This window comes from Streptomyces sp. NPDC055025 (assembly GCF_053608565.1).
The window spans coordinates 1-55,715 of the sequence record NZ_JBSGVS010000038.1; the positions used below are offsets into that span (position 1 = coordinate 1).

The 55,715-nt window shown below is 71.1% G+C and carries 55 protein-coding genes (1 of these 55 running past the window's edge); 43 read left to right on the forward strand and 12 right to left on the reverse strand.

Annotated elements, in window-relative coordinates:
* Positions 1-201: 201 nt before the first annotated feature.
* Both ACWGDX_RS22905 and ACWGDX_RS22910 read right to left on the reverse strand, forming a co-directional pair.
* A complete protein-coding gene (locus tag ACWGDX_RS22905; protein WP_453628273.1) occupies positions 202-1,092 on the reverse strand; it encodes a 2-hydroxy-3-oxopropionate reductase in 891 nt (296 codons plus the stop codon).
* A 55-nt stretch (positions 1,093-1,147) separates the two neighbouring features.
* Positions 1,148-1,990, reverse strand: a complete 843-nt coding sequence (locus tag ACWGDX_RS22910) for a TIM barrel protein (protein WP_453628275.1) — start codon at positions 1,988-1,990, stop codon at positions 1,148-1,150.
* Positions 1,991-2,200: 210 nt separating this feature from the next.
* On the opposite strand from ACWGDX_RS22910, the gene ACWGDX_RS22915 reads away from it, so the two are divergent.
* The 11 genes from ACWGDX_RS22915 (at position 2,201) to ACWGDX_RS22965 (ending at position 11,316) form a co-directional block, all read left to right on the forward strand.
* On the forward strand, positions 2,201-2,779 hold the full coding sequence (locus ACWGDX_RS22915) for an Lrp/AsnC family transcriptional regulator (RefSeq protein ID WP_453628277.1): 579 nt from the start codon (positions 2,201-2,203) through the stop codon (positions 2,777-2,779).
* Between the two features lie 133 nt (positions 2,780-2,912).
* Positions 2,913-3,815 carry a dimethylargininase gene (ddaH, locus tag ACWGDX_RS22920; protein WP_453628279.1) on the forward strand — a complete coding sequence of 301 codons (903 nt, stop codon included), beginning with the start codon at positions 2,913-2,915 and terminating at the stop codon, positions 3,813-3,815.
* Positions 3,816-4,390: 575 nt separating this feature from the next.
* Positions 4,391-5,455 (forward strand): hypothetical protein, encoded by a 1,065-nt coding sequence (locus tag ACWGDX_RS22925; RefSeq protein ID WP_453628281.1) that lies wholly within the window; start codon positions 4,391-4,393, stop codon positions 5,453-5,455.
* Positions 5,456-5,582: 127 nt separating this feature from the next.
* A complete protein-coding gene (locus ACWGDX_RS22930; protein WP_453628282.1) occupies positions 5,583-6,512 on the forward strand; it encodes a S1 family peptidase in 930 nt (309 codons plus the stop codon).
* Positions 6,509-6,925 carry a tyrosine-type recombinase/integrase gene (locus ACWGDX_RS22935; protein ID WP_453628414.1) on the forward strand — a complete coding sequence of 139 codons (417 nt, stop codon included), beginning with the start codon at positions 6,509-6,511 and terminating at the stop codon, positions 6,923-6,925. Before ACWGDX_RS22930 ends, ACWGDX_RS22935 begins: the two co-directional genes overlap by 4 nt.
* Positions 6,926-6,963: 38 nt before the next feature.
* Positions 6,964-7,272, forward strand: a complete 309-nt coding sequence (locus ACWGDX_RS22940) for a hypothetical protein (RefSeq protein WP_453628284.1) — start codon at positions 6,964-6,966, stop codon at positions 7,270-7,272.
* A complete protein-coding gene (locus tag ACWGDX_RS22945; RefSeq protein WP_453628286.1) occupies positions 7,269-7,652 on the forward strand; it encodes a helix-turn-helix domain-containing protein in 384 nt (127 codons plus the stop codon). Before ACWGDX_RS22940 ends, ACWGDX_RS22945 begins: the two co-directional genes overlap by 4 nt.
* Positions 7,653-7,859: 207 nt before the next feature.
* The gene (gene uraD, locus ACWGDX_RS22950) at positions 7,860-8,390 is read left to right on the forward strand and encodes a 2-oxo-4-hydroxy-4-carboxy-5-ureidoimidazoline decarboxylase (RefSeq protein ID WP_453628288.1); all 531 of its coding nucleotides are present in this window, start codon (positions 7,860-7,862) and stop codon (positions 8,388-8,390) included.
* The gene (locus ACWGDX_RS22955; protein ID WP_453628290.1) at positions 8,387-8,881 is read left to right on the forward strand and encodes a hydroxyisourate hydrolase; all 495 of its coding nucleotides are present in this window, start codon (positions 8,387-8,389) and stop codon (positions 8,879-8,881) included. Before uraD ends, ACWGDX_RS22955 begins: the two co-directional genes overlap by 4 nt.
* Positions 8,882-8,887: 6 nt before the next feature.
* Positions 8,888-9,826: a factor-independent urate hydroxylase gene (gene pucL / locus ACWGDX_RS22960; RefSeq protein ID WP_453628292.1), complete on the forward strand. Its 939-nt coding sequence runs from the start codon at positions 8,888-8,890 to the stop codon at positions 9,824-9,826.
* Between the two features lie 113 nt (positions 9,827-9,939).
* On the forward strand, positions 9,940-11,316 hold the full coding sequence (locus ACWGDX_RS22965) for an 8-oxoguanine deaminase (RefSeq protein ID WP_453628293.1): 1,377 nt from the start codon (positions 9,940-9,942) through the stop codon (positions 11,314-11,316).
* 88 nt (positions 11,317-11,404) lie between these two features.
* Here ACWGDX_RS22965 and ACWGDX_RS22970 read toward each other — a convergent pair whose 3' ends face one another.
* The 3 genes from ACWGDX_RS22970 to ACWGDX_RS22980 form a co-directional block, all read right to left on the reverse strand.
* Entirely contained in the window at positions 11,405-12,262 is an 858-nt protein-coding gene (locus tag ACWGDX_RS22970) for a chitosanase (protein WP_453628295.1), read from the reverse strand.
* Between the two features lie 181 nt (positions 12,263-12,443).
* Positions 12,444-13,286: a chitosanase gene (locus tag ACWGDX_RS22975; RefSeq protein WP_453628297.1), complete on the reverse strand. Its 843-nt coding sequence runs from the start codon at positions 13,284-13,286 to the stop codon at positions 12,444-12,446.
* A gap of 57 nt (positions 13,287-13,343) precedes the next feature.
* Positions 13,344-14,837: an MFS transporter gene (locus ACWGDX_RS22980; RefSeq protein WP_453628299.1), complete on the reverse strand. Its 1,494-nt coding sequence runs from the start codon at positions 14,835-14,837 to the stop codon at positions 13,344-13,346.
* Positions 14,838-14,920: 83 nt separating this feature from the next.
* On the opposite strand from ACWGDX_RS22980, the gene ACWGDX_RS22985 reads away from it, so the two are divergent.
* Together ACWGDX_RS22985 and ACWGDX_RS22990 are read left to right on the forward strand one after the other, a co-directional pair.
* Entirely contained in the window at positions 14,921-15,322 is a 402-nt protein-coding gene (locus ACWGDX_RS22985; RefSeq protein ID WP_453628301.1) for a winged helix-turn-helix transcriptional regulator, read from the forward strand.
* A 39-nt stretch (positions 15,323-15,361) separates the two neighbouring features.
* Complete coding sequence (locus ACWGDX_RS22990; RefSeq protein ID WP_453628303.1) at positions 15,362-17,530, forward strand: hypothetical protein; 2,169 nt, start codon at positions 15,362-15,364, stop codon at positions 17,528-17,530.
* A gap of 113 nt (positions 17,531-17,643) precedes the next feature.
* Here the strand turns inward: ACWGDX_RS22990 and ACWGDX_RS22995 are convergent, their stop codons facing one another.
* Positions 17,644-18,258 (reverse strand): TIGR03086 family metal-binding protein, encoded by a 615-nt coding sequence (locus ACWGDX_RS22995; protein WP_453628305.1) that lies wholly within the window; start codon positions 18,256-18,258, stop codon positions 17,644-17,646.
* Between the two features lie 184 nt (positions 18,259-18,442).
* Between ACWGDX_RS22995 and ACWGDX_RS23000 the strand changes: the two genes are divergently transcribed.
* The 6 genes from ACWGDX_RS23000 to ACWGDX_RS23025 all read left to right on the forward strand — a co-directional run bounded on the left by ACWGDX_RS23000 (position 18,443) and on the right by ACWGDX_RS23025 (position 24,502).
* Positions 18,443-19,174 carry a DUF1684 domain-containing protein gene (locus tag ACWGDX_RS23000; protein ID WP_453628307.1) on the forward strand — a complete coding sequence of 244 codons (732 nt, stop codon included), beginning with the start codon at positions 18,443-18,445 and terminating at the stop codon, positions 19,172-19,174.
* A gap of 77 nt (positions 19,175-19,251) precedes the next feature.
* On the forward strand, positions 19,252-20,769 hold the full coding sequence (locus ACWGDX_RS23005) for an ABC transporter substrate-binding protein (RefSeq protein WP_453628308.1): 1,518 nt from the start codon (positions 19,252-19,254) through the stop codon (positions 20,767-20,769).
* 103 nt (positions 20,770-20,872) lie between these two features.
* Positions 20,873-21,838 carry an ABC transporter permease gene (locus ACWGDX_RS23010; protein ID WP_453628310.1) on the forward strand — a complete coding sequence of 322 codons (966 nt, stop codon included), beginning with the start codon at positions 20,873-20,875 and terminating at the stop codon, positions 21,836-21,838.
* Entirely contained in the window at positions 21,835-22,779 is a 945-nt protein-coding gene (locus tag ACWGDX_RS23015; protein ID WP_453628312.1) for an ABC transporter permease, read from the forward strand. Before ACWGDX_RS23010 ends, ACWGDX_RS23015 begins: the two co-directional genes overlap by 4 nt.
* A complete protein-coding gene (locus tag ACWGDX_RS23020) occupies positions 22,776-23,711 on the forward strand; it encodes an ATP-binding cassette domain-containing protein (protein ID WP_453628314.1) in 936 nt (311 codons plus the stop codon). The genes ACWGDX_RS23015 and ACWGDX_RS23020 overlap by 4 nt, the downstream gene beginning before the upstream one ends.
* Positions 23,708-24,502 (forward strand): ABC transporter ATP-binding protein, encoded by a 795-nt coding sequence (locus ACWGDX_RS23025; protein ID WP_453628316.1) that lies wholly within the window; start codon positions 23,708-23,710, stop codon positions 24,500-24,502. The genes ACWGDX_RS23020 and ACWGDX_RS23025 overlap by 4 nt, the downstream gene beginning before the upstream one ends.
* A 50-nt stretch (positions 24,503-24,552) precedes the next feature.
* Here ACWGDX_RS23025 and aceB read toward each other — a convergent pair whose 3' ends face one another.
* A complete protein-coding gene (gene aceB, locus ACWGDX_RS23030; RefSeq protein WP_453628318.1) occupies positions 24,553-26,184 on the reverse strand; it encodes a malate synthase A in 1,632 nt (543 codons plus the stop codon).
* Positions 26,185-26,460: 276 nt separating this feature from the next.
* Positions 26,461-27,099, reverse strand: a complete 639-nt coding sequence (locus tag ACWGDX_RS23035; protein ID WP_453628320.1) for a nucleotidyltransferase family protein — start codon at positions 27,097-27,099, stop codon at positions 26,461-26,463.
* A gap of 245 nt (positions 27,100-27,344) precedes the next feature.
* On the opposite strand from ACWGDX_RS23035, the gene ACWGDX_RS23040 reads away from it, so the two are divergent.
* Positions 27,345-27,680: a DUF5955 family protein gene (locus ACWGDX_RS23040; protein ID WP_453628322.1), complete on the forward strand. Its 336-nt coding sequence runs from the start codon at positions 27,345-27,347 to the stop codon at positions 27,678-27,680.
* Positions 27,681-27,894: 214 nt separating this feature from the next.
* Here ACWGDX_RS23040 and ACWGDX_RS23045 read toward each other — a convergent pair whose 3' ends face one another.
* A complete protein-coding gene (locus ACWGDX_RS23045) occupies positions 27,895-28,698 on the reverse strand; it encodes an IclR family transcriptional regulator (protein ID WP_453628324.1) in 804 nt (267 codons plus the stop codon).
* A 412-nt stretch (positions 28,699-29,110) separates the two neighbouring features.
* Between ACWGDX_RS23045 and allB the strand changes: the two genes are divergently transcribed.
* The 5 genes from allB to ACWGDX_RS23070 all read left to right on the forward strand — a co-directional run bounded on the left by allB (position 29,111) and on the right by ACWGDX_RS23070 (position 34,987).
* On the forward strand, positions 29,111-30,448 hold the full coding sequence (gene allB / locus ACWGDX_RS23050; RefSeq protein WP_453628326.1) for an allantoinase AllB: 1,338 nt from the start codon (positions 29,111-29,113) through the stop codon (positions 30,446-30,448).
* A 98-nt stretch (positions 30,449-30,546) separates the two neighbouring features.
* Positions 30,547-31,728 (forward strand): allantoicase, encoded by a 1,182-nt coding sequence (gene alc, locus ACWGDX_RS23055; RefSeq protein WP_453628416.1) that lies wholly within the window; start codon positions 30,547-30,549, stop codon positions 31,726-31,728.
* A gap of 133 nt (positions 31,729-31,861) precedes the next feature.
* Positions 31,862-33,097 carry a sensor histidine kinase gene (locus ACWGDX_RS23060; protein WP_453628328.1) on the forward strand — a complete coding sequence of 412 codons (1,236 nt, stop codon included), beginning with the start codon at positions 31,862-31,864 and terminating at the stop codon, positions 33,095-33,097.
* Positions 33,094-33,789 (forward strand): response regulator, encoded by a 696-nt coding sequence (locus ACWGDX_RS23065; protein ID WP_453628330.1) that lies wholly within the window; start codon positions 33,094-33,096, stop codon positions 33,787-33,789. The genes ACWGDX_RS23060 and ACWGDX_RS23065 overlap by 4 nt, the downstream gene beginning before the upstream one ends.
* 4 nt (positions 33,790-33,793) lie before the next feature.
* Positions 33,794-34,987, forward strand: coding sequence for a cytochrome P450 family protein (locus ACWGDX_RS23070; RefSeq protein ID WP_453628332.1), 1,194 nt, complete (start codon positions 33,794-33,796; stop codon positions 34,985-34,987).
* 129 nt (positions 34,988-35,116) lie between these two features.
* Here the strand turns inward: ACWGDX_RS23070 and ACWGDX_RS23075 are convergent, their stop codons facing one another.
* Positions 35,117-36,121, reverse strand: coding sequence for a Gfo/Idh/MocA family protein (locus ACWGDX_RS23075; protein ID WP_453628334.1), 1,005 nt, complete (start codon positions 36,119-36,121; stop codon positions 35,117-35,119).
* 101 nt (positions 36,122-36,222) lie between these two features.
* Between ACWGDX_RS23075 and ACWGDX_RS23080 the strand changes: the two genes are divergently transcribed.
* The 13 genes from ACWGDX_RS23080 (at position 36,223) to ACWGDX_RS23140 (ending at position 48,579) form a co-directional block, all read left to right on the forward strand.
* A complete protein-coding gene (locus tag ACWGDX_RS23080) occupies positions 36,223-37,026 on the forward strand; it encodes a GntR family transcriptional regulator (protein WP_363082548.1) in 804 nt (267 codons plus the stop codon).
* 134 nt (positions 37,027-37,160) lie between these two features.
* Complete coding sequence (locus ACWGDX_RS23085; RefSeq protein ID WP_453628336.1) at positions 37,161-38,177, forward strand: sugar ABC transporter substrate-binding protein; 1,017 nt, start codon at positions 37,161-37,163, stop codon at positions 38,175-38,177.
* Positions 38,174-39,250 carry an ABC transporter permease gene (locus ACWGDX_RS23090; protein ID WP_453628338.1) on the forward strand — a complete coding sequence of 359 codons (1,077 nt, stop codon included), beginning with the start codon at positions 38,174-38,176 and terminating at the stop codon, positions 39,248-39,250. The genes ACWGDX_RS23085 and ACWGDX_RS23090 overlap by 4 nt, the downstream gene beginning before the upstream one ends.
* Positions 39,247-40,107, forward strand: coding sequence for an ATP-binding cassette domain-containing protein (locus ACWGDX_RS23095; RefSeq protein WP_453628340.1), 861 nt, complete (start codon positions 39,247-39,249; stop codon positions 40,105-40,107). Before ACWGDX_RS23090 ends, ACWGDX_RS23095 begins: the two co-directional genes overlap by 4 nt.
* A gap of 389 nt (positions 40,108-40,496) precedes the next feature.
* The gene (locus tag ACWGDX_RS23100) at positions 40,497-41,663 is read left to right on the forward strand and encodes an ROK family glucokinase (protein WP_453628342.1); all 1,167 of its coding nucleotides are present in this window, start codon (positions 40,497-40,499) and stop codon (positions 41,661-41,663) included.
* A complete protein-coding gene (locus ACWGDX_RS23105) occupies positions 41,660-42,238 on the forward strand; it encodes a hypothetical protein (protein ID WP_453628344.1) in 579 nt (192 codons plus the stop codon). The genes ACWGDX_RS23100 and ACWGDX_RS23105 overlap by 4 nt, the downstream gene beginning before the upstream one ends.
* A gap of 57 nt (positions 42,239-42,295) precedes the next feature.
* Positions 42,296-43,591 carry a bifunctional 3-oxoadipate enol-lactonase/4-carboxymuconolactone decarboxylase PcaDC gene (gene pcaDC / locus ACWGDX_RS23110; protein ID WP_453628346.1) on the forward strand — a complete coding sequence of 432 codons (1,296 nt, stop codon included), beginning with the start codon at positions 42,296-42,298 and terminating at the stop codon, positions 43,589-43,591.
* A gap of 144 nt (positions 43,592-43,735) precedes the next feature.
* Positions 43,736-44,368 carry an MBL fold metallo-hydrolase gene (locus tag ACWGDX_RS23115; RefSeq protein ID WP_453628348.1) on the forward strand — a complete coding sequence of 211 codons (633 nt, stop codon included), beginning with the start codon at positions 43,736-43,738 and terminating at the stop codon, positions 44,366-44,368.
* A 129-nt stretch (positions 44,369-44,497) separates the two neighbouring features.
* Positions 44,498-45,280 carry an exodeoxyribonuclease III gene (locus ACWGDX_RS23120; protein ID WP_453628350.1) on the forward strand — a complete coding sequence of 261 codons (783 nt, stop codon included), beginning with the start codon at positions 44,498-44,500 and terminating at the stop codon, positions 45,278-45,280.
* Between the two features lie 71 nt (positions 45,281-45,351).
* Positions 45,352-45,792 (forward strand): DUF6278 family protein, encoded by a 441-nt coding sequence (locus ACWGDX_RS23125; protein ID WP_453628352.1) that lies wholly within the window; start codon positions 45,352-45,354, stop codon positions 45,790-45,792.
* 221 nt (positions 45,793-46,013) lie between these two features.
* Complete coding sequence (locus tag ACWGDX_RS23130) at positions 46,014-46,943, forward strand: glutamate ABC transporter substrate-binding protein (RefSeq protein WP_453628417.1); 930 nt, start codon at positions 46,014-46,016, stop codon at positions 46,941-46,943.
* Positions 46,944-46,954: 11 nt separating this feature from the next.
* Entirely contained in the window at positions 46,955-47,599 is a 645-nt protein-coding gene (locus ACWGDX_RS23135; protein WP_453628354.1) for an amino acid ABC transporter permease, read from the forward strand.
* A gap of 149 nt (positions 47,600-47,748) precedes the next feature.
* The gene (locus ACWGDX_RS23140; protein ID WP_453628419.1) at positions 47,749-48,579 is read left to right on the forward strand and encodes an amino acid ABC transporter permease; all 831 of its coding nucleotides are present in this window, start codon (positions 47,749-47,751) and stop codon (positions 48,577-48,579) included.
* A 241-nt stretch (positions 48,580-48,820) separates the two neighbouring features.
* Here ACWGDX_RS23140 and ACWGDX_RS23145 read toward each other — a convergent pair whose 3' ends face one another.
* Positions 48,821-49,564: a hypothetical protein gene (locus tag ACWGDX_RS23145; protein WP_405984371.1), complete on the reverse strand. Its 744-nt coding sequence runs from the start codon at positions 49,562-49,564 to the stop codon at positions 48,821-48,823.
* 105 nt (positions 49,565-49,669) lie between these two features.
* Between ACWGDX_RS23145 and ggt the strand changes: the two genes are divergently transcribed.
* Complete coding sequence (gene ggt / locus ACWGDX_RS23150; RefSeq protein ID WP_453628356.1) at positions 49,670-51,490, forward strand: gamma-glutamyltransferase; 1,821 nt, start codon at positions 49,670-49,672, stop codon at positions 51,488-51,490.
* Between the two features lie 122 nt (positions 51,491-51,612).
* Here ggt and map read toward each other — a convergent pair whose 3' ends face one another.
* Positions 51,613-52,380, reverse strand: coding sequence for a type I methionyl aminopeptidase (gene map, locus ACWGDX_RS23155; RefSeq protein WP_453628358.1), 768 nt, complete (start codon positions 52,378-52,380; stop codon positions 51,613-51,615).
* Between the two features lie 65 nt (positions 52,381-52,445).
* Between map and ACWGDX_RS23160 the strand changes: the two genes are divergently transcribed.
* From ACWGDX_RS23160 to ACWGDX_RS23175, 4 genes are all read left to right on the forward strand, one after another.
* Positions 52,446-52,697 carry a helix-turn-helix domain-containing protein gene (locus ACWGDX_RS23160; protein WP_365901696.1) on the forward strand — a complete coding sequence of 84 codons (252 nt, stop codon included), beginning with the start codon at positions 52,446-52,448 and terminating at the stop codon, positions 52,695-52,697.
* 165 nt (positions 52,698-52,862) lie between these two features.
* Positions 52,863-53,240, forward strand: coding sequence for a PPOX class F420-dependent oxidoreductase (locus ACWGDX_RS23165; RefSeq protein ID WP_453628421.1), 378 nt, complete (start codon positions 52,863-52,865; stop codon positions 53,238-53,240).
* A 170-nt stretch (positions 53,241-53,410) separates the two neighbouring features.
* Positions 53,411-54,946, forward strand: coding sequence for a hypothetical protein (locus ACWGDX_RS23170; RefSeq protein ID WP_453628361.1), 1,536 nt, complete (start codon positions 53,411-53,413; stop codon positions 54,944-54,946).
* Between the two features lie 185 nt (positions 54,947-55,131).
* A protein-coding gene (locus ACWGDX_RS23175) for a nitrilase-related carbon-nitrogen hydrolase (RefSeq protein WP_453628363.1) crosses the window boundary here: on the forward strand, positions 55,132-55,715 show its 5' portion. 259 nt of this gene lie beyond the right edge of the window; the window shows 584 of its 843 coding nt (coding positions 1-584); its start codon is at positions 55,132-55,134; its stop codon lies beyond the right edge, outside the window.

Here is a 55,715-nt window from a genome sequence, read left to right on the forward strand (position 1 = left end):
TTTTTTTTTATACCCCCGGGGCGCCGGCCGGCGCGGGGCCCGGGGCCACCCCGGGCCCCCCCGCTCCGGTGTGGTTCCGGGCGGCGGCAGCGCCTGGGCGCGACAGGACAGGTGTCAGCGCTGGCGCCGCCCGGGTTCGGAGGTCCGGCGGCGGTCCTGGTCCCGGGGCCTGAGAGCCGTAGGGGCCCTGGGGCCCGGGAGTCAGACCTGCTCGCCGGAGAGGCGCTCGACGGAGCGCAGCAGTGCGGAGTGGTCCAGGCCGCCGTCGCCCTGCGCGCGCAGGGAGGCGACCAGTTGGGCGACCACGGCCCCCACCGGAAGCGCGGCACCCACCGCACGGGCGGCGTCCGTGACGATGCCCATGTCCTTGTGGTGCAGATCGATCCGGAAGCCGGGCTTGAAGTCGCGGTTCAGGAAGTTGTCCTTCTTGCGGGTCAGTACGGTCGACCCGGCCAGACCGCCGTTGAGGACATCGAGGGCCGCCGTGAGGTCCACCCCGGACTTCTCCAGGAAGACCACGGCCTCGGCGCACGCCTGGATATTGACCGCGACGATGAGCTGGTTGGCGGCCTTCACCGTCTGGCCCGAACCGTGCGGCCCGCACAGCACGATGGTTTTGCCGAGGGCGTCGAACAGCGGCCTGGCCTCGTCGAAGTCGGCCCGCTCACCGCCGACCATGATGGAGAGCACCGCCTCGACGGCGCCGGCCTCGCCACCGGAGACGGGGGCGTCCAGCACCCGGATGCCCTTCTCGGCCGCGTTCCTGGCCAGATCCACCGAGGTCCGCGGGGTGATGGACGACATGTCGATCAGCAGCGCGCCCCGCCGGGCGTTCTCCAGGATGCCGTCCTCGCCATAGGCGATCGCCTCGACCTGGGGAGAGGCGGGCACCATCGTGACGATCACATCGGCGTCCCGTACCGCTTCGGCGACCGAGCCCGCGACCGAGCCGCCGGCCGCGGCCAGCCGGTCCAGCTTGGGCTGCTCCAGGGTGAAGCCGGTCACCGGGTAACCGGCCTTGATCAGGTTCTCGGACATGGGTGAGCCCATGATGCCGAGGCCGATCCACGCGATCTTGGGAGGATTGCTCATGAGGGTGCCCTCTTTCAGCACACGCGCGTGCGTCACGGCACACGCGTGACGGTGGTCAGTTGGCGAGCCAGTCGAAGGCCTCGGCGCTCGGACGGTCCCCCGGCTTGTACTCCAGGCCGATCCAGCCGGCGTAACCGGCCTTCCGCAGCCGCCCGATGAGATCGTCCAGCGGCAGCGCTCCGGTGCCCGGAGCGCCCCGGCCCGGATTGTCCGCGATCTGTACATGGCCGGTCTGGTCGGCATGGCGGTCGATGACCTCGTTGAGGTCCTCGCCGTTCATCGACAGATGGTAGAGATCGAGCAGGAACGCGGCGTTGTCGAGCCCCGTGGCCTCGTTGACCCGGTCCACGACCGCGATCGCGGACTCCGCGCTCACCAGCGGGTAGAGCGGGGACTCCGGCTTGTTGAGCGCCTCGATCAGCAGGATCGCCCCGGCGTCGCTCGCCGCGCGGGCGGCCAGCACCAGATTGTCCAGGGCGAGGGTGTCCTGGAGGTGCGGGTCGACGCCCTCGACGCGGTTGCCGTACAGCGCGTTGAGCGCCGGGCAGTCGACGGACGCGGCGAAGCCGGCCGCGACCGTGACATTGGCGCGGAACCGCTCGGCCTCCTCACCGGGCACGGAGACCGCGCCGCGGTCCGGTCCCGGGAGCCGGCCGGCGTAGAAGTTCAGCCCCACGAGCTGGGTCCCGGCGTCGTCGAGCGCCCTCTTGAGCGCGTCCAGCTCGCTCTGCGGCGGGGTGGGGGTGTCGATCCAGGGCCACCACAGCTCCACGGCGGTGAAGCCCGCGGCCGCCGCGGCGGCGGGGCGCTCCAGCAGGGGAAGCTCGGTGAAGAGGATGGACAGGTTCACATCGAAGCGCTGCTCTGCGCCGCGCCCGTTCGTGGTGAGAGGGGCCATGAGGAGTCAGACGCTCCTTCCGTATTGCGGAAGTTATCTTCTGCTTTATGGAAATCCTGCCTCTGGGGCTCCTGGGCTGTCAAGAGGTGACAGGTGAACACGGCGGAAATCGGCAGCCGGACAGCAGCCGGGTGGCCGGACATGGTTCTGACGCGGCGCGAGCGCGCCGGACCATAATCCGTACGAGGACACGAGAAGGCGGAGGCTCCCATGGCGTATCGGCAGCCGGTGCTCGACGAGCTCGACCGGCGGATTCTCGCGGCGCTCATCGCCAACGCCAGGAGCAGCTTCACCGAGATCGGCCAGGCGGTCGGACTGTCGGCCCCCGCGGTCAAGCGCAGGGTCGACCGGATGCGCGACGACGATGTGATCACCGGATTCACCACCATCGTGCGGCCCGCCGCGCTCGGCTGGCGCACCGAGGCGTATGTCGAGGTCTTCTGCGACGGCGCGGCGCCGCCACGGCGGCTCGCCGAAGTCACCCGGAACCATCCCGAGGTGGTGGCGGCGGTGACCGTGACCGGTGGCGCCGACGCCCTGCTGCACATCAGGGCCGCGGACATCGGCCATTTCGAGGAGGTGCTGGAGCGGATCCGGGCCGAGCCGTTCGTCACCCGTACCAACAGCTTTGTCGTACTGACCCATCTGCTGCCCAACAGCCCCGAGGCCGGAAGTCCCGCCGCGGCCCCCGGCGCACGGCCCGACGCGCGCTCCGACGCACCCGCCGCCATGCCGTGCGACGCACCCGCCGCCACCCTGTCCGACGTGCCGCCACACCGTCCGACGTGACCGACGCAACGAACAGCCGCCGAACGGCCCCACGACGCAGCGTTCCGGCGCCCGCGCGCAAGTCCCGTTCCTTGAGGGCCCTCTCCTCTCCTTCCTATCGTTGGGACATCCCCCGTCGGCGAGAGGAAACTCCGTGCCGCCCCTTCGTGTGCCCCGGCCCCGGCGCTATCTGACCTGCGAACCCCGCCACTTCGACGTCAGCTACGCCATCAACCCCTGGATGAGTGGAGGGACGCCCGTCGACACCGCCCTCGCGCGCGCCCAGTGGGAGTCGCTCGTGCGCGTCTACCGCGATCTCGGCCATACGGTGGAGACGGTTGAACCCGTCGCCGGACTGCCCGACATGGTGTTCACCGCCAACGCGGCGCTGGTGCTCGGGGGCAGGGTCCTCGGGTCCCGGTTCCACGCGCCGCAGCGGCGCCCCGAGGCCGGGGCGTACGCGCGGTGGTTCACGGCGGCGGGGTTCGAGGTGCACACCCCGCGGACCGTGTGCGAGGGCGAGGGCGACTTCGTGCCGGTCGGCGGTCTCCTCCTGGCCGGGACCGGTTTCCGTACGACGGTCGCGGCGCACCAGGAGGCGCGGGAGTACTTCGGGGTGCCCACGGTCGGCCTCCGTCTCGTGGACCCGTACTTCTATCACCTGGACACCGCGCTGTTCGCCCTGGACGACGAGAATGTCGCGTACTACCCAGGGGCCTTCTCGCCGGAGAGCCGCCAGGTGCTGGAGCGGCTCTTCCCCGACGCGCTGATCGCCACCCTGGACGACGCCATGGCCTTCGGACTGAACTCCGTCTCGGACGGCCGCCATGTGATCACCAGTCCGGGTGCCACGGGTCTCGCCGAAGGCCTCACCCGGCGCGGTTATGTCCCGGTGCCCGTCGAGCTGTCCGAGTTCCACAAGGCGGGCGGCGGGGCCAAATGCTGCACCCAGGAGATCCGCGGCTCGTCGGACCGTCGGTTGAGGTCGTCCTCGTCCCGGGGCGGTGCGGCGGAGGCCCGACGCGACGGAGAGCCAAGTCCTGCTGAGTCGCTCTGACCCGCGGGAACGCACGCTGATCTGTGCTGACCCGCCGAACCGGGACCTTATGCAATATCTTTACGAGCGCCGTACGACCTCTTCGTCGAAGTCGTGGCGGCTGATAATCGCGCGGAGGGCCTGACGCGTGCGTTCACGGCCCCTTGTGCTGCCGCACCGGTATCGCGTGGAGGAGGACGATGGCGGACGGCGGAGCCTCGCAGACTGGGCCCGAGCCCGACCGGTTACCCCCGAGCAGGGCTGATTCCGGTGGGGTGTCCCCGCCCGGCGAGCCGCCCGACGCGGGGCGCTCCCGCCGTCGGCCGTATCTCGGTCACCGGGTGGTACGTGGTCTTCGGCTGTCGCTTCTCGTATACGGGGTCCTTCTCGGCTACGTCGGGATCACGGATCTGTTCCGGGGCAACGACTTCGGTGTGAGGACCGACGGTTTGGGTCTTGTGTGCGCGGCCGTGGTGGTCGCCGGGGGGATGTCGACGGCCCTGCACCGTGCCGGCCGACCGGGGGCCCTGCGTCGTTGGGCCCCTCTCGTCGCCGACATCGTCGCTCTCATCACCACGGGGTGGGTGATCTCCCGTGTGCAGTCGAACTTCACCTTCCAAGCGGTCCTGACCCTTACGGCCGGGACTACGTTGCTCGTGGCTCTGGTCGCCCTGATCCTTCTGGTGATGGACGCACCACACCCACCGGAGCCGCGCCCTGGCGAAACGCCCCCGAGCGCACCTCCGGTGACGAGCCCATCCGGTGAGGCCACCATCAAGGCGGCGGTATTGGGGGCGGTCGCGGCGTTGCTGGCAGCCGGCGTCGCATTGCCTCCGTTCTGGTACTCCGCGCTCTACGAACCTTCCACCTCGCAGCCTGTCGTAGCGGTGGAGAACGGCATCACCGAGGTCGAGGTACGGAAGGACAGGCTGGAACTGACCGCCGAGATCACCCTGGAAAACACCGGCAAGACACCGGTCCGGATGCTGACCTCGCTGTACGAGATCACCGGAACACGTATAACCCTGTCGGACAAGCCGCTCTCGCACGACAGTCTCCCCTTCGGCCGGATCTTCGACGGGAACTACGGCTCCGCGGCCCGCCTGAGCACCTACGTCACCTATGCCTCCCCTCAGCAGATTCAGGTCGGGCCGGTCGGCGAGGACTACGCGTGGATCGGTCCGGGCGAGAAACTGCGCACCACACTCCAGGCACATGTTCCCCGCGGCGAATTCGACCTGCTGCGCATGACGACGGACGTCGCCGTGGCGCGAGCCGATCGGGTGGAGACCGCGGCCGAGAACACGACCATCTCGCCGGGGGACCGAGAGATGATGTACTGCGCCGGCACCCTGATCGCCGAAAGCCGCCGCCCTCTCGCACACGTCGGGTTGTTCGACCGGCTGACCGAAAGCGATCGGGAACTCATCACATTCTGGGCCTTGTCGGGTGATAGCGGCGACCAATCACCCTGGTGGCCCGCTTTCCCGTGGACGAACGTATCGATCCAGCACGCGGGACACAGCTGTGAACACGCACTCGCTCCGGACCAGGACGGCCTTGAGGACAATGCCATGGTCGGCTGGGCAAGCTCCGTGACCGAAGCCGCCACACCCGAGGAGCCGGCCTCCCGACCGGTGAACCCACCCAAGACACACTGAACGTCTTGCCACCCCGGCCGCCCGGCTTCGGCCGGGAGTCCAGGTGCGCTCCGGGGCGAACCGGGGAAAGGACTGTCATGAACACGTAACGCAACAGGGCGGGATCGTGTGAACAGAGGAGGCGTACATGAGGAACAGGCGTGCCACCCGCGTCAGGTCGGTAGCTGTCGCTGGGGCACTGGTAGCGCTGGCCGCCGGGATACTGGCGCCCAGCCCGGCGAACGGCCAGACCGCGGCCGGGACGTTCAGCGCCGCGGAGCTGAACACGGTGCGGGAGGCCGTGCTGGAGGCGGACGTCGCGGGCACGGCGTGGAGCGCGGACCCGGCGACCGGCAAGGTGCTGGTGTCGGTGGACGAGACGGTCTCCGACCGGGAGATCGGACACATCCGGCGCACCGCGGGCGAGCTGGCCGACGCGCTGAAGTTCGAGCGGATCCCCGGCGAGCTGGCCACCGCCGCCGAACTGCGAGAGCCGGCCGGTGAGATGACGCCGTTCGTGAAGGGCGGCGAGTACATCTACGGGTTCGACGCGAGGGCCTCGCTCGGCTTCAACGCGGTGTACAACGGCCAGGACTACTTCGTCACCGCCGGACACTGCACCAAGGACGTGAGCCACTGGTACCTGGACTCGTCGCTCACCACCTCCATCGGCCCCACGGTCGGCTCCAGCTACCCGGGCAACGACTACGGGGTCGTCCGGTACGACAACTCCACGATCCCCCGGCCGGGCACCGTCCGGTGCGGGCAGAGCGAAATCGACATCACCGGGTCCGCCGAGCCCCGGGTCGGGATGCCGTTCAGCATCGCCGGTTACAACTGCCGGCCCGCCACCGTGCAGGCCGTCAACGTGTCCGTCAACTACGCCAACGGCGCCGTCCACGGGCTGTTCCGCGCGAACGCCTGCGCTGCCCCGGGCGACAGCGGAGCGGCCTCCTTCTCCGGAAACCTGGCGCTCGGACTGCTGTCCGGCGGCACCACCTCCTGCACCACGTCGGGCATCACCTACTGGCAGCCGGTCAACGAGGTACTGACCGCATACGGGCTGACGCTCACCTGACCCGGTCGGCGCCCGAGCGGCATCCGCGCCCGGCAGACGCCGCGCCTCACCCCGGGACCGCCACGCCGGCGAGTTCGGCCGCCGATCCGCGCCGGACTCCGGTCGTTCGTGCCCCCCGACGACGAGGAGGTCTCACCGCGGGGTCCCGTCCGGTCGTCGCCGAGGCCAAGCTGTCCAAGGGCACCGGACCCCACGCCCTACGGCATGCCTACGCATCTTCGCTGATCGCTGCGGGGGAGTCCGTTAAGGTCGTGTCGGAGCGACTGGGGCATGCCAACGCCGTGATGATCCTGAACGTCTACAGCCATCTCTTTCCTGAGTCGGAGCGACAGGCCAGGGCGGCGGTGGACCAGGCGTTCGGTGCTCTGAGGGGGGAATGTGCCCCGGATGTGCCCTCTCAGCCGGAGCGCTGAGAGAACGGGCAGGTCGGAGCCGATGTCATGGGGACACAGTGCGATTGAGAGTCGAGTTCACGACCGAACCCTTCGACCTCGACGAGGCGCCCGCGCACGCGGTGGTGGCCCGCGAGATCGTCCAGCGGGCCGCGCTGGACGCCGTCGACGTGGGGCCCTTCGGCAATACGGCGGAGGGCGGCGCCGAAGTGGTGCTGAGCACGGTGGACGCGCTGCTGCGCAGGTCGCTGGCCGTCGGTGCCACCCGGATCTCGCTCCAGGTGAATGTGATAGGTGATGCCGATCCGGCCGACACCGACACCGACGGTGACCGCGAGCGCCGGGTGAGAGCGGAGGAAGTCCGGTGACCGGGCCGCTGGACCATCCCTTCATCACGGCGGTCAAGCCGCTGGTGGACGCCATGGGCGGCGAACTGCTCGCGCCCCAGGAGGCCCTGCCCGACGATGTCGTGCTCGCCTGGGAGGGCGCGGACATCCTCGCCGTACGGCTGCCTCAGCTCTCGGAGTCGCTGGACCACATCCTGGCGGCCCTGGAGCGGCAGCACGGTGTGCCGCTCGCGGATCTCGACCGCAGGACCAAGCAGTCGGTTGTACGGATACTGGAGGCGCGCGGTGCCTTCTCCGTACGTCATGGCGTGGAGACGGTGGCGAGCGCCCTCGGGGTCAGCCGTTTCACCGTCTACAACTACCTGAACCGCGAGAACGCGGCGAAGGGTGATCGGGTGTGACGAGCCGCCGCCCGGTGCCGTGGCGCCATGGCGCCGGAGCGCCCCAGGAAGGCGGGGCCGGGAGCGGGAGCGGAGGCAGGGCGAGCGGAGGCGGGGGGAGCGGCGGCGGGAGGCCTTCCGTATACGGGATTTCAACAAAGTGTTGACGTTGTGGAGCCGAGGGCGTTAGCTGTGCTCAGCGCGCCCAGCACAGCCACGGAGGCTCCCGTGACGTCGACACCGCCATCGGGCCTGGCCCGGTTCAACACCTCTTCCGACCGCGCGGTCCTGGCCGCGCTGCACGAGGTGTGCGCCAGTCCGGCGTGGGGGAGGAAACTGCTCGCCCGGCGCCCGTACGCCACCACCGACGCCCTGCTGGCCGCCGGCGACACCGCGACGGGTGAGCTGACCGACGCGGAGCTGACCGAGGCGATGGCGGGGCATCCGCCGATCGGCCGGCCCAGGCCCGGAGATCCCGCCTCCTCCCGTGAACAGCGGGGGATGGCCGGTGCCTCCGAGGAGCTGAGGGCCGAGCTGCTCGAACTGAATCTGGCCTACCAGGACCGGTTCGGACATGTCTTCCTGATCTGTGCCACCGGCGCGACCGGTGAGCGGATGCGTGACGCGCTGAAGGAGCGGCTGGCGCACACGCCCGAGCGGGAACGCGCGATCGCGCGCGCCGAACTGGGGAAGATCAACCGTATCCGGCTCACCCGTCTGGTGACGGAGGACCCCGTGGCAGAGGACCAGGACTCATGAGCACCGCGCCCGCCGATCCGCCCGCCGATTCGCCCACCGCTCCGCCCGCCGCTTCGGTGTCCACGCACATCCTGGACACCGGCGTCGGACGCCCCGCCGGGGGTGTCGCCGTCTCGCTCGCGGCCCGGAGCGGTCCCGGCGCCGCGTGGGTGGCGCTCGGCGGCTCGCGCACCGACGCGGACGGGCGCTGCAAGGACCTGCCGGCGCTGCCGGCGGGCACGGCACAGGTACGTCTCGACTTCGGGACCGAGGCGTATTTCGTCAGCGGGGACCGAGCCGGGGCCGCAGCCGGAGACCGTCCCGGAGACCGAACCGGAGACCGAGCCGAGTCGCGGCAGGACACCTCCCGCGCGGTCACCCCCCGCGCACCGGGCGGCGGCGCGCCGTTCTTCCCGGAGGTGACGATCACCTTCACCGTCAGCCCCGGCGAGCACTATCACGTACCACTGCTGCTCAGCCCGTTCGGCTACTCCGTATACCGAGGGAGCTAGCGAGTCATGTCCACGATTCTCGGCCAGAACCAGTACGGCAAAGCGGAGAGCCGCGTCGTCAGGATCACGCGGGACGGCCGTACCCATCACATCAAGGACCTGAACGTCTCCGTCTCCCTCTCCGGAGACATGGCGGACGTCCACCACTCCGGTTCCAACACCCATGTCCTGCCGACCGACACCACCAAGAACACGGTGTACGCGTTCGCCAAGGAGTACGGCATCGAGTCGGCCGAGCAGTTCGGTATCCATCTCGCCCGGCACTTCGTGACCAGCCAGGAGCCGATACACCGGGCGCGTATCCGGATCGAGGAGTACACCTGGGAGCGTATCGACACCTCCGGCGACGACTCCTCCGGTGCCGGGACCGGTGCCGGCCCGGCGGAGGAGCCCAGGCACTCCTTCGTCCGTACGGGCCAGGAGACCCGTCTCGCCCAGGTCATTTTCGACGGCGAGAGCTGGGAGGTCGTCTCCGGGCTGACGGATCTGACCGTGCTGAACTCGACGAACTCCGAATTCTGGGGCTACGCCAAGGACAAGTACACAACGCTCCGGGAGGCGTACGACCGCATCCTCGCGACCGATGTCTCCGCGCGATGGCGCTACCACTGGTCGGGCGGCGACGAACCGGCGCCGGACTGGGACGAGTCCTACGCGCGGACGCGGAAGCACATCCTCCGGACCTTCGCCGAGACCTACTCGCTCTCGCTCCAGCAGACCCTCTACCAGATGGGTACGAGCGTGATCGAGAACCGCGACGAGATCGACGAGATCCGGTTCTCCCTGCCGAACAAGCACCACTTCCTGGTCGATCTGGAGCCCTTCGGGCTGGAGAACGACAACGAGGTCTACTTCGCGGCCGACCGTCCCTACGGACTGATCGAGGCCACCGTCCTGCGTGACGGGGCCGAGGCGCGCATCCCGGTCGACCTCGCCCGTCTTTGAACAATCCCATGAGCCCCATGAGCCCCATGAGCCCGACCAATCCGGTGGATCCGGTGAATCCGGTGAATCCGATGGATCAGGGCCGACGCCCGAGGACAGGAAGAGGAACCGCCATGGCGGCTTCGCGCATTGTCATCGAGAACTGCGCCATCGCGACGGTGGACGCGCACGACACCGAGTACGCCTCGGGACATGTCGTCGTCGCGGGCAACCGGATCGAGTCGGTCGGCGCGGGCCGGGCTCCCGCCGCTCTGGAGCGGGTGGTCCGCCGTATCGACGGCACCGGCCATCTCGTCACCCCCGGCCTGGTCAATACGCACCACCACTTCTACCAGTGGATCACCCGCGGGCTCGCCACCGACCACAACCTCTTCGACTGGCTGGTGGCGCTCTATCCGGTCTGGGCGCGGATCGACGAGCCGATGGTACGGGCGGCGGCGCGCGGCTCACTCGCGATGATGGCCCGGGGCGGGGTCACCACCGCCATGGACCACCACTACGTCTATCCGCGCGGCACGGGCGATCTGTCCGGCGCGATCATCGGGGCCGCCGCGGAGACGGGCGTACGGTTCACCCTCGCCCGTGGCTCCATGGACCGGGGCGCCTCGGACGGCGGGCTGCCCCCTGACTTCGCCGTCGAGTCCCTCGACAGCGCGCTCGCCGCCACCGAGGAGACCGTCGACCGCCACCACGACCCCGCGTTCGACGCGATGACCCAGATCGCTGTCGCACCCTGCTCGCCGTTCTCCGTCTCCACCGAACTGCTCAGTCAGGGCGCGGAGTTGGCCCGCCGCAAGGGCGTGAGGCTGCATACCCACGGCAGTGAGACCATGGAGGAGGAGCAGTTCTGCAAGGAGCTGTTCGGGATGGGGCCCACCGACTACTTCGAGTCGACCGGCTGGCTCGGCTCCGATGTGTGGATGGCCCACTGCGTCCATATGAACGACTCCGACATCGCCGCGTTCGCGCGTACGGGTACGGGGGTGGCGCACTGCCCGTCCTCCAACGCCCGGCTCGGCGCCGGAATCGCCAGAGTCCCCGAGATGCTCGCGGCGGGTGTCCCGGTCGGTCTCGGTGTCGACGGGACCGCCTCCAACGAGTCGGGCGAACTCCACACCGAGCTGCGCAACGCCCTGCTCATCAACCGCCTCGGCGCGCGGCGCGAGAGCGCCCTGAACGCGCGTCAGGCGCTCCGGCTCGGTACGTACGGTGGTGCTCAGGTCCTCGGCCGCGCCGCCCAGATCGGGTCGATCGAGCCGGGCAAGCTCGCGGATCTCGTGCTCTGGAAGCTGGACACGCTCGCCCATGCCTCGATCGCGGACCCGGTCGTCGCGCTGGTCTTCGGCGCCGCCGCGCCCGTCACCCTCTCCCTGGTCAACGGCGAGACGGTGGTCGAGGACGGCCGTCTGACCACGGTGGACGAGGACGCCGTCGCCCGTGAGACACGGAGCGAGGCCCGGCGCCTGGCGCGGATCGCCGCGGAGGGCTGACGGTCCGGTCGGGGAGCGGGTACGGCACCGGTGGAGCCAGGGGTGCCGTACCCGCCGTACTACCGTCCGCGCCCTGTCACCGGCTCGTTCAGCCGATGTGGAAGCTGTCGCCGTAGACCTTCCAGTCCAGCGGCGGGTCCAGGTTCAGATTGCCCTTGTTGAGGAACACCCGCTGCGCGGTGTCCACCCGGCTGGTGTCCTCGTGCGCCTCCTCCTGCTTCATCGCCCAGACCCGGGCGTCGAGGAAGGCGTGCAGATACTGCTTCTCGTCGCCGCCCTGGGCCGGTGTCTTCGCCTTGGCCAGGGCGCGCTTGCGGATGCTGCTGAAGCTGGTGCTGTCGCCGCCGTCGCCGTGCATCACGATGGCGTCGTAGTACGCGAACTGCCCGAGCGTGCCGAGCTTGTCCTGCTTGGCGCGGTTCACGGCGGGGTTGAAGTAGACCCGGTCGCGCTCGTCGTTCTGCGCGGTCTTGAACGCGGAGTCCTTGGCCGCCTGCTTCCAGGCCGAGGTGTAGCCCGGGTCGAGGCCCTGGTGCGAGTCGGTGCCGTCGACCCGCCGCAGGGCGGGCAGATACGTGGCGAGCGGGTTGCCCGGCTTGCGGCCGGTGTACAGCTCGACGAGGTCCAGCATGTCGCCCGTACCGGAACAGAATCCGATGATGCCGGCGGTGTAGCCGCGGCCGTCGCCGATGTCCTCGATGTAGCCGTACTGGGCCTTCCAGTCCAGCGAGGAGTTCTCCGCGCTGGAGACGAGCTGCATGGCGATCTCCTTCTTCACCGGGTCGTCGAGTCCCACCGCCGCGGCGGCGGGCGCGAGGGCGGCGCGGTCGCCGGCGGCGGGCTCCGGTGCCGCGTTCGCCGTGGTGGTGGCGGTGAGGGGAACGGCGATCAGTGTCAGTGCGAGCAGGACAGTGCGTACGTGGGGGGTGGGCACCCTGACCTCCATGGGGAGAGTTCCTGGTTGCGCTTATCTGTTAGGAAGCTTTCCTACCAAAGGCGAGGGGTGGCGTATACCCGTGCGGATGTGAAGAGGGAGTGAGGGGCGGACAGTTGACGGTATTTCGACCGCCGTCACGCACCGGGAGCCGGACCCCAGGTGCGGGGCGCCGGGTGCGGGGCGCCGCGCGCTACTTCGCGGCGATGCGGTAGCGGTCGCCGTAGACCGTCCAGTCGAGCGGGGGGTCCAGACGCAGATTGCCCCGGTCGAGGAAGACCCGTTGGGCCGTCTCGACGCGGCTGGTGTCCGCGTGGGACGGTTCGGCGCGCATCGCGGCGACACGCGCGTCCAGGAACGCGTCGAGATACGCGCTCTCGTCGCCTCCGCGGGCGGGCGGCCTGGCCTTCCGCAGGGCCTGTTCGCGGATCGTACGGAACCCGGCCGAGTTCTTGCCGTCGCCGTAACCGTGCATCACATAGGCGTCGAAGTAGATGAACTGCCCCAGCGCGCCCAGCCCGTCGGCCTTCGCCCGGGTGACGGCCGGGGCGAAGTACGCCCGGTCGCGCTCCGTGTCCTGGGCCTCGCGCAGGGCGGGGTCCTCGGCCGCCTTCTTCCAGGCGACGGTGAAGGCGCGGCCGAGCCCTTCGTGGGACGCGCTGCCCCGGACCGCGCGCAGCGCCGGGAGGAAGCGCTCCAGGGGGTTGCCGGGGCGCGCGTCCGTGTACCGCAGGACGACCAGCAGGAGATCGCCGCAGCCGGTGCAGAATCCGATGATGCCGGCGGTGTAGCCGCGGCCGTCGCCGATGTCCTCGATGTAGCCGTACTGGGCCTTCCAGTCCAGCGAGGAGTTCTCCGCGCTGGAGACGAGCCGCATGGCGATCTCCTTCTTCGCCGGATCGTCCAGCCCCGCCGGCGCGGCGGGGACGGCGGAGGGGGCGGGGTCCCCGGCGGGGGCGGCGGCCGTGCACGCGGCGCAGAGCGCGAGCACCGGCGCCAGGAGGACGAGCAGCAGCCGGCGGAGCGGATGGATCACGTACCGGCCCCTTCGTCGCGGTGCGCACCGGATTCTGGGTGTGCACCGGCCGTATCGTCAGATTACGGGAGTGCTCGACTTGTTCCCGCGCGACCTCTCCTCACGCGGCTTCTCCGTACGGGACTTCCTCGCTCGTCGGGGCTCCTCCGTACGGAGAAGGGCCGCCGCCAGCGCGAGCGCCACCACGACCACACCCGCCGCCGTACGGAACGCGAGCCGGTAGCCGTCGCTCAGCGCCGAGACCGCGTCGTCACCCGCCCCGAGCAGCTCACTCGTGCGGCCGGAGGCGAGCGTCGTGGTGACGGCGAGACCGAGCGCGCCGCCGACCACCTGGCCGGTGCTGAACAGGCCCGACGCGAGACCGCCGTCCCGCGGCCGTACGCCCGTCATCGCCAGGCCCGTGAGCGCCGGCATGGCGATACCGAAGCCGACACCGAGCAGCAGCATCACGGGCAGCACGTCGGCGGCGTACGTACCGTCCGCGGGCGCCCGCCCGAACAGCGTCAGCCCGGCGACGATCAGCACGAGTCCGGCGAGCAGCACCCGCCGGGGCCCGTACCGTACGGTCACCCGGGCCGAGAGGCCCAGCATCAGCACCCCGATGACGACCGGCGCGGGCAGGAACGCGATGCCCGTCAGCAACGCGTCGTAGCCCAGCACCCGCTGGATGTAGAGCGCGCCGAGATACTGGAAGGTGAACATCCCGGCGACCATCAGAAGCTGGACGAGATTCGCGCCCACCAGGGTCCGCGAGCGCAGCAGCCGTGGACGCAGCAGGGGATCGGCCGCGTACGACTGCCGTACGGCGAAGGCCGCGAGCAGTAGTACGGAGAGTCCGCCGAAACCGAGGGTGCGGGGGGCGGCCCAGCCGTGGTCGGCGGCCTTGACGATGGTGTGGACACCGAGCATCAGCGCCGCCGTGACCAGCACCGCGCCCGGGTAGTCGGCGCCCTTGCCGAGACCCTGTCCGCGGTCGTTCTCCAGCACGCGCGTGGCGGCGATCAGCGCGGCCACCCCGATCGGCAGATTGATCAGGAAGATCGAGTGCCAGCCGAGCGCCGAGGTGAGGGCGCCGCCGAGAAAGGTGCCGAGCGCGCCGCCCGCGGCCCCCACCGCGCTGAACACGGCGATGGCCCTGGTCCGGTCACGTCCCTCCTCGAAGAGGGCGACCAGCATCCCCAGGACGACCGCCGAGGTCATCGCCCCTCCGACGCCCTGGAGGAAGCGCGCGGCGATCAGGGTGCCCGGGTCGGTGGAGACCCCGCAGAGCACCGAGGCGGCGGTGAACACGGCCAGTCCCGAGACGAACATCCGCCGCCTGCCGATGAGATCACCGAGCCGCCCGGCCAGCAGCAGGAGCCCGGCGAAGGCGATGAGATAGGCGTTGACGACCCAGGCGAGACCGGCCGGGGAGAAGCCGAGACCGGACTGGATCGCGGGCATCGCCACGGTGACGACACTGCCGTCGAGGACGGTCATCAGAGTCCCCGCGCACAGCACGGTCAGCGCTGTCCAGCGGGAGTGACGAGAGGGTGGTACGACCCTGTCCATGGGCTTCGGACCTCCAAAGGTGCACGATATGTAACTGAGGTAATCGTGGGCGGTGCGGAGTCCGCCGGTAAGGAGGCACTTCGATGTCCCAAGGGAACACGCGGGTAACGACCCAGCTCGTGCACGCGCAGGCGTGCCCGGTGCGGGAAGTTCTTGACAGGGTCGCCGGGAAGTGGAGCGTCCTGATCATCATCGCCGCCGCCCACGGACCGATCCGCTTCACCGAACTGGAGCGCTCCATCGAGGGCATCAGCAGGCGGATGCTGACCCTGACCCTGCGCAATCTGGAGCGCGACGGGCTGCTGATCCGTACGGTGCACCCGACGGCCCCGCCCAAGGTCGAGTACGAACTGACCGCGGTCGCCCGCGAACTGCACGCCTCGCTGCTGGGGCTGACGGACTGGGCCGAGCGCCACCGGGTGACGATCGCCGAGTCGCGGGCGGCGTACGACGAGGCGCACGGCCGCGGTCTGAACGCGGTCTGAACGCGGTCCGTTGTCAGACCCCCGTGCCACGATTCCGTCATGGATCTCGTACAGCTATTCGCCGATCTGGACGCTCAGCCATGGGCCGAGCTGGAGCACGCCTACGGCAGCGCGGAGGATGTGCCCGAACTGCTGCGGGGGTTGGCGGGTGAGGACGAGGAAGAGGCGTCGGAGGCGCTGAGCGAGCTGTACGGCAGCATCTTCCACCAGGGCTCGGTGTATGAGGCCACCGCGCGCGCCGTGCCCTATCTGGCGGGGCTGGCCGCCGCCGGGGTGCGGAGTTCCGAACTGCTGCTTCTGCTCGGCGGGATAGCCGAGAGCGAGGACGAGCGGGACGGCTCGGAGGCGGGTGACTGCCGGGCGGCCGTCATCGCCCAACTGCCCCTGATCCTGCCGTTCGCCGAGGCGGACGACGCGCGGCTGCGACAGGCCGCGGTCTGGGCGGCGGCCAGGACGGGAGCGGCGGAGTCGGTCCTTCCGGCGCTGCGGCGGCGCGGGGAGCGCGAGAAGGACACGCTCGTACGGGCCGAACTGCTGGGCGCGACGGTGCTCCTCGACCCCGCGGGCGCGGCGCACGCGGTGACGGCGGCGCTCGACGCCGGGGAGCCGGCGGAGCTGCGGATCGCCGCGGTCCTCGGCTGTCTGGACGCCGAGCTGCCCTGGACATCCGCGCACCATGAGGCCGTGCTGTCCCTGCTCCCGCTCGACGGACTGGTCGCCGACCGCTTCGACCTGGACCGGAGGGAACCTCTCCGGCACATCGTGGACACCCTGCTGGACCGGGAGACCGCCGCCGATCTGGAGGCGGTGCTCTCCCTGCTCGACACCGCGCTCCGTGCCCCGGACAGCGAGACACGGGCCGAGGCCCTCTGGGCGGCGGAAGCGGCCTGCGAGTTCTCGCGTGGCGCCCCGGCCCGGCTCGCGGCTCCGCTGACCGGGCTGCTGGACGACCCGTCCTCGGTCCGCTCGGTGCGCTCGGTGCTCACCGCGCTCGACAGGCTCGGCGCGCACGCGGCTCCGGCCGGTCCGGCGCTGGCCGCCCTCGCCTCCGGCGGCGGCGAGCTCGCGGACCGCGCGCTCGCCTCCCTGGCCCGGATCGACCCGGAGCGGGCGGCCCCGCTGCTCGCACGCGATCTGCCCGAGCGTCCGGCGGCTCTCGGAGCGGCCGTCGGCTTCCCGGAGCGGGGGAGCGCCGCGCCGTTCCCGTACGACCCGGAGCTGCTGACCGCCGTCCGGGCCCGGCTGGCCGATCCGGATCTGGCGGGGAACGAGCCGATCCATCTCACCCGGCTGCTGACCGGCTGGGGCGAGCGCGCCGCGCCCGCGTTCCCCGAACTCCTCGCGGCGCTGGGGCGCTTCCCCGTCTTCGTACCGCGCGCACTGGCGGCGGCCGATCCCGCGAAGGCCGCCGGGCCACTGCGCGAGGCCGCGGCGACGGGGCCCGAGGAGGGGCGCCTCGCGGCGGCGCGCGCACTGCACGGGCTCACCGGAGACAGCGGCCCGCTGCTGACCGTTCTCGCCGTCGAGCTGGCCACCGGCGACTGCTACCGGCAGAAGGAGGCCGCCGGCGCCATCGACGGCCTGGGCAAGGACGCCGCCGTACTGCTGCCCTCTCTCCGGGCGGCTCTCGGCACGGACGGAGGCGACAGGACGGTCCCCCGCATGGAGACCGATCTGGAACTCGCGCTCGCCCTGTGGCGGCTGACCGGCGAAGCGGACGACGTGGTGCCCGTGATCGCGGGCGTACTGGAGGAGGCGGACAACGACTGGGCGCGCTGGACGCTCGTACGGGCGGCGCGCGCCGCCGCCCGCCTCGGCCCCGCCGGCGCCCCGCTGCGTCCGGCCCTGGAAGAGGGCCTGGACGACCCCGAACTGGCGCCGTCGGCGGTTCTGGCCCTGCTCGCCGTGGACCCGTCGGGCCTGGACCGTACGGATCTCGCGGACGCGGCCCTGGCCTCCGCCGAGAGCCACTCCGACGCGATGGGGGCCCTGGACGCGCTCGCCGCCCTCGGCCCCGAGACCCTGTCGGGGCCGCATCTCGCCCGTCTCACCGACCTGGTGGAGCGGGACCGCCGTGTCTGGTGGCCGGGCAGCGCCCTGGGTGCGGTCAGGGCCGACGCCCTCTTCCAGGAGGCCGCCCGCGCGCTGCTCCGCGGGGCCGGAGCCATATCCGCCGGTCCGGCGGCGGTCCCGCCCGCGGCCTCCTGACCGCCCATGGCCGGAAGGTCATGGGGCCCGGAGGGAGAGTCCCGGAGAGCGGGTCCGGACCGGTCGACCGCCAGGCCCCCCGGCCTCCGGGCGGCGGTCCGGACCCGCCCGTCTCATGCCCCCGGCCGCCAGTCCGGGCGCCGGCCGCTCAGACCGATCACCCGGTCCAGCAGCGGGGCATCCTCGGGCAGCTCGACGGGCGGGCCGAACAGCCCGTCAGGTCCGGGACCGCTCCGCGCCGACGCCGCCGCGGCGGCCAGCATCGTGTACGAGACCCGCAGGCCCGCCTCGTCCGGCGCGTACTCCTGACCCGTGCTCCGCGCGAGGTCCCAGCCGTGGACCAGGACCTCGTTGAGCCCCACGACCGCCGTCACCTCCCCCGGCAGCTCGACCCCGCCGACCCGGGTGCCGCCCTGCCACGCCCCGGGCGCCCGCCAGGCCTCCGCCATCTCGTCGAGCTGCCGGGGCAGCACCTCGCGCCAGTCGTCGGGCGGCACGGGCAGAGCGCTGTCCGGCGGTGTGTCCGTCGTCGGCCCCAGCTCCTTCCGTGCCGCGTCCCGGAACGCCACGGTCAGCCCGGTGAGATGCCCGAGCAGTTCCCGCACGGTGTACGCGGGACAGGGCGTGGGCCCGGTGAGCTGTTCCTCGCTGATACCACCCACCAGCCCGGCCACGGTCCGGCAGACGGGACCGAGATCGAAGGGGGCGGTCTTGAAGTTCGTATCCATACAGAGGTCGACCGGTCCCGTCGCCGGAACTCATCGGACGCGAACGGATTTGGGACGGTTGTCTCGAAGGGTGGTCGAATATGGCTGGAAATAATCCCTCGCATGTACGATCCACTCGTTCCAGACCCGACAGCGACAACGCGCGCCGGATCGAACCTTTTACGCAGACCGGAGCGAGTTACGCATGTCCGTACAAACCCGTGCTTCCGTGGCGGCCATAGCCGCCGCACAGACTGGTTTTGACGCCTGGCGTGCCTCACGGCAGACCGCCGTGACCGGGCCCCTCGGCAATCTGGCGCTGGTCGAGACCCGTTGGCTGGCTCCCGGCGCCGACGCGGCCGAGGAGTCGGCGCGCGCCACGGTGTCCGACGGTGTGACGGTCACCACAGTGGGGCGGACCAATCTCCATACCGGTGAGCCGGAGCACGCCCTGCGCTTCTGGGACGCCGACGCCCCGGCGGTGCGGCACTTCTCACATATCGACGCCTACCCGTTCCACCCCGGCTGGGTGGTCGAGGCCGCCTTCACCCCCGTCGCCTCCGACCGGCGCGTGCCGTTCGAGCACATCAGGGACAGCGGAGGCAGCCGGGAACTGGTCGTCCCCGGCGACATCCACGTCACACTGGACGGCGTGGACCACACACTGTCGGCCTTCGACGACGACGGGACGCTTCTCCTGGTCTTCGGTGACCCGACGAATGGCGATGACACCTATGGCGCGGGCCGCTTCCTGTTCGTCCCGCACGAGGGGGAGAGCGAGACCGTGATACTCGACTTCAACCGCGCCTTCGTGCCGCCGTGCGGCTTCTCCGCTCAGTACAACTGTCCGTTGCCGCCCCGGCAGAACCGGCTGAACCTGCCCGTCGAGGCGGGCGAGAAGGTCCCGGTCTTCCGCGGCGGCTACTCCGTCCACTGAGCTCACCCACGGCACCACAGCCGGACCCGTCGCCCCTCGCGGGACCTCCGTCCGGCCGTTGATCTGGAGTAGAAGAGATGAGAAAGTCCGTACCGCTGCTCGGCGGCACCTTGGCGGTCACCCTGTCCCTGGCCCTCACCGCCTGCGGCTCGGGAACCGACAGCAAGAACACCACACCCGCCGGCTCGTTCGACAAGAACGCGACGATCGGCGTCGGATCGCTCTACGAACCGCAGAATCTGGACAACACCGCAGGCGGCGGCCAGGGCGTGACCGAGGCGCTCAACGGCAATGTCTACGAAGGGCTGTTCAAGCTCACCGACGGCGGCAAGGTCGAGAACCAGCTCGCCAAGGACTACACCGTCAGCCCGGACGGCCTCACGTACACCTTCAAGCTGCGCGACGGTGTCACCTTCCACTCGGGCAAGAAGCTCACCTCCGCGGATGTGAAGTACAGCATCGAGAAGGTGACCGCCGAGAACTCCCAGTCGGCGCGCAAGAGCAGCTTCGACGTGATCAAGTCGATCGCGACCCCCGACCCGGCCACGGTCGAGGTGACGCTGTCGTCCAAGTCGATCTCGTTCGTCTACAACCTCAGCTATGTGTGGATCATCAACTCCGAGGCCAAGGACCTCAAGACCTCGGAGGACGGCAGCGGTCCCTACAAGCTGGACAAGTGGACCCGGGGCTCCGCGCTCAGCCTGGACCGCTTCTCGGGCTACTGGGGCACGCCCGCGGCCAACGCGAAGGTCGTCTTCCACTACTACAAGGACGCCACCGCCCTCAACAACGCGCTGCTCACCAACGCCGTGGACGTGGTGACCAGCGAGCAGAGCCCGGACGCCCTCGACCAGTTCAAGAGCAACCCGGCCTACAAGGTCAACGACGGCAAGTCGACCACCAAGCTGCTGCTGGCCTTCAACGACAAAGTCAAGCCGTTCGACAACGTCAAGGTCCGCAAGGCCGTCAGCTCGGCGATCGACAACAAGAAGCTCCTTGAGTCGGTGTGGGGCGACCACGGCACCCTGATCGGCTCGATGGTCCCGCCGACCGACCCCTGGTACGAGGACCTCACCAAGGTCAACCCGTACGACGAGGCGCTCGCCAAGCGGCAGCTCGCCGAGGCCGGCTACGCCAAGGGCTTCGACTTCACGCTCGACACCCCGAACTACGACCCGCACCCGACGGCCGCCACCTTCATCAAGTCGGAGCTGGCCAAGGTCGGTATCAATGTCAAGATCAACATCATCACGCCGGACGAGTGGTACACCAAGGTCTACAAGAACCACGACTTCAGCGCGACGCTCCAGGAGCATGTCAACGACCGCGACATCGTCTGGTACGGGGACCCGGAGTTCTACTGGGGCTATGACAACAAGCAGGTCACCGAGTGGGTCAAGCAGGCCGAGCAGTCGGACACCACCGACGAGCAGACCGCGCTGCTGAAGAAGGTCAACACGCAGATCGCGCAGGACGCGGCCAGCGACTGGCTGTATCTCTACCCGCAGATCGTGGTGGCCTCCACCAAGCTGTCGGGCTACCCGCTCAACGGTCTCAACTCGCAGTTCTACGCCTACGGCATCAAGAAGAGCTGATGCCCTCCGCCGCCGTGCGGGTCCGGTCGCCCCACCGGACCCGCGCGGCGGAACCCCCGCTGTGGTCGGTATCCCCGTTTCCGTCGATCGGTCCTCCTCCCTGATGATCTCGTACCTGCTGCGGCGGCTGGCCTTCCTGGTCGGCTCCCTGTTCCTGGCCGGCGTGGTGATCTTCCTGCTGCTACGGCTGCTGCCCGGCGATCCCGCGAACTCCCTGCTCTCCGTCGGCGCCACCCCGGAGCAGATCGCCGCGGCCCGGCACGAGATCGGCTCGGACCGGCCGCTGCCCGAGCAGTTCGTCACCTGGCTCGGCCAACTGGCCACCTTCGACCTGGGGAACTCGTTCATCAGCTCGCTGCCGGTCGCCCCCGAGATCACCTCCCGGCTCGATGTCACCGTGCCGCTGACACTGCTCTCCTTCCTGCTCGCCGTGGTGATCGCGGTCCCCGTCGGTTTTGTCGCCGCCCACCGCTCGGCCACCTGGTACGGCACGCTGATCAGCGGAGTCTCCCAACTGGGCATCGCCGTACCGGTCTTCTGGATCGGGATGATCCTCATCACCGTGTTCGCGCTGCGCCTCGGCGTGCTGCCCGCCGGAGGCTTTCCGCAGGACGGCTGGGCGCGGCCGGGGGAGGCGCTCACCTCGCTGGCCCTGCCGGTGATCACCGTCGCGCTGGTGATGTCCGCCTCGCTCATCCGGTACGTACGGTCCGCCGCCCTGGATGTCCTCGGCAGCGACTATCTGCGTACGGCCAGGGCGCTGGGCTCGTCCTTCCACCATGCGATGTGGCGCCACGGGATGCGCAACGGCGCCGTACCGGTCGTCTCGGTCCTCGGTATCGAACTCGCCACGACCCTGCTGGGCGCGGTGGTCGTCGAGACGGTGTTCGCGCTGCCCGGTCTGGGCAGTCTGCTCGCACAGGCGGTCGCCCAGCACGACTACCCCACGGTCCAGGGGGTGCTCTTCGTGAGTACCTTCGCCGTGCTGGTCATCGGATTCCTCAGTGATGTCGCGCAGCGGCTCATCGATCCCCGGTTGCGGGGCCGGCTGTCGGGAGGTGCCCGATGAGTGAGCGGACCGAGGCGGTCGCCAAGATTTCGGGGCAGGCCTCAGGAGAGACCTCGGGGCAGGCCTCAGGGCAGGCCTCCGGGCCGGGTGCGGGTCCGGGCTCCGGTCCGGGCTCCGGGCCCGTACGGACGCGTCGTTCACCGGCGCTGGCGGCCGGATGCGTCCTGGTGGGGCTGATCGTCGCGGTCGCGCTGGTCTCACTGTTCTGGGTGCCGTACGCCCCCGACGACACCACGGGCGGCCGGCTCATGTCACCCGGGCTGCCGCATCTCCTCGGCACGGACAAACTCGGCCGCGATCTGCTCACCCAGCTCATGACCGGCGCGCGTATCGCCCTGGAGGCCGGTCTCGGCGCGATCGCGATCGGCGCGGCTCTCGGCGTCTGCGCCGGACTGGCCGCGGGCTTCGCCACCCGCTGGCTGGACGACACCCTCTCCACGCTGCTGGATGTGCTGATCGCCTTCCCCACCCTGCTGCTGGCCATGCTGATGGTGGCGGCCCGGTCGGCGTCGCTCAGCTCGGCCGTCCTCGCCATCGGACTCGCCATGACCGCGGTGGTGGCCCGGCTGACCCGGATCCTGGTCAAGCGGGTGCTGGCCCAGGACTACATCACGGCGGCCCGTACCTCGGGCACGTCATGGCCACGGGTCATCACCGGCCATGTGCTGCCGAACATCTGGCCCACCCTGGTGGTGAATCTCGCCCAGCAGTTCGGTCTCGCCGTCATGGCCGAGGCGAGTCTGTCGTTCCTGGGGCTCGGCGCCCCGCCGCCGAACGCCTCCTGGGGACGGATGCTCCACGAGGCGCAGGCGACCGTGTTCACCGCTCCCACCGGGGTCATCGCCCCCGGAGTGCTGCTGGTCATGCTGGTCGTCGGGGTCAATCTGATCGCCGACGGGCTGCGCGACACGCTGGACCCGACCCGGCGGAGGACCCGATGAACACGCCCGACCCGCAGGTGCCCGGCTCACAGGTGCCCGACCCGTACGCGTCCGACTCGCGGGAGTCGGACCCCCGGACGCCCGACCCCCGGACGCCGGGTGCGCAGGCGTCCGAGGCGAAGGTGCTCGATGTCAGGGGGCTGACGATCCGTACCGACCAGGGCCGGGCCCTGGTCTCGGATCTGTCGTTCTCGATCGACGCCGGCTCCCGGCTCGGACTGGTCGGCGAGTCAGGCTCCGGCAAGTCCCTCACCGCGCTCGCCGTCCTGGGCCTGCTGCCGCCCGGGATGACCGCCTCCGGCAGCGTCGTCCTGCGCACGGCCGCGGACGGACCCGGCACCGAGGTCATCGGCGCGACCGAGCAGCGGCTGACCGGTCTGCGCGGCCGGGCCGCCACGGTCGTCTTCCAGGAACCGCTCACCGCGCTCGACCCGCTGATGCGGATCGGCGGCCAGATCGCCGAGCCGCTGCGCCGGTGGCGCGGGCTGCGCGGAGCCGCGCTGCGCCGCGCGGTGGAGGAGGCGCTCGACCAGGTACGGCTTCCCGAGCCGGAGCGGATCATCCGCGCCTATCCGCACGAGATCTCCGGCGGGCAGCGCCAGCGGGTGGCGCTCGCCATGGCCCTGGCCTGTGAACCGGCCCTGCTGATCGCGGACGAGCCCACCACCGCCCTGGACGTCACCGTCCAGTCGGAGGTGCTGGCGCTGCTGGACGGACTGGTCGCCCAGCGGGACATGGCGCTGCTGTTCGTCAGCCATGATCTGGCGGTCGTCTCCGCCGTGACCGACCATGTCCTGGTGCTCAAGGACGGATCGGCCGTCGAGTCCGGGAGCGTGGACGACATCGTGCGGCGCCCCCGGCACCCGTACACCCGGGATCTGGTGGACAGCGCCCGGCATCTCGAAAGCGCACTGGAACGGATCGTCCGATGACCGCCCCGCTCCCCGCCGCCCCGGCGGTCCTGTCCGCGCGTGACGCGGGTTTCGCCTATCGCGGCTCGCCCCCCGTGCTGCACGGTGTCTCGCTCGACATCACCGCCGGCCGCAGCGTCGGACTGGTCGGTGAGTCGGGCGCCGGCAAGACCACGGTGCTCCGGCTGCTGCTCGGCCTCACCCGGCCCACCAGCGGACGGATCCTGTTCGACGGGGACGAACTCAGGATTCGCGACCGTGAATTGATGCGCCGCTTCCGCCGGGGCGTACAGAGTGTGTTCCAGGACCCGTACTCGTCGCTCGACCCCCGTCAGCGGGTCGGCGGGATCGTCTCGGAGCCCCTGCGCTCGCTCGGGCTGAGCGGGCCCAGGGGCGACGATCCCCGGGTCGCCGCGGCGCTGGAGGCCGTCGGTCTGCCCGCGGACGCGGCGGGCCGGTATCCGCACGAGTTCTCCGGCGGCCAGCGGCAGCGCATCGCGATCGCCAGAGCCACCGTGTGCGAGCCACGGGTGCTGCTGGCCGATGAGCCGGTGAGCGCTCTCGATGTCACCACCCGGGTCAGGATCGTGGATCTGCTGATCGAGCTGAAGGAGACGCGAGGGCTGACCATCGCGATGGTCTCGCACGATCTGTCGGTGGTGGCGGCGCTCTGCGAGTGGACGGCGGTGCTGGAGCACGGCCGGATCGTGGAGCAGGGCGGGACGGCCTCGGTCCTGGGATCGCCCTCCCACCCTTACTCGCGGCGGCTGATCGCCAGCGTGCCGAGGCTTCCCGCGCCGGAAGAAGCCTGACCGCCTGACCGCCCGACCGCCCGGAGCGCCGGGCGGTCGGGGCCGGCGGTTCAGCCGCGCAGCTGCTCGTACGCGGGGAGCGTGAGGAAGTCCGTGTAGTGGGCGTCCAGGGCCACCGTCAGCAGCAGATCATGGGCCTGCCGCCACTTCCCGGCCGCGAAGGCCTCGTCGCCGATCTCGGCGCGGATCGCGGTCAGTTCCTCGTCGGCGAGCGCGCGGGCGAGTTCCGGAGTGGCCCGCAGGGTCCGCCCGTCGTGCTCGAACTCCACACCCGCGTTGATCCACTGCCAGATCTGGGAGCGGGAGATCTCCGCCGTGGCCGCGTCCTCCATCAGATTGAAGATCGCGACCGCGCCCATGCCGCGCAGCCAGGCCTCGATGTACCGGATGCCGACCTGGACGGCGTTGCGCAGGCCCTCGTACGTGGGCCTCGCGTCCAGCGAGTCGACGGCGATCAGATCGCCGGCCGCGACGGAGACGTCCTCGCGCAGCCGGTCCTTCTGGTGGGGCCGGTCGCCGAGGACCGCGTCGAAGGAGGCCATCGCGATCGGCACCAGATCCGGATGGGCGACCCAGGAGCCGTCGAAGCCGTCGGCGGCCTCGCGGTCCTTGTCCGCCTTGACCTTCTCGAAGGCGACCTTGTTGACCTCGGCGTCGTGCCGGGACGGGATGAAGGCCGCCATGCCGCCGATGGCGTGCGCCCCGCGCTTGTGGCACGTACGGACGAGCAGTTCGGTGTACGCGCGCATGAACGGGGCCGTCATCGTCACCGCGTTGCGGTCGGGCAGGACGAACTTGGCACCGCCGTCACGGAAGTTCTTCACGATCGAGAAGAGATAGTCCCAGCGGCCCGCGTTGAGCCCGGAGGCGTGGTCGCGCAGCTCGTAGAGGATCTCGTCCATCTCGTACGCGGCGGTGATCGTCTCGATCAGCACGGTCGCGCGCACCGTGGATCGCGGAATGCCCACATAGTCCTGGGCGAAGACGAAGACGTCGTTCCAGAGGCGGGCCTCCAGATGCGACTCCGTCTTCGGGAGGTAGAAGTACGGGCCCTTGCCCAGCTCGATCAGGGTCTTCGCGTTGTGGAAGAAGTACAGACCGAAGTCGACCAACGCTCCGGGCACCGGCACTCCGTCCACCTGGAGATGACGCTCCGCCAGATGCCAGCCGCGCGGGCGCATCACGACCGTCGCCAGCCGGTCCGCGTCCTTCAGGGCGTACGACTTGCCGGAGCGCGGGTCCGTGAAATCGATACGGCGCGCGTAGGCGTCCATCAGATTGAGCTGGCCCAGGACCACGTTCTCCCAGGTGGGGGCCGAGGCGTCCTCGAAGTCCGCGAGCCAGATCCGCGCGCCCGAGTTGAGCGCGTTGATGGTCATCTTGCGGTCCGTCGGGCCGGTGATCTCCACCCGCCGGTCGTCGAGCGCGGCGGGCGAGGGGGCGACCCGCCAGCTCTCGTCCTCGCGGATCGCCGCCGTCTCCGGCAGGAAGTCCAGGCCGGCGGTACGGGCGATCTCGGCGCGGCGCTCGCCACGGCGGGCGAGCAGTTCATCGCGCCGGGGAGTGAACCGCCGGTGCAGCTCCGCCACGAAGGTGAGGGCCGCGTCGGTGAGCACCTCGTCCTGCCGGGGCAGGGGTTCGGCGTCGACGACGGCAGCCGGGGACGGCGCTGGTGCGGACATGAGCTGTCACTCTCCTTCGCGGGGGGCCTTCGCGGGGGGTGCGCCCGGCGGCCGGCGGTTCACCTTGGACGGCACGGGGTGCCATGGCGCCGGGATACGGTCGCGGGCGTCGGCCGAGGGGTCGGACGCTCTGACCTGTGGATAGTAGTTTCCTCATGGTGGAAGTTCAATGGTCTGTTGATATCGAGAGTCTTCGGTTCGACGGATCATGGCGCGGAGTGCCAGGGGAGACCGAAGGACTCCCGAGGCCCTCCGCGAAGACCGCCCGGACGGGACCTACTGATCCAGCTGCGACAGATCCTCCTCCGTGTCGATGTCGTACGCCTGCGCGACATCCCCGCACTCGACCAGAACGATGTCGCTCTCATGCGCCCTCAGATAACCGCGTGCCCCGCGGTCGCCCTCCGCATCCGCCGCGATCTCCGCCCACCGGCGGGCGCCGAACAGTACGGGATGGCCCCGCCGTCCGTCGTACGCGGCCGACACGAGCGCGTCGGGACCGGTGTACGCGGCCAGCACCCGGGCCACCGCCGCCGGGCCGATCCCCGGCTGGTCCACCAGGAGGACGAGCGCCGCCCCCGCGTCCGTACCGAGCAGCGAGATCAGCCCCGCGCGGAGCGAGGACCCCATGCCGTCGGTCCATCGGGGGTTGTCGACCAGGACGCATCCCGCCAGCTCGGCCCGGTCCCGCACCCGGTCCGCCGCGGCCCCCAGCACCACATGCACCGGAGCGCAGCCCCCCTCGCGCAGGGTGTGCGCGGCGTGCTCGACCAGCGGGCGGCCCCGATGGGCCAGCAGTGCCTTCGGCCGGCCGCCCAGTCTGCGCCCGCCGCCCGCGGCGAGCAGCAGTCCGGCGACGACGGCCGGGTCCATGGCATCGCGCGCGCCGGTGCTGCCGTTGTCCGTCCCTGCCATGGTCCCTGCATACCGCATACGCGCGGGGTGTGCCGAGATCTGGTCCGCCGTGATCATCGGGTGTTCTGTCCCCATTCCACTCGGATTCCCGCTGTATTCCGTCCCTGGAGTGGCGCGTACCGCGCGGAATGGCGTTAACTTGCCCGCGAACCTTGGCGCTTGACCACCGTCCGGGAACCGGAATGTCAGCGCGAGGGTGTGCCGACACAAGAATGTGCGGGCACGAGGGGCAAGGGGGGGAAGCTTTGTTGCAGAGCGTGGGGCAGACGCCGGTGACAGAGAAGCCGGTGGCAGAGAAGGACGAGGACCCGAGAGTGGCGGGCCTGGACGGAGCCGTTTCCCGGCTCCGGCGTGAACTGGGCGGTTATCCGGTCGAGTTCAGGGACCGGGCCATCGCGGAGGACGAACTGGCGGCGCTGGCCGCGATGGTGGCGGACGGTGCTCCGGACGTCTCCCGTATGCGCCGTTCGCTGCTGCTGATCGTGGGTTCGATAGGTTCGGTCAGCGCGCTGGGACCGGCGCTGATGGGCGTACGGAACGCGGTCGACCTCTTCGGAGAGGCGCCCCGGCCGCGCCGGTAGGCGCGCTCTCGATCGCCGGGGTGACCGGGAGAGCCGGGTATCTGGAGGTCAGCGGGCCTCCCGGAGACCGGCAGGCCGTATCGGAGATCGGCCGGGCGGGCCGCGCACCGGCCCGCCCGGCCATCTGCGCGCAACGGGCTCCCGGACCGCGGGGCGGGGACGGGGTCCCGGACGGCCAGGCCGACCGCCGCACCACACCCGGTCCTCGGCCGGCTCAGCCCTGTGCGGTCGTGCTCGCCAGCACCTCCGAGAGATCCCGTGCCACCTCCTGGAGCACCGGGACGATCTTCTCCATGGCCTCCTCCGTGACCCGGCCCGCCGGTCCGGAGATCGAAATGGCCGCCGCCGTCGGGGAGTTGGGCACCGGCACCGCCAGACAGCGGACCCCGATCTCCTGCTCGTTGTCGTCGACCGCGTATCCGGCCCTGCGGACCAGTTCCAGGGCCTCCAGAAAGCCCTCGGGTGTCGTGATCGTCTTCTCGGTGGCGGCCGGCATCCCCGTACGGGCGAGCAGGGCACGGACCTCCTCCGTCGGCGCGTGCGCGAGCAGCGCCTTGCCCACACCCGTGGAGTGGGGCAGCACCCGGCGGCCGACCTCGGTGAACATCCGCATCGAGTGCTTGGACGGGACCTGTGCGACATAGACGATCTCGTCGCCGTCGAGCAGCGCCATGTTCGCCGTCTCGCCGGTCTCCTCGACCAGCCGGGCCAGATACGGCCGGGCCCAGGTGCCCAGCAGCCGGGACGCCGACTCGCCGAGCCGGATCAGCCGCGGGCCGAGCGCGTACCGCCGGTTCGACTGCTGGCGCACATAGCCGCAGGCGACCAGGGTGCGCATCAGCCGGTGGATCGTCGGCAGCGGCAGCCCGCTGCTGGCGGACAGCTCGCTCAGGCCGACCTCGCCGCCCGCGTCCGCCATCCGTTCGAGCAGGTCGAAGGCGCGCTCAAGGGACTGGACGCCGCCGCTGGCGGGGGCGGATTTGCCGGCGTCGGCGGTACTGGCGCTGGAGGACGGCACGTCAACGGTCCTTTCGGAGCAGGTGGGGCCGAACAGGCAGCCTACCGGGCCGTGCGGCCCGGCAGGAGCCGACCGAAGGGCGTCCCTGCCGGTCAGATGGTCCCTCCGGGGCCGAGCGACACCCTGTCCGTGTCCGTTCGGGCTCTGTCCGGGCTCTGTCCCTGTTCTGGCTGCGGTGTCTGTCTGCATTCTGCTTGGTGAAATCTGATTTCCGCTCCATGGAAGTGACCCAGTCTAGCGCGGCGGGGTCCGTCCTGGGCGGGTGCCCTGGAAATGTGGTCTTGACGGGCTGGGATCCGGAGTGAAGACTCCTTCAACAGTTCGTTGAATTCATGCTTCGAACGCGTGCTTCGCCGGAGACAGCGGCGACAGCGGCGACCGTGAAGTGGGCGACAGCGAAGTGAGGGCACAGGTGTCCGAGGTGAACCTGGTACTGCGGTCGACACGCGTCATCACCCCCGAGGGGACCCGGGCCGCCTCCGTCGCCGTCGCCGGCGGACGGATCGAGGCCGTCCTGCCGTACGGAGCCCCGCCGCCGGCGGGCGCCCGGCTGGAGGACGTCGGGGACGATGTCGTCCTGCCCGGACTGGTCGACACCCATGTCCATGTGAACGATCCGGGACGCACCGAGTGGGAGGGCTTCTGGACCGCCACCCGCGCCGCCGCGGCCGGCGGGATCACCACGCTGCTGGACATGCCCCTCAACTCGCTGCCGCCCACCACCACCGTCGCCCATCTCCGCGCTAAACAGCGCGTGGCGCGTACGAAGGCCCATGTCGACGTGGGTTTCTGGGGCGGCGCGATCCCCGGCAATCTCAAGGATCTCCGGCCGCTGCACGACGCCGGGGTCTTCGGTTTCAAATGCTTTCTGTCGCCCTCGGGGGTGGAGGAGTTCCCCGAACTGGACCAGGAGCGGCTCGGGAGTTCACTGGCCGAGATCTCCGGTTTCGGCGGACTGCTGATCGTCCACGCCGAGGATCCCCATGAGCTGGCCGCCGCGCCCCTGCGCGCCGGTCCCGCGTACGCCGACTTCCTGGCGTCCCGGCCGCGCGGCGCCGAGAACGCGGCGATCGAGGGACTCGTCGCGCTGGCCGGGCGGCTCGACGCCCGGGTGCATGTGCTCCACCTCTCCTCCTCGGACGCGCTGCCGCTGATCGCCGAGGCCAAGCGCGCGGGAGTGCGGATCACCGTCGAGACCTGTCCGCACTTCCTCACCCTCACGGCCGAGGAGGTCCCGGACGGGGCGACGGAGTTCAAGTGCTGTCCGCCGATCCGGGAGGCCGCGAACCAGGACGCGCTCTGGCAGGGGCTCGCCGACGGCACCATCGACTGTGTCGTCTCCGACCACTCGCCCTGCACCGCCGATCTGAAGACGCCCGATTTCGCCGCCGCCTGGGGCGGTATCTCCTCGCTCCAGCTCGGTCTTCCCGCGATCTGGACCGAGGCGCGCGCCCGGGGCCGCACGCTGGAGGACGTCGTCCGCTGGATGTCGGCGGGGCCCGCCGCGCTCGCGGGACTGACCCGTAAGGGCGCCGTCGAGGCGGGCCGCGACGCCGACTTCGTGGTGTTCGCGCCCGACGCGGCCTTCACCGTGGACCCGGCCGCCCTGCACCACCGCAACCAGGTCACCGCGTACGCGGGCAAGCGCCTGTACGGAGTCGTCGGATCGACCTGGCTGCGCGGCACGCGGATCCTCCATGACGGCGCCTTCGCCGAACCCTCCGGCCGACTGCTCGAAAGGAACGACTGACCGTGTCCGAAGCCGAAGCCGAAGCCGAAGCCGCAGCTGAGGCCGGAGCCGGGACCGGAGCCCGTGCCGCCGCGTCGTCCGGTCCCTCCCCCGCCCGCATCCCGCCCGCCTTCGTCGCGCCCTCCTTCACCGGCGACGCCCGGCCGTACGGCGGTGGCGACCCGTACGCCGACTACCGCACCGCGGACTTCCCCTTCGCGCACCTCACCGATCTCGCGGACCGGCGGCTCGGCGCCGGAGTCGTCGCCGCGAACGACGAGTTCTTCGCGGAGCGCGAGAATCTGCTGAAGCCGGAGCGCGCGGAGTTCGACCCCGAGCGCTTCGGGCACAAGGGCAAGATCATGGACGGCTGGGAGACCCGGCGCAGACGCGGCACGGGCGCGGACCGGCCGCATCCCGCCGACGAGGACCACGACTGGGCGCTGATCAGGCTCGGCGCCCCAGGCGTCATCCGCGGGATCGTCGTCGACACCGCGCACTTCAGGGGCAACTATCCGCGGGCGGTCTCGGTGGAGGGCGTCTCACTGCCCGGCTCCCCGTCGCCCGGGGAACTGCTCGCGGACGGGGTGGAGTGGACGGTGCTGGTGCCCCGTACGCCCATCGGCGGCCACGCCGCCAACGGTTTCACGGTCGACGCGGAGCGGCGCTTCACCCATCTCCGGGTCATGCAGCACCCCGACGGCGGGATCGCCCGGCTGCGGGTGTACGGCGATGTCGCGCCCGATCCCGGCTGGCTCGGCGTCCTCGGTACGTTCGATGTCGTCGCGCTGGAGAACGGCGGCCGGGTCGAGGACGCCTCCGACCGCTTCTACTCGCCCCCCGTCAACACCATCCGGCCGGGCCGCTCGCGCAAGATGGACGACGGCTGGGAGACCCGGCGGCGCAGGGACAAGGGCCACGACTGGATCCGCTACCGGCTGGCGGAGCAGGCCGAGATCCGCGCGGTCGAGATCGACACCGCGTATCTGAAGGGCAACGCGGCGGGCTGGGCGGCGCTGTCCGTACGCGACGCGGGGCCATCCGGCAGCGGGGTATCCGGCAGCGGGGCATCCGGCGACGGGCCCGGCGCCGGGCCCGGCGACTGGACCGAGATCCTGCCCAGGACCCGGCTCCAGCCCGACACGAACCACCGCTTCGCCCTGCCCGAGCCCGTGGTGGCGACCCAGGTACGGATCGACATCTACCCCGACGGCGGCATCTCCAGGCTGCGGCTCTTCGGTTCCCTCACCGAGGAAGGCACGCGCCGCCTCACGGCCCGCCACCGGGAACTGGACGGCTAGCCCCTAGCCCCTGGCCCCGGGCCCCGGGCGCCGGGCGCCGCGAGCGTTTCGAAAGTCGTGACCTGCGCGACTTTGGTCTCGTCCGGCCGCCACGGGGCTCCGCCGCCACCGCCGCGTCCGTACATTCGTCGATATGACACGGACGGACCTCCCCTGGCTGCTTCCCTCGGCGATGACCGACCCGCGAGGGCCCGAGCTGCCCGGAGAGCTGCCCGGAGACCGGGGCGCGCCCAGGCCGCGCCGTACCGTGCGCGACTGGGCCGTGGACCTGTCGATGTTCCTCTTCGCGGCCGGTATCGGTCTGCTCGCCCTGGAGTCGAGCGAGCGGGCCGGCAACACCGAGACCGTCGTCCTCCTCGACCTGCTGACGGGTGTGATCGCCTGCTGCGCCCTGTGGGTACGGCGGCGCTGGCCGGTGGGACTGGCCGTCGCGCTGGCCGTGTGCGGCATGCCGGCCCCGGTCATGAGCGGGGCCTCGCTGCTCGCCCTGTTCAGCGTGGCCGTGCACCGGCCGCTGCGGCCCGTCCTGATGGTCGCCGGGCTGATGTTCGTGAGCGGAAGCGTGCAGGCGCTGATACGACCCGAGCCCGGCGCGTCCGTGGTGGTCTCCGTGATCGCGACCGCCGTCCTCATTCTGCTGGTGACCGGCTGGGGCATGCTCGTACGGTCCCGGCGCCAGCTCTTCGTCGCCCTGCGTGAGCGGGCGGTACGCGCGGAGGCCGAGGCGGGGCTCCGGGCCGAGCAGGCCCAGCGGCTCGCCCGGGAGGCCATCGCCCGGGAGATGCACGATGTGCTCGCCCACCGGCTGACCCTGCTCAGCGTCCACGCGGGCGCCCTCGAATTCCGGCCCGACGCACCGCCGCCCGAGGTCGCCAGGGCCGCCGGTGTGATCCGGGACAGCGCGCACGAAGCCCTTGAGGACCTCCGCATGATCATCGGAGTGCTGCGGGCGCCCGCCGACGAGGGCAACCGGCCGCAGCCCACCCTGGCCACCCTTGGCACCCTGGTCGCCGAGTCCCGCGAGGCCGGGATGAAGGTCACCCTCGACAGCCGGGTCGAGGACCCGTCGGCCGTGCCCGCGGCCGTCGGCCGCACCGCCTTCCGTATCGCCCAGGAGGGTCTGACCAACGCCAGGAAGCACGCGCCGGGCACCGAGGCCGTCGTCGAGGTGAGCGGCGGAGCGGGCAGGGGACTCACCGTCGAGATACGCAACTCCGCGCCCCGGGGCGCGGTCCCGAGGGTGCCCGGATCCGGACAGGGGCTGATCGGGCTGACCGAGCGCGCCGCGCTGGCGGGCGGCCGGTTCGAGCACGGAGCCACCGGCGACGGCGGATTCAGCCTCCGGGCATGGCTACCGTGGACCGCATGACCATACGGCTGATCATCGTCGACGACGACCCGCTGGTCCGCGCCGGACTGACCTTCATGCTCGGCGGCGCCGCCGACATCGAGATCGTGGGGGAGGCCTCCGACGGCACCGAGGTCCCGGCCCTGGTCGAACGGACCGCGCCCGATGTGGTGCTGATGGACATCAGGATGCCCGTCCTGGACGGTCTGGCCGCCACCGAGGCGCTGCGCCGCCGCCCGCACGCGCCGGAGGTCCTCGTCCTGACCACCTTCCACGCCGATGAGCAGGTCGTACGGGCGCTGCGCGCGGGAGCCGCCGGCTTCGTCCTCAAGGACACCCCGCCCGCCGACATCGTCACCGCCGTACGGCGGGTGGCGGCCGGGGATCCGGTGCTCTCACCGGCTGTTACACGCCAGTTGATGATCCAGGTGGCGGGGACGGGGGCGGTTCCCGGTGGCCGCAGGGCCCAGGCGGCGGACCGGCTCGCCGCCCTCGCGGAGCGGGAGAGGGAGGTCGCGCTCGCCGTCGGCCGGGGCCGGTCCAACGCGGAGATCGCCGCCGAGCTCTATATGAGCGTCCCCACCGTCAAGGCCCATGTCTCCCGCGTCCTGGCCAAACTCGGCCTCAACAACCGTGTCCAGATAGCCCTGTTGGTGCATGACGCGGATCCGGCCATCGGTGATCCGGGCCCGGGGAGCGGCCACGTAGGCTGATCCGATGGCGGTCATCGAACTGGCGGACTACGGCCCGGACTTCAACGTCAACCCCTATCCGTACTACGCGAAGCTGCGCGAGGCGGGGCCCGTGCACGAGGTGGTGGGCCCGGACGGCAACCGCTTCTGGCTGGTCGTCGGGTACGAGGAGGGCCGCTCGGCCCTCGCCGACTCCCGGCTGTCCAAGGCGCCCGCGACCATGGGGTACGAACCGGGCGACGAGGCGATCATGGGCCCGCACGTACTGACCCTCGACCCGCCGGACCACACCCGGCTGCGGAAGCTGGTCGCCCCCGAGTTCACCCCGCGCCGGGTGGAGGCACTGCGCCCGCGCGTCCAGCGGATCACCGACGAACTGCTCGACGCGATGGTCCCGGCCGGCCACGCCGACCTCGTGGACGCGCTGGCCTTCCCGCTGCCCATCACCGTCATCTCCGAACTGCTCGGGGTGCCGCACGCGGACCGTGACACCTTCCGCGCCTGGACCAACGAGATCGTCGCGCCGACCACCCCCACCGGCCCGCGCGACAACACCGTCGCCCTGTGCGCGTATCTCGACGAACTCATCGAGGACAAGCGCTGCTCCGCCCCGGCCGACGATCTGCTCTCCACGCTGCTGCGCACCCGCGCGGAGGACGGCGACCGGCTGTCCGCCGCCGAACTGCGCGCCTGGGCCTATGTGCTGCTCATCGCCGGACATGAGACGACCGTCAATCTGATCTCCAACGCGGTCCGCTCGCTGCTCGCCCATCCCGGCCAACTGGCCGCGCTGCGCGCCGACTTCTCCCTCCTCGACGGGGCGATCGAGGAGACGCTGCGCTACGAGGGACCGGTGGAGACCAGCACCATACGGTTCACCAGGGAGCCCGTCTCGTACGGCGGCACGGAGATCCCGGCCCGGCAGACGGTTCTGGTCGCGCTCGCCTCGGCGGACCGCGACCCCACCCGCTTCCCCGATCCGGACAGCTTCGACATCCGCCGCTCGGCGACGCCCGGACGCGGCCCCGCGCATCTCGCCTTCGGGCACGGCATCCACTTCTGCATCGGCGCCCCGCTCGCCCGGCTGGAGGGCCGGATCGCCGTGCGCGCGCTGCTGGAGCGCTGTCCCGGGCTGGCGTTCGACCCGGAGGCGGGCCCGTACGAGTGGCTGCCCGGCATGCTCATCCGCGGGGTGCGCGAGCTGCCGGTGCGCTGGTAGACGCGTCGTAGGCCCTGTCCGGCCGGCCGGCGCCATGGCCGCCCGGCCGGCTGGGCCGTCCGCTCGTCCGGCCGGAGGGGATTCCCCCGGCCGGCGGGTCGGTCCGCGCGATCGCTTCAGTCCGCCGCTTCAGTCCGCGGGGATCTCCGCCAGTGCGACCGGCCGGTGCTCGCGCCGGGACAGCTCGCACGCCTCCGCGATCCGCAGCGCGTGCAGTGCCTCCCTGCCGTCGCACGGATTGTCCAGCTCGCCGTTGACCACCTGGAGGAAGGCGTTCAGCTCCGCCTCGTACGCCGGGGCGAACCGCTCCAGAAAGCCCGGCCACGGGTTGTCGCAGGGCGGCGGGCCCTTCGGCTCGGTCGAGGTGATCGGCGTACGGTCGTCGAGACCGACCGCGAACTGGTCGCGCTCACCGGCCAGTTCCATCCGTACGTCATAGCCCGCGCCATTGCGCCGGGTGGCCGTGGCGGTCGCGAGCGTCCCGTCGTCGAGGGTGAGCACCGCCGCCGCGGTGTCGACGTCCCCCGCGTCCCGGAACATCCCGGGCCCGCCGTCCGAGCCGGTCGCGTAGACCTCCACCACCTCGCGTCCGGTGACCCAGCGCAGGATGTCGAAGTCATGGACCAGGCAGTCGCGGTACAGCCCGCCGGAGAGCGGCAGATACGCGGCGGGCGGCGGCGCGGGGTCGGAGGTGATCGCCCGTACGGTGTGCAGCCGGCCGAGCCGGCCCGACCGTACGAGTTCGCGCGCGGCGCCGTACCCCGCGTCGAAGCGGCGCATGAATCCGATCTGGAGCACCGTGCCCGCCGACTCCACCTCGCGCAGCGCGCCGAGCGTCCCGGCCAGATCGAGGGCGATCGGCTTCTCGCAGAAGGCGGGCAGCCCGGCGCGGGCCGCGCGGCTGATCAGATCGGCGTGGGACGAGGTGGCGGAGGCGATCACCACGGCGTCCACGCCCCAGGTGAACACTTCGTCGACGGAGGGGGCGGCGGTCGACCCCGTACGGTCGGCGACCTCCGCCACCCGTGCGGAGTCCGTGTCCGCGACAACCAGGGAGCCGACCTCGCGGTGGCGGCTGAGCACGTCCGCGTGAAAGGTGCCGATACGGCCCGTGCCGATGAGTCCGATGCGCATGGCCCCAAAGGTGGCCGTACACCCTCACCATGTCAAGCATTTGTCCTGACAATCTGACCTCACGGCTTCCCGTCAACAATCAGTGCGACTACGCTCGGCCCGTGCCTCATCAGCCGAGACCAGCCCAAGCCGGACAGGAGACGCCCGGACCGGAGGCGGAGCACGCCCCGCCGCTCCAGCTCGGCGTCGACCGCACCAGTCCCGTGCCGCTCTACTACCAGCTCTCGCAGCAGTTGGAGGCGGCGATCGAGCGCGGCAGACTGGCCCCCGGCAGCCTGCTGGGCAACGAGATCGAACTCGCCGGCCGGCTCGGGCTCTCCCGACCCACCGTGCGGCAGGCCATCCAGTCCCTGGTCGACAAGGGACTGCTGGTGCGCCGCCGGGGCGTCGGTACCCAGGTCGTGCACAGCCAGGTCAAGCGCCCGCTGGAGCTGAGCAGCCTCTACGACGATCTGGAGGCGGCGGGCCAGCGCCCGGCCACGCGCGTACTGCGCAACACGGTCGAGCCGGCCACCGCCGAGGTCGCCGCCGCGCTGGGCGTGGCCGAGGGCACGGACGTACAGCTCATCGAGCGGCTGCGGTACGCGCACGACGAGCCGATGGCCCGGCTGCGCAACCATCTGCCGTCCCATCTCATCGACTGCGACACGGAGCGGCTGGAGGCCACCGGGCTCTACCGGATGATGCGCTCCGCCGGGATCACCCTGCACAGCGCCCGGCAGACGGTCGGGGCGCGGGCGGCCACCGAGGAGGAGGGCGGACTGCTGGCGGAGCCCGCGGGCGCGCCGCTGCTCACGATGGAACGGACCACGTTCGACGACACCGGGCGGGCCGTGGAGTTCGGCTCGCACATCTACCGGGCGTCGCGGTACGCCTTCGAGTTCCAGCTCCTCGTACGGTCTTAGCGCCCCTGCGAGACGTCCGGTGGGACACCCGATGACCATCCGGCGAACGGACATGACCGATACTTGGGCGGCCGGGCCGGAGATCTGTACGCACCCCGGCCGTACCGAGGACTTCAGCAGAAGGGCACGGCGTCGTGGCAACGGTTCGGACAGGGGTACGCGCGCTGAGCGCGGTGGTGGCGGCAGTGCTCGGGGTCTCGGCCCTCGCCGGATGCAGCAGCACGGGCGGCAAGCGCGCGGAGGAGCGCGCCCAGCGGGCCGCCGCCCAGGGGCGGGCCGCGGTGGACACCCCGAAGTGGACCGTCGCCATGGTCACCCACTCCGGCGACGGCGACACCTTCTGGGACATCGTCCAGCGCGGCGCCGAGCAGGCGGCCGTCAAGGACAACATCGACTTCCTCTACGCGCACAGCGACGAGGGCCAGCAGCAGGCCCAGCTCGTCCAGTCCTACATCGACAAGAAGGTCGACGGGCTCGTCGTCACACTCGCCAAGCCCGACGCGATGAAGGACGTCGTCGCCAAGGCGGTCAAGGCCGGTATCCCGGTGATCACGGTGAACTCCGGAGCCGAGCAGTCCAAGGCGTTCGGCGCGCTCAGCCACATAGGCCAGGACGAGTCCATAGCGGGCGAGGCCGTCGGTGAGGAACTGGACAGGCGCGGCAGGAAGAAGGCGCTCTGCGTCATCCACGAACAGGGCAACGTCGGCCACGAGCAGCGGTGCGCGGGAGCCGGGAAGACCTTCGGCGGCCGGCTCCAGAACCTCTATGTCGAGGGCACGAACATGCCGGACGTCCAGGCGTCCATCGAGGCGAAGCTCCAGGCCGACCCCGGCATCGACGCCGTGGTCACCCTGGGCGCGCCCTTCGCGGACGCAGCCGTCAAGGCGAAGGAGACCGCGAACAGCGACGCGGAGATCGACACCTTCGATCTGAACGCCAAGGTCGCCGCCGCGCTGACGGCCGGGACGCTCGGGTTCGCCGTCGACCAGCAGCCGTATCTCCAGGGGTACGAGGCCGTGGACCTGCTCTGGCTCTACCGCTACAACGCCGATGTGCTCGGCGGCGGACGCGCGGTCCTCACCGGACCGCAGATCATCACCGAGAAGGACGCCGGGGCGCTGGCGAAGTACACGGAGCGGGGCACCCGATGACCGCGACCGCGCCACCGGTGAGCGGCCGGCCGGAGGGGCCGCACGGGAGCGGGAGCGGCGACGAGCGTCTGCTCCGCGTCTCCCCGCTGCGTACGCTGCTGGGCCGGCCCGAACTGGGCGCGGTCGTCGGCGCGATCGCCGTCTTCCTCTTCTTCTCGGTCTTCGCGGACTCGTTCCTGAGGGCGTCGAGCCTCGGCACCGTCCTGTACGCGGCCTCCACGATCGGGATCATGGCCGTCCCGGTGGCGCTGCTGATGATCGGCGGCGAGTTCGACCTCTCCGCCGGTGTGATGGTCACCAGCTCCGCGCTGGTCTCCTCGATGTTCAGCTATCAGATGACGGCGAACGTCTGGGTCGGCGTCGGGGTGTCCCTGCTGGTCACCCTGGCCCTCGGGGCCTTCAACGGGGTGATGCTGACCCGTACGAAACTGCCGAGCTTCATCATCACGCTGGGCACCTTCCTGATGCTCACCGGACTCAATCTCGGACTGACGAAGCTGATCGGCGAAACGGTCTCCACCAAGACCATCGCGAACATGGAGGGCTTCCCCTCCGCCAGGAAGCTCTTCGCCTCCCAGCTCACCCTCGGCGATGTCGAGCTGAAGGTGACCATCCTGTGGTGGGCGGCGCTGGTGGCGCTGGCGACCTGGATCCTGCTGCGGACCCGCTTCGGCAACTGGATCTTCGCGGTCGGCGGCAACGCCGAGGCCGCCCGCGCGGTCGGCGTGCCGGTCGCCAGGACCAAGATCGGGCTGTACATGGGCGTGGCCTTCTGCGCCTGGGTCTCCGGGCAGCATCTGCTGTTCTCGTTCGATGTCGTCCAGTCCGGCGAGGGCGTCGGCAACGAGCTGATCTACATCATCGCGGCCGTCATCGGCGGCTGTCTGATCACCGGCGGCTACGGTTCGGCGATCGGTGCCGCGGTCGGCGCGTTCATCTTCGGCATGACCAGCAAGGGCATCGTCTACGCGGAGTGGAACCCGGACTGGTTCAAGTTCTTCCTCGGAGCGATGCTCCTTCTCGCCACCCTGCTCAACGCGTGGGTGCGCAGGCGTGCGGAGGCGACACGATGACGGCGGACGGCGTGACGGGGGCGGACGGCGCGGCGGCGGATGGCGCACCGGCGGGCGGCGCACTGACGGGCGGTGCGCTGGTCGAACTGGTCGACGTCAGTAAGTACTACGGCCATATCCGGGCCCTGGAAGGCGTCTCGCTGGAGGTGCGCGCGGGCGGGATCAGCTGCGTACTGGGCGACAACGGCGCGGGCAAGTCCACCCTGATCAAGATCATCGCCGGGCTGCACCGGCATGACGCGGGGGACTTCCTGATCGATGGCGAGAAGACCGTGCTCGCCTCGCCGCGCGAGGCGCTGGACCGGGGTATCGCCACGGTCTACCAGGACCTCGCCGTCGTGCCGCTGATGCCGGTCTGGCGCAACTTCTTCCTGGGGTCCGAGCCGACCAGGGGAAGCGGTCCCCTCAAGCGGCTCGACGTCGGCCTGATGCGGGAGACGACCCGTGCCGCGCTGCTGCGGATGGGCATCGATCTGCGCGATGTCGACCAGCCGATCGGCACGCTGTCCGGCGGCGAGCGCCAGTGTGTGGCCATCGCACGCGCCGTCCACTTCGGGGCGAAGGTCCTGGTCCTGGACGAGCCGACCGCGGCCCTCGGCGTGAAGCAGTCGGGTGTGGTGCTCAAATATGTGGCCGCCGCACGTGACGCGGGACTCGGTGTGGTGCTCATCACGCACAACCCGCACCACGCCTTCCTGGTCGGCGACCGGTTCGTCATGCTCAAGCGCGGGATCATGTCGGGGAGCCACACCAAGGGCTCGGTCACCCTCGACGAGCTGACGCGTGAGATGGCGGGCGGCTCGGAGCTGGAGGAGCTGAGCCATGAACTGGAGCGCGCCATGGACGGCACCCCTTGACGCCAACACATCAGCCGGCACATCGGCCGGCACATCACCCGTCCGCCGACCCGTCCGCGGGTCGGTCCGCGGGGCGGTGCGCGCCGGGCCGCCCAGGCCCGTAGCGACGCCGTACGGCCTTCGTACGGACCTCGTACGAGCGCGCGGCGCCGTGCCGCACCTGACGACGGCGCCGTGCCGCGCCTGACGGGCCGCGCCGCCGCCTCACCCGTCCCGGGTGGCACAATCTGCCGGGGCGGACACCGTCCGCCGCCGCTGCCCACCCGGGCCGGCCGGCCCCCGATCCCAGGGACGACACGACCCGTGCGAGCACCCGAACCGCGGCCCGGCCGACACCGGCTCACCCGGCACGCCAGGCCTGAGCCGACGCGTACGAGGGAGTCCGGCCGATGAGCACCTACCGCGACTTCGCCTCCCACCGCGGCTCCGCCCGCGCCACGGTCCTGCGGACCGCGGGCACCCGTGAGCGCCGCTCGCTGCTCACCGCGCCCCGGGTCCCGACCGTCGGTATCGACATCGGCGGTACGAAGGTGATGGCCGGGGTCGTCGACCCCGACGGCAACATCCTGGAGAAGCTCCGCACCGAGACACCGGACAAGTCCAAGAGCCCCCGGGTCGTCGAGGACACCATCGTGGAGCTGGTCCTCGATCTCTCCGACCGCCACGATGTGCACGCCGTCGGCATCGGCGCGGCCGGCTGGGTCGACGCGGACCGCTCCAAGGTGCTCTTCGCGCCGCATCTCGCCTGGCGCGACGAACCCCTCAGGGACGCGCTCTCCGCGCGGCTCGCCGTCCCCGTGATGGTCGACAACGACGCCAACACCGCCGCCTGGGCGGAGTGGCGGTTCGGCGCCGGACGCGGCGAGGACCATCTCGTCATGATCACGCTCGGCACCGGCATCGGCGGCGCCATCCTGGAGGACGGCCGGGTCAAGCGCGGCAAGTACGGGGTCGCCGGCGAGTTCGGCCATATGCAGGTGGTGCCCGGCGGCCACCGCTGCCCCTGCGGCAACCGTGGCTGCTGGGAGCAGTACAGCTCGGGCAACGCGCTCGTACGGGAGGCCAGGGAGCTGGCCGTCGCCGACTCGCCGGTCGCGTACAGCATCATCGACCGCGTCAAGGGCAACGCGCAGGACATCACGGGCCCGCTGATCACCGAGCTCGCCCGTGAGGGCGACGCCATGTGCGTCGAACTGTTCCAGGACATCGGCCAGTGGCTCGGGGTCGGTATCGCCAATCTCGCCGCCGCCCTCGACCCGTCCTGCTTCGTCATCGGCGGGGGCGTCAGCGCCGCGGACGATCTGCTCATCGGCCCGGCCCGCGATGCCTTCCGCCGTCATCTCACCGGCCGCGGCTACCGCCCCGAGGCCAGGATCGTCAAGGCGGAGCTCGGCCCCGAGGCGGGCATGGTCGGCGCCGCCGATCTCTCCCGGCTGGTGGCCAGACGTTTCCGCCGCGCCAAGCGCCGCCGCGTCGAGCGCCATGAACGGTACGAGCGCTACGCCCAGGCCATCCGCACCGGCCGCACGAGCACGAGCCAGGAACCGCCGTCATGACGCTGTCCCGATCGTTGCCGGCCACGGACGAGACCGGAAAACCGCCGGAGGACCGGCGCCACCGCAACCGCCGCCGCTGGCTGACGGCCGTCGTCATCGTGCTGCTCATCGGTATCCCGGCCGGCTATCTGGTGATCTCCGCCGGACAGAGCCGGGAGAGCGGCCGGGACAAGGAGGCCGAGTCCTCCGCCACCGGACTCCAGCATCTGCGCCCCTCCAAGATGAAGCGCCGGATCTTCGAGGTGCCGATCCCCACCGGAGCCACCCAGGTGCGGTACTTCGAGACGAGCAACTGGAAGACCAGCCGGTTCTACGTGCAGTTCGACGTCACCTCCACCCAACTCGACGCGTTCCTCACGGACATGGGGACCAGCAGGTCCGCGCTCAAGGACGGCGCCATCACGATCGGCCCGCGCGATCTGGACACCGTCGGCTGGAACTTCGACATCCCCGGCCATGACTGGGCGGGCACCAGCCACCGGCAGAAGGCACCGAGACCCAGCCAGGACGTGGTCGTCGACCTGAGCGAACCGGGCTTCCCACGCGTGTTCGTCGTCTCCACCACCACCCCGTGACCGGCGCTGTCCCGACCCTCTCCAGTGAGAAAATGTGAGATGTGGGAGCGTGAGCGGGTGAGCGAGACGACGACTAAAACCCTGCAATACCGCATGGACGGGCCGGAAGACGCGCCCGTGCTGATCCTGGGCCCCTCTCTCGGTACCACCTGGCACATGTGGGACCGGCAGGTGCCCGAGCTGGCGCGGCAGTGGCGGGTGATCCGCTTCGACCTGCCGGGCCATGGCGGAGCGCCCGCGCACCCCGCGAGCAGCGTTCCCGAGCTGGCGGAACGGCTGCTGGCCACGCTCGACGGGCTCGGGGTGCAGCGCTTCGGGTACGTGGGCTGCTCCATCGCCGGGGCCGTGGGCGCGGAGCTGGCGCTGCGCCGCCCCGACCGGATCGCCTCGCTCGCCGTGGTGGCCGCCTCGCCCCGGTTCGGCACGGCCGACGAGTTCCGCCAGCGCGGGGTGATCGTACGGGCCAACGGTCTGGACCCGATGGCCCGCACCGCGCCCGAGCGCTGGTTCACCGCGCACTTCGCCGCCGCGCAGCCCGCCATCGTGGAATGGGCCGTCCAGATGGTCCGCACCACCGATCCCGGCTGTTACATAGCCGCCTGCGAGGCGCTCGCCGCCTTCGACATCCGCGCGGAGCTGGGCCGTATCACCGTACCGACGCTGGTCCTGGTCGGAGCCGAGGACAAGGTCACGGGACCGGCCGAGGCCCGCACCCTGGTGGCCGGGATACCGGACGCCCGGCTCGCGCTGGTGCCGGGCGCCTCGCATCTCGCGCCGGTCGAGCAGCCCGCCGCCGTCACGGATCTGCTCGTGCACCACTTCTCCACGGCCTGGTACAACCCGTCCGACACCTCCACCGGTCTGACCGTGCTGCCCGACCGTCCGCTCCAGCCCGTCATCTCCGCGCCGGCGGGACCGGTCGCCGAGATCGCCCCCGCCGCCGAGCAGCCGGAGGCCGTGTCCGAAGGGCGCCCCGACCCGTACGAGGCGGGGATGCGGGTGCGCAGACAGGTCCTCGGGGACGCCCATGTGGACCGCGCCATGGCCACCGCCGACGACTTCGCGGGCGACTTCCAGGAGCTGGTCACCCGCTATGCCTGGGGCGAGGTGTGGACCAGGCAGGGACTGGACCGCCGCACCCGCAGCGCGGTGACGCTGACCGCGCTGGTCGCGGGCGGGCACACCGAGGAGCTGGCCTTCCACACCCGGGCCGCGCTGCGCAACGGTCTGACCCCCGCCGAGATCAAGGAGGTGCTGCTCCACTCGGCCGTGTACTGCGGTGTTCCGGCGGCGAACACGGCGTTCCGGGTGGCGCGGACCGTGATCCAGGAGGAGACGACGCCCGAGGCGTAGCAGGATGGAGGAAGGGATCCGCGACGGGGATCCGGCGACGGGGGACCCCGGCGTCGGGGATCCGGCTCCGACCGTGCGGGGGGAGCGACCGTGCGGGATCCGGCGGCACGAGAACGGACTACGCGAGAGAAGAGGCGGTCACCGGTGAGGCTCACCAAGAAGACACACGCCTGCGTCCGGCTGGAGAAGGACGGACGGACCCTGGTCATCGATCCCGGTGGCTACAGCGAGGAGGACGCCGCCGTCGGCGCGGACGTCGTCCTCGTCACGCACGAGCACGCCGACCACTTCCACGAGGGCCGGCTGCGGGCGGGTCTGGAGGCCAATCCGGCGGCCGAGCTGTGGACGCTGCGCAGCGTCGCCGAGCAGGTCTCCGCGGCCTTTCCCGGCCGGGTCCACACCGTCGGCCACGGTGACGCCTTCTCCGCGGCCGGGTTCGAGGTGCGGGTGCACGGCGAGCTGCACGCCGTGATCCATCCGGAGATCCCGCGGATCACCAATGTCGGCTTCCTGGTGGACGGCTCGGTCTTCCACCCCGGCGACGCGCTGACCGTCCCCGACGAGCCGGTCGAGACGCTGATGCTGCCCGTGATGGCGCCCTGGAACAAGGTCTCCGAGGTGATCGACTACGTACGGGAGGTCAAGCCGGGGCGCACGCTCGATGTCCACGACGCCCTGCTGACCGAGCTGGCACGGCCCCTCTACGACACCCTTCTCGGCAATCTGGGCGGCGCCGACCGTACGAGGCTCACCCCGGGCGACTCCTTCGAGGTCTGACGCCGGGGCCGGCTACGGCGTCCGACCCCGGGGCGACCCCGCCGACGGCCGACCCCGCCGGACGCCGACCCCGCCGGACGCCGACCTCGCCGGACGCCGACTGTCGGACCCCGCCGATAGGCTGTCCGCATGCGCATCGCGACCTGGAACGTCAATTCGATCACCGCTCGGCTGCCCCGGCTGCTGGCCTGGCTGGAGAGCAGCGGCACGGATGTGCTGTGCGTGCAGGAGACCAAGTGCACGGCCGAGCAGTTCCCCGCCGAGCAGCTCCGCGAGCTGGGTTACGAGTCGGCGGTCAACGCGAACGGGAGATGGAACGGAGTCGCGCTGATCTCCCGGGTCGGTCTGGCGGACATCGTCAAGGGACTGCCCGACGGCCCCGAGTACGAGGGCGTGGAGGAGCCGCGCGCGATCTCCGCGACCTGCGGCCCGGTCCGTCTGTGGTCGGTGTACGTACCCAACGGCCGCGAGGTCGGGCATGAGCACTACGCGTACAAGCTGCGCTGGTTCGAGGCGCTGCGGAAGGCCGTGGCGGACGACACGGCGGGCCCGCGCCCGTTCGCCGTCCTCGGTGACTTCAATGTCGCGCCGACCGACGAGGACGTCTGGGACATCGCGCTCTTCGAGGGCGCCACGCATGTCACCCCGGCCGAGCGCGCCGCGCTCGCCGCGCTGCGCGAGGAGGGCCTCGCGGATGTGGTGCCCCGTCCGCTCAAGTACGACCGTCCGTTCACCTATTGGGACTACCGTGAGCTGGGCTTCCCGAAGAACAGAGGGATGCGCATCGACCTGGTGTACGGCAACACGCCGTTCGCGGCGGCGGTCAAGGACAGCTATGTCGACCGCGAGGAGCGCAAGGGCAAGGGCGCCTCGGACCACGCTCCTGTCGTCGTGGAGCTGGACATCGTGTAGCTGGGCATCCTGGACCGGCGTTCCGCGTGGCCCCATGGTGGTCCGCGCGGGGGAATGGCACTCTGAGCGGTATGAACATTCCTTTTCTGGACAACTGGCGCAAGCGGCATGGTGGTGATCGCGGCACATCGCTCGCCGCCGCCGTCGGCGGTGAGCCGGAGGGCGTGGCCGAGCTGCTCTCCGAGTGCGAGCTGCTCCGTGTCCGGGCGGGCCGGGAGGGTCTTCAACTGGACGACTCCCCGGCCTCGTTGGAGGCGCTCGACCAGCTTCCGCCGCGCTGGCGCGACGATCCGGAGGAGCTGCCCTGGCTGGGCAATGACGCGGGTCTCTATCTCGGCACGGTGATCGTCCGTACCGTCCCCGGCGCGGTCTGGCACATCTCGCCGGGCGGGCACGCCGTGGTGCGTCTGGCGTCGGGGCGGGAGATCCCGGTGGTCGAGGCGGGGCTCGACTGGGCGGCCACCGGGGCGCCCGAGCTGTCCCAGATGTACGGGGAGGCGGCCGAGGCCTGACCGTGCGCCTTGATCCTCCGGTGCACTTTCGATCCCCGGGCCGATTCCCCGGCCGATTCGCAGACTGATCCCCCGGCGATTCCCCGGCGCCTCTGCCGGCGGGCGCCTCTTGCGTTAAATATCGCTTATGTCCCATCTGTGCGTGTCGGGTGCGAAGTCCCTTGTCCGGCTGGATAGTTTGCGCTGACCTCGACACAGCCGGGAGTGGGGTGGCGCAGCGTATGGCCGTCGGTACGAGAAGGACCCTCACCGCCCTCGTGCTCGCCCCGCTCGTCCTCCTCGCCGCCGGTTCCGGCGCCGGGTGCGGCAGACCGGGCAGTCCGCCCGTCAAGGGCCCGGAGCCCGGCACCCTGCCCCGCTACCGGGTCGACCACACCTTCCGGCTCACCGGCTCCGCCACCTGGACGGCGGCGCGCGAGCGCGGCCATCTCGTCGTCGGCGCCAAGGAGGACCAGCCGTACATGGGCGAGAAGGACCCCGCCGACGGTGTCTACTCCGGCTTCGACATCGAGATCGCCAAGATGATGGCGGCGTCCCTCGGCTTCGGCCCGGCGGCGGTCCGCTTCCGTACGATCGCCTCCGCGAACCGCGAAACCGCCCTCCAGAACGGGCAGATCGACTACTACGTCGGCACCTACACCATCAACGACAAGCGCAAGAGGCTCGTCGGCTTCGCCGGTCCGTACTACATGGCCGGCCAGTCCCTTCTCGTACGGACCGACGAGCACGGCATCGACGGGCCGCGCGATCTCGACGGCAGACGCGTGTGCTCGGCCGCGGGCTCCACCCCGTACCAGCGGATCAAGGACGACCATCCGCGTGCCGAACTCGTCGCGTACGACACCTACTCGGTCTGCGTGGACAATCTGCTGACCTTCCAGGTCGACGCCGTCACCAGCGACGACACCATTCTGATGGGCTACGCGGCCAAGGTGCCCGACGCGCTGAAGGTGGTCGGCAGGCCCTTCTCCAGGGAGCCCTACGGCATCGGCGTCCCGCGCGACGACAACGCCCTGCGGTTCGCGCTCGACGACGCCGTCGTGGCGCACGAGAAGAACGGCGACTGGCGGAAGGCGTACGACGCGACCCTCGGCCTCTCCGGCCGCGAGCCCGCCCCCGCCCCGCCCGTCGACCGCTACCCGGCGAACTGAGGGCAGCCGGCATGGACGTACTCACCGAGAACTTCTCCCTCTACGGCGAGGGCTTCCTCGGCACGGTCGAGCTGACGCTCTACGCCTCACTGCTCGCCCTGGCCCTCGGGTTCGTGATGGCCTCCTGCCGGGTGGCGCCCGTACGGTCCCTGCGGGCCCTGGGCGCCGTCTGGGTCACCGTGCTCCGCAACACCCCGCTGACCCTGCTCTTCTTCGCGGTCCTGCTGGGTCTGCCGCGGTTCGGGCTCGTGCTGCCGTTCCAGCTCTTTGCCGTCCTCGCCCTCGGCTGCTACACCTCCGCGTTCATCTGCGAGGTGCTGCGCTCGGGCATCAACACCGTGCCCAAGGGGCAGGGCGAGGCGGCCCGCGGCCTCGGGATGACCTTCGGACAGACGCTCGGCGCCGTGATCCTGCCCCAGGCGTTCCGCTCCGTCATCCCGCCCATCGGCTCCACACTGATCGCCCTCGCCAAGAACTCGGCGATCGCGGGCGCGTTCAGCGTCACCGAACTCCTCGGTACCTACAGAACCCTCAACGAGACAGGTTTCAGCATCATCTGGACCTTTGTATGGATCGGTGCCGGCTATCTGATCATCACGCTCTCCATCAGCGCCCTCTTCCATGTGCTGGAGAAGCGCTGGGGGGTCGCCCGGTGAGGCCCGTGAGGCCCGTGAGGCCCGTGCGGTCAGTAAGGCCCGTGAGACCGGTGAACACGCCGGGACCGTCGGCCGCACCGGGTCCGGAGCGTGCGGAAAGCGGTACCCGGTCCAGGGCGTCGACGGCCGAGTCGACGGCCCTCTACGACATCCCCGGCCCGAGGACCCGCAGACGCCACCGGCTGTACGGTGTCGTCTCGACGGCCGCCGTCGTCGCGCTGCTCGGCTGGGTGCTCCATCTGCTCTTCGCCACCGGCCAGTTCAGCGCCACGAGATGGCGGCCCTTCGAGTACCGGGGCATCCAGGAGCTGTTGCTGCGCGGTCTCGGCAACACCCTCATGGCGTTCGGCTGCGCCGCGGTGCTCTCGCTCGTGCTCGGCGGTGTGCTCGCCTGCGGCCGGCTCTCCGCGCACCGGCCGGTACGGTGGCTCGCCACCGCGCTGGTCGAGTTCTTCCGCGCCATGCCCGTACTGGTGATGATCTTCTTCATCTTCGTGGCGCTCCAGGTGCGGGCCCTGCCCGCGCTGGTGGCCGGTCTGACGCTCTACAACGGCTCCGTGCTCGCCGAGGTGCTCCGTACCGGGGTCGACTCGGTGGAGCGCGGTCAGCGGGAGGCGGCGTACGCGCTCGGCATGCGCAAGACACAGGTCATGACGTACGTGCTGGTGCCACAGGCGGTCCGCGCCATGCTGCCCACGATCATCAGCCAGTTGGTGGTCGCTCTCAAGGACACATCACTCGGCTATCTCATCACCTATGAGGAGTTCCTCCATGCCGGAAAGCTCATCGCGTCGAATCTCGACTACGATTTGCCGTTCATCCCCGTGGTGATGGTGATTTCACCGATCTACATCGGGATGTGCATGGTGCTCTCGTGGTTCGCCCACCGGCTCGCCGGCCGCCAGCGGCGCGGACCGGGGGCGCGGGCCATGGGCGCGGTCCCGGCCGCACCGGGGACGCTGCCGCCGGACGGGCGGTAGCTCAGGGGCAGTGGCCCGCCCGGCAGCAGCCGGAGATCACTTCTCGGACGGGAAGAAGGTCAGCTGCGTGCCGGTCGGGTGGCGCCCCGCGACGCTCGGCCGGAGATGCCCGGCCGAAGACCGGAGATGCCCGGCCGAAGGTGCCGCGCCGGAGACGCCCGGCCCGGGATGCCCGGCCGGCCGTGCCGGATCGACGGTGCTCGCCGTGGTACTCGCTCCGAGGTGTCCTGCCCTGCGGCGTTCAGTCCTTGGCGCGGTGCGAGGTGTGGACGACGGGTACGGGCTCCCGGGCCGCCCGGGTCACATCGGCGACCAGCTCCACCACATCCGGGCCGTAAGCGTGTGAGTTGACCACCTTCAGCAGCAGACAGAACGCGTTGCCGCCGTACTTGCGGGCCAGCTTCTCGTGATGGCGGGCCAGATACCGCGAGGCGGCCTGGTTGGTGATGGCGCGCTGGCCGCAGAAGAGGAAGACCGGCCGCTCCCCCTCCCCGGCGGTCAGCCGCGCCAGCAGGACATACTCCGCGACACCCGGCTCCGCGCGATAGCGCTCCGAGCCGATCTGGAACGCGCCGCGGTCGGCCTTGGGCTCCGGCTCGGTGTTCACCTTGACGCCCGGCAGCAGCGAAGCGAGGTGCGCGGCCATCCGGCGGTTCGACGCGGGGCCGCCCACGCAGAACTCCGTACGCTCACCGAACCCCTGGCGCGCGGTGTCGTGCTGGACGATCTCGGCGTGCGCGCCGCAGTCCTTGATCAGGGCGGACAGCTCCAGCAGCGCGAAGACGTCATGGCGGTGGACCGCGCCGTCACCGCCCGCCTCGCGATTGACGACGAGCAGGCACTCCGAATTTCCGGGCAGTCCGAAGAAGGCCTGCTTGCGGCGGAGCCTGCGGCGCCAGAGATAGGTACGGGCGAGCCAGCCCAGGGAGGCGCTGACGCCCGCGGCGACCACACCGAGCACGATGTTGCGTATGTCGTCAGTCATGGGCGCGCATCGTATAGGCCTTGCGCCAACATTGTTCGGGACAGTCCTGACGGGGCGGGGGCGCTGAAGTTACGCTGCCCGCACTGTCCTTGACTGGAGGTACGGATGCGTCGCTCCGCCGCGCGGAACGTTTCGGTTGTGGCCGCTGCCGTCGCCCTGCTCTCGGCCTGTGCCCAGGCACTGCCGTCATCAGTGGCGACCACACCCCGTCCACCGGAGAAAACGCCGGTGGCGGCGGGATACGGGGGAGCGGTCGCGAGTGTGGACACGGACGCCTCGGCCGTCGGGATCGAGGTGCTCGGCCAGGGCGGCAACGCGGTGGACGCGGCCGTGGCCACCGCCGCGGCCCTCGGGGTCACCGAGCCGTACTCCGCGGGTATCGGCGGTGGCGGCTACTTCGTCTACTACGATGCCAAGTCCCGTACGGTGCAGACCATCGACGGACGGGAGACCGCGCCGAGGTCCGCCGACAGCTCGCTGTTCCTGGAGGACGGCAAGCCGATCCCGTTCGCCGACGTGGTCACCAGCGGCCGGAGCGTCGGCACGCCGGGGACCCCGGCCACCTGGGACACCGCGCTCGACGCGTGGGGGAGCAAGTCGCTCAAGCACCTGCTCAAGCCCGCGGAGCGGCTGGCGAGGAACGGGTTCACCGTCGACGCCACCTTCCGCTCCCAGACCGAGGCCAACCGGGCGCGGTTCGCGGACTTCCCCGCCTCGGCCGAGCTGTTCCTGCCGGGCGGCCAGCTCCCGGTGGTCGGATCGGTCTTCAAGAACCCCGATCTCGCCCGTACGTACGCGGAGTTGGAACGCAAGGGCACGGACGCGCTCTACCGGGGCGACCTCGCCGACGACATCGTCCGTACGGTGCGCAAGCCCCCTGTCGACCCGGCCGCGACCCGGGTCGTACGGTCGGGCGATCTGACCGCGCGGGACCTGGCCGCGTACCGGACGAAGCGCCAGGCACCGACGAAGGTCTCCTACCGCGGTCTCGACGTGTACGGCATCGCGCCGTCGTCCTCGGGCGGTACGAGCGTCGGCGAGGCGCTCAACATCCTGGAGCGGACGGATCTCTCACGGGCGACCCAGGCGGGGTATCTGCACCGCTTCATCGAGGCGAGCCGGATCGCGTTCGCGGACCGGGGCCGCTGGCTCGGTGACCCCGCCTTCGAGGACGTACCGACGAAGGGACTGCTGTCCCAGCGCTTCGCGGACTCGCGGGCCTGCCTGATCAAGGACGACGCGGTCCTCAAGAGCCCGCTCGCGCCCGGCGATCCGAGCGATCCCACACCGTGCGCGACCGGCGGGACCGCCGCGCCGACGACATTCGAGGGCGAGAACACCACGCATCTCACGGTGGCGGACAAGTGGGGCAATGTCGTCGCGTACACCCTGACGATCGAGTCGACGGGCGGCAGCGCGATCACCGTGCCGGACCGTGGCTTCCTGCTCAACAACGAGCTGACCGACTTCTCCTTCGCCCCGGCGAACCCGGCGGTCCACGACCCGAACCTGCCCGGTCCCGGCAAGCGGCCCCGGTCGTCGATCTCCCCGACCATCGTGCTGGACGGGCACTCCCGTCCGGTGCTCGCACTCGGCTCGCCGGGCGGTGCGACCATCATCACCACCGTGCTCCAGACCCTGACGGGCCATCTCGACCGTGGTCTGCCGCTGGTCGAGGCGATCGCCGCGCCCCGCGCCAGCCAGCGCAACGGGGCGGCGACGGAGCTGGAGTCGGGGCTGTGGAACAGCCCGGTGCGCGCGCAACTGGAGGCGATCGGGCACGTGTTCACGCAGAACCCGGAGATCGGCGCGGCGACCGGCGTTCAGCGGCTGCCCGACGGGCGCTGGCTGGCGGCGGCGGAGAAGGTCCGCAGGGGCGGCGGCTCCGCGATGGTGGTGCGTCCGGCGGGACAGCCGGGTAAGTAGCGGCCGGACCGGCCCGGTTCACTCCCGGTCGCCGTACGGGTGGAAGAACGTACGGCGGCCGGGGCGGCCGGACGGGGGTGCGTGGCAGAGGCGCCGGGCGGGACCGCCGGAGGTGGGGGCTCTCAGAGCGCCGTGAGGATCCGCGGGCCGTCGTCGGTGATCGCGACCGTGTGCTCCGCGTGGGAGGCCCTGCTGGAGTCCAGGGTGCGGACCGTCCAGCCGTCACGGGCCGTGAAGTGACGGTCCGTACCACTGCCGATGAGCATCGGCTCGATCGCCAGCACCATTCCGTGGCGCAGCGGCAGACCACGCCCCGCGCGCCCCTCGTTGGGCACCCCCGGATCCTCGTGCATCGTGCGGCCCACGCCATGGCCGCCGAAGCCGTCCGGGATGCCGTAGCCGGCCGAGCGGCAGACACGGCCGATCGCATGGGCGATGTCGCCGACGCGGTTGCCCACGACGGCCGCCGCGATCCCCGCCTCCAGCGCCTCGTTCGCCTTGTCGATCAGCCGGAGGTCGTCGGGGCGCGCGCGGCCGACCGTGAAGCTGACCGCCGCGTCGCCCACCCAGCCGTCGAGCACCGCGCCGCAGTCGATACTCACGAGATCGCCGTCGTGCAGCCGGTAGGAGCCGGGGATGCCGTGCACGATCGCGTCGTTGACGGACGCGCAGATGACGGCGGGGAAGGGCGTGGGCGCCCAGGCGGGGTGGTAGTCGAGGAAGGGCGAGCCGGCCCCGGCCTCGCGCAGCACGGCGCGCGCGGTCCCGTCGAGGGCGCTCAGGGTGACTCCCACGGCCGCGGCCTCACGTACCGCCGTCAGCGCCTGTGCGACGACCCGGCCCGCGGCGCGCATCGCGTCCAGGGACGCAGCGGTTTTGATCTCCACCATTCCAATAACTATACCGTTCGCCGTGAGGGCGGGGCACGCGGGTGCGGCGGTATTAGAATGACGAGATGGTACGGAGTCCTCTCACCCCACAGGAGCGCGAGCGCGGCGAGCGGCTCGGCCGTCTGCTCCGCGAGGCGCGCGGCGCGCGCAGCATGGTGGAGGTCGCGGCGGTCGCCGGGCTCTCCGCCGAGACCCTGCGCAAGATCGAGACCGGCCGCGCCCCCACCCCGGCGTTCTTCACCGTGGCCGCGCTGGCGGCCGCGCTGGGCCTCTCGATGGACGAGATCGCCGCGAGCTGCGTCCTCGTACCGGTCTGACCCAGGCCCGCTGCTGACCCCGGCCGCGAGCGGGGCCCGGCCGCGAGCGGGGCCCGGAGCGGCCTTCGCGCGTCGGTCCGGCGGCGGGCGCGCGAACAGCGGTGGAGGAGTGGTTGAAGGGACTACCGGGACAATCCCGTGACGCGTAGTCTCCCGTCCGTGACGATCCTGGACGAGCTAGCCCCCTGCCGCTATGTCAGCCTCACCACCTACCGCAAGGACGGAACGGGTGTCGCCACGCCCGTCTGGCACGCGGTGGAGGGCGGCGAGATGTTCATCTGGACCAGGACGGATTCCTGGAAGGTGAAGCGGATCCGTAACAACGGCCGTGTCGTCGTCGCGGAGTGCGACCTCCGCGGGCGGATCGCCGAGGGCGCGCCGACCGCCGAGGGCACCGCGCGGCTGCTCGACGCGACGGCCACCGACCGGATCAGGAAGATGCTCTCGCGCAAGTACACCTGGCGGTTCTGGGTGGTCGACTGGCCCGCCAGGCTCGTACGGGGCAGCAAGCGTCCCCAGATCGGCATAGTCGTCACCGTCTGAGCGCCGCCGTGAAGCGCTCCGGGGCCGCCGCGAAGCGCTCCGGTGAAGCGCCCCGGACATAAGGGTCCGCACCGCGCCGGAAAACAGCCCGTAGCCGTCCTGTAACACGACTGAGGTCGAATGCCTGCGGACTGAAGGGTTCCCTTCGGCAGGGCAGGGACGGGGCAGCGATGGCGGTGCGACAACTCCCGGCGGAGATCGGGGCGTTCGCGAGGTACTTAAGGGATCTCACGTCGCTCCTCGACCCGGGTGCCGGCTGGTACGGAGTCTTCCGCCGGCGCGACCCGGAAGGCCTGCGCGCCTGTTTCGACGGTACGGAGATCCCGCCCTGGGACGTGGTGGACTCGCTGCTCCAGGACTTCGCGGCGGGGCGTGACCCTGAGGAGACGGCACGCGAGGGCGTACGGGCGCGGCGGCTGCACGCGGCCTCGGCCGCCGCGTACGACCGGCTGCCCGGGGGCGGTGAGGCCCTCTCCGAGCGGCTTCAGCTCATGCTGCGCGAGCAGGCGTACCTGGCGAACCGGGCCGAGGAGCTGACACGGCTGCTCCGTACGGCGCCGCCGGACACACCCCAGACCCAGGAGCTCACCCATGAGCTGGCCTGGACCCGTGACGATCACGCGCGCGCGACGGCGCGCTGCGCCGAACTGCGCGCCCGTCTCGCCGCCCTGACCACTCCGGGCCGCGCCACCACGACGGGGCGCCCGCTGGCTCCGGAGGGCTGGTTCCGCGCCGAGGAGCCCTCGGTCTTCGACCGGTCGGCCGCGACGGCCCGGGGGAGCGCGGACGGCGGACCCGCCGGCCCCGACGCCTCCGTAGCTGACGCATCGTCAAACTCTTCTCGTGCCACGGACGTTCCCCAGTGGGCCGAGGACGGCGCACAGGTGGAGGGCGGCGCACGGGACGCGGCCACGGCGGAGACCGCGCCGCCCGCCACCGCGAAGGAGAGCGCGAAGGAGAGCGCGAAGGAGAAGAAGCGCGCCTCCGCGGCCCGGCGCAAGCCGCGCGGCGCGCGGTTCGCCGGGCTCGATGTCGAGGAGGACACCGCCGAGGCCGTGCCCGCGCCTGCCGTCTCCGCGCCGCCGCCCGCCGCCCCCGCCACCCCACGGGGCGCCCGCTTCGGCGGTGTGCCCGCCGCGCCCGCCCCGGCCGCGCCCCTACCCGCGCACTCGGCCGAGGACCGGCGCGCCGCCGCCGAGCTCGTCGCCACGCTGACCGGACTGCGCGCCGACGGCCGCAGCGGGGAGGCGCATGTCGTGCTCTGCGAAGCCGCGGGCCGGCCCCCCGAGCAGCTGCCCCTGCTCGCCGCCGAGCTGCACCGCGCCGGGCTCGGCGCCGACTGGGCCGAGTTGCTCTGGGAAGCGGCCTTCCTGCCGCCCGCCCAACTCGCCGCCGCCGCCGGGGCGCTCTCCTCGGCGGGCCGGGACGACGACTGCCGCCAGCTGCTCCTCCAGGGCGCCTCCCGCCCCGCCGGGGAGATCACCGACGCGGTGCTCGCCCTCGGTGGGGCGGGCCGTCCGCACGAGGCGAGAGCGCTGCTCAGCGCCTTCGTGCAGGTCCGTGCCCCCGAGGACGCCGTGCTGGTCGCCGCGCCCGACCCGCACCGGCTCGTCCCGCAGCTCATCGACGCCGCCCGCGCGGTCTCCGCGTCCCGTGAGCGCGATGTCGTCCACGCCCTCAGAGTGGCGGGGATCGCGGACGCCTGACCGGCCCGTCAAGAGCCTGGTCAGACCCGAATAGCCCGATGTCGACCGCTCGGGTGTGAAACTTGATCGACTCTGCGGGTTAACGACGATGGTCTTGCCCCAGTGTGGGACGGGGCTTACGTTCTCCTCCTACGCATCCCATCTACGGGCGTAGAGCTATCGCCGCCCCGCCGAAGGAGCAGCTCGTGGCCAGAGTCGTACGCGCCGCACTCGTCCAGGCGACCTGGACCGGCGACACCGAATCGATGATCGCCAAACATGAGGAGCACGCCCGCGAGGCGGCCCGGCAGGGTGCGCGGATCATCGGGTTCCAGGAAGTGTTCAACGCGCCCTACTTCTGCCAGGTGCAGGAGCCCGAGCACTACCGCTGGGCCGAGCCCGTCCCCGACGGTCCGACCGTCAGCAGGATGAGGGAGCTGGCCCGCGAGACCGGAATGGTCATCGTCGTCCCGGTGTTCGAGCTGGAGCAGTCCGGCTTCTACTACAACACCGCCGCCGTGATCGACGCCGACGGCTCGTATCTCGGCAAGTACCGCAAGCACCACATCCCGCAGGTCAAGGGCTTCTGGGAGAAGTACTACTTCAAGCCGGGCAATGCCGGCTGGCCCGTCTTCGAGACCGCCGTCGGCCGGGTCGGTGTCTACATCTGCTACGACCGCCACTTCCCCGAGGGCTGGCGCCAGCTCGGGCTGAACGGCGCGCAGCTCGTCTACAACCCCTCCGCCACCTCCCGCGGTCTCTCCGCCTATCTCTGGCAGCTGGAGCAGCC

Excerpts from the sequence above, each read along its gene's own strand:
- ACWGDX_RS23015 (WP_453628312.1), top strand. The coding sequence starts at position 21,835 with ATGAGTGAGCGGACCGAGGCGGTCGCCAAGATTTCGGGGCAGGCCTCA.
- ACWGDX_RS22995 (WP_453628305.1), bottom strand. The coding sequence starts at position 18,258 with ATGGATACGAACTTCAAGACCGCCCCCTTCGATCTCGGTCCCGTCTGC.
- ACWGDX_RS23100 (WP_453628342.1), top strand. The coding sequence starts at position 40,497 with ATGAGCACCTACCGCGACTTCGCCTCCCACCGCGGCTCCGCCCGCGCC.
- pucL (WP_453628292.1), top strand. The coding sequence starts at position 8,888 with ATGTCCACGATTCTCGGCCAGAACCAGTACGGCAAAGCGGAGAGCCGC.
- ACWGDX_RS23135 (WP_453628354.1), top strand. The coding sequence starts at position 46,955 with ATGGACGTACTCACCGAGAACTTCTCCCTCTACGGCGAGGGCTTCCTC.
- ACWGDX_RS23120 (WP_453628350.1), top strand. The coding sequence starts at position 44,498 with ATGCGCATCGCGACCTGGAACGTCAATTCGATCACCGCTCGGCTGCCC.
- ACWGDX_RS23070 (WP_453628332.1), top strand. The coding sequence starts at position 33,794 with ATGGCGGTCATCGAACTGGCGGACTACGGCCCGGACTTCAACGTCAAC.
- ACWGDX_RS22990 (WP_453628303.1), top strand. The coding sequence starts at position 15,362 with ATGGATCTCGTACAGCTATTCGCCGATCTGGACGCTCAGCCATGGGCC.
- ACWGDX_RS23145 (WP_405984371.1), bottom strand. The coding sequence starts at position 49,564 with ATGACTGACGACATACGCAACATCGTGCTCGGTGTGGTCGCCGCGGGC.
- ACWGDX_RS23000 (WP_453628307.1), top strand. The coding sequence starts at position 18,443 with ATGTCCGTACAAACCCGTGCTTCCGTGGCGGCCATAGCCGCCGCACAG.
- ACWGDX_RS22905 (WP_453628273.1), bottom strand. The coding sequence starts at position 1,092 with ATGAGCAATCCTCCCAAGATCGCGTGGATCGGCCTCGGCATCATGGGC.
- ACWGDX_RS22985 (WP_453628301.1), top strand. The coding sequence starts at position 14,921 with ATGTCCCAAGGGAACACGCGGGTAACGACCCAGCTCGTGCACGCGCAG.
- ACWGDX_RS23010 (WP_453628310.1), top strand. The coding sequence starts at position 20,873 with ATGATCTCGTACCTGCTGCGGCGGCTGGCCTTCCTGGTCGGCTCCCTG.
- ACWGDX_RS23105 (WP_453628344.1), top strand. The coding sequence starts at position 41,660 with ATGACGCTGTCCCGATCGTTGCCGGCCACGGACGAGACCGGAAAACCG.
- ACWGDX_RS22930 (WP_453628282.1), top strand. The coding sequence starts at position 5,583 with ATGAGGAACAGGCGTGCCACCCGCGTCAGGTCGGTAGCTGTCGCTGGG.
- ACWGDX_RS22915 (WP_453628277.1), top strand. The coding sequence starts at position 2,201 with ATGGCGTATCGGCAGCCGGTGCTCGACGAGCTCGACCGGCGGATTCTC.
- ACWGDX_RS22955 (WP_453628290.1), top strand. The coding sequence starts at position 8,387 with ATGAGCACCGCGCCCGCCGATCCGCCCGCCGATTCGCCCACCGCTCCG.
- ACWGDX_RS22970 (WP_453628295.1), bottom strand. The coding sequence starts at position 12,262 with ATGGAGGTCAGGGTGCCCACCCCCCACGTACGCACTGTCCTGCTCGCA.
- ACWGDX_RS23005 (WP_453628308.1), top strand. The coding sequence starts at position 19,252 with ATGAGAAAGTCCGTACCGCTGCTCGGCGGCACCTTGGCGGTCACCCTG.
- aceB (WP_453628318.1), bottom strand. The coding sequence starts at position 26,184 with ATGTCCGCACCAGCGCCGTCCCCGGCTGCCGTCGTCGACGCCGAACCC.
- ACWGDX_RS23060 (WP_453628328.1), top strand. The coding sequence starts at position 31,862 with ATGACACGGACGGACCTCCCCTGGCTGCTTCCCTCGGCGATGACCGAC.
- ACWGDX_RS23170 (WP_453628361.1), top strand. The coding sequence starts at position 53,411 with ATGGCGGTGCGACAACTCCCGGCGGAGATCGGGGCGTTCGCGAGGTAC.
- ACWGDX_RS23095 (WP_453628340.1), top strand. The coding sequence starts at position 39,247 with ATGACGGCGGACGGCGTGACGGGGGCGGACGGCGCGGCGGCGGATGGC.
- ACWGDX_RS23035 (WP_453628320.1), bottom strand. The coding sequence starts at position 27,099 with ATGGCAGGGACGGACAACGGCAGCACCGGCGCGCGCGATGCCATGGAC.
- ACWGDX_RS22980 (WP_453628299.1), bottom strand. The coding sequence starts at position 14,837 with ATGGACAGGGTCGTACCACCCTCTCGTCACTCCCGCTGGACAGCGCTG.
- ACWGDX_RS22910 (WP_453628275.1), bottom strand. The coding sequence starts at position 1,990 with ATGGCCCCTCTCACCACGAACGGGCGCGGCGCAGAGCAGCGCTTCGAT.
- ACWGDX_RS23125 (WP_453628352.1), top strand. The coding sequence starts at position 45,352 with ATGAACATTCCTTTTCTGGACAACTGGCGCAAGCGGCATGGTGGTGAT.
- map (WP_453628358.1), bottom strand. The coding sequence starts at position 52,380 with ATGGTGGAGATCAAAACCGCTGCGTCCCTGGACGCGATGCGCGCCGCG.
- ACWGDX_RS23020 (WP_453628314.1), top strand. The coding sequence starts at position 22,776 with ATGAACACGCCCGACCCGCAGGTGCCCGGCTCACAGGTGCCCGACCCG.
- ACWGDX_RS22965 (WP_453628293.1), top strand. The coding sequence starts at position 9,940 with ATGGCGGCTTCGCGCATTGTCATCGAGAACTGCGCCATCGCGACGGTG.
- ggt (WP_453628356.1), top strand. The coding sequence starts at position 49,670 with ATGCGTCGCTCCGCCGCGCGGAACGTTTCGGTTGTGGCCGCTGCCGTC.
- ACWGDX_RS23130 (WP_453628417.1), top strand. The coding sequence starts at position 46,014 with ATGGCCGTCGGTACGAGAAGGACCCTCACCGCCCTCGTGCTCGCCCCG.
- ACWGDX_RS23160 (WP_365901696.1), top strand. The coding sequence starts at position 52,446 with ATGGTACGGAGTCCTCTCACCCCACAGGAGCGCGAGCGCGGCGAGCGG.
- ACWGDX_RS23090 (WP_453628338.1), top strand. The coding sequence starts at position 38,174 with ATGACCGCGACCGCGCCACCGGTGAGCGGCCGGCCGGAGGGGCCGCAC.
- ACWGDX_RS23075 (WP_453628334.1), bottom strand. The coding sequence starts at position 36,121 with ATGCGCATCGGACTCATCGGCACGGGCCGTATCGGCACCTTTCACGCG.
- ACWGDX_RS23025 (WP_453628316.1), top strand. The coding sequence starts at position 23,708 with ATGACCGCCCCGCTCCCCGCCGCCCCGGCGGTCCTGTCCGCGCGTGAC.
- ACWGDX_RS23065 (WP_453628330.1), top strand. The coding sequence starts at position 33,094 with ATGACCATACGGCTGATCATCGTCGACGACGACCCGCTGGTCCGCGCC.